The organism is Streptomyces sp. NPDC023573, from assembly GCF_055559735.1.
In genome coordinates this window covers 171890-229560 of record NZ_JBVHKB010000011.1, presented here as the reverse complement: position 1 = coordinate 229560, position 57671 = coordinate 171890, and the positions used below count along the sequence as shown (strand labels likewise).

The window sequence follows — 57671 nt, the reverse complement described above, 5'->3', positions numbered from 1 at the left end:
CGGTGCTGGTCAAGTGGATTCGCTGCACCGTGGTGGACCGCCGCGGTTTCGAGCGGGGGCAGCGGAAGTGGGCGGCGCTGCTCGGTGAGCCGGGATTCCGGAGTCAGAGCGGCGGGTGGAGCCGAGGGCAGCCCGAAGTCGCCCATGTTTTCGCGTTCTGGGAGAACCGGGTCTTCTACGACTCCTTCATGGCCCGCGGACACGACCGGCTGGCTGCCGCACAGTCCGGCATGTACAAGGACATGCAGGTCAAGCTCTTCGAGCACCGCTTCGACGTGAAGACCGGGTTCGAGCCGGACTTCACCGACGCGGATGTCGTCAGGGTCGCGCACAGCCAGGTGCACGAGGACCGCGTCGACCACTTCGCGCTCATGCAGCAGCGGGTGTGGAACCCGGCCATGGCGGGCTCTCCCGGGATGCTGCGCGGAGTCTTCGGCCAGGCCCCGGGGCATGAGTTCCTGGTGCTGTCCATGTGGCAGTCCAGCGCCGAACGCGGCAAGTACCGGCCGGAGAGCGTCGCCCGGCTGACGGCACGGGCGGAGACCGAGCGGGATGTCGAGTCGCTGACAGGTGACGTGGTGCGGCTCGAACCGTCGTGGACGGTCTGACCCGGGCCCGTACGCGGACGGTCCGACCGGGTCCTTACGGCCGTTTCCTTGGTCACATACGCCCGATGGATCCCGCACAACTGCTCGATCGGGCCGGACGGCATCTAGGGTCGGTACATGGCACGACCGAAACGCATCGTTCTCGTCCGGCACGGTGAGTCCGAGGGCAATGCCGACGACACGGTCTACGAACGTGAGCCCGACCACGCGCTCAGGCTCACGGCGAACGGGCTGCGTCAGGCGGAGGAGACGGGCTCCCGGCTGCGTGAGATGTTCGGCGACGAGCGTGTCAGCGTCTACGTCTCGCCGTACCGGCGCACCCACGAGACGTTCCGGGCCTTCGCCCTCGCACCGGAGCACGTCCGTGTCAGGGAGGAGCCCCGGCTGCGCGAGCAGGACTGGGGGAACTGGCAGGACCGTGACGACGTCAGGCTGCAGAAGGCCTACCGGGACGCGTACGGGCACTTCTTCTACCGCTTCGCGCAGGGCGAGTCCGGCGCCGACGTGTACGACCGGGTCGACGCGTTCCTGGAGAGCCTCCACCGCAGCTTCGAGGACCCCGGCCACCCGCCGAACGTCCTGCTGGTCACCCACGGGCTGACCATGAGGCTCTTCTGCATGCGGTGGTTCCACTGGTCGGTGGCGGAATTCGAGTCGCTGTCCAACCCGGGGAACGGCGAATCCAGGACGCTTCTCCTGGGTGACGACGGCCGCTACACGCTCGACCGGCCCTTTCAGCGGTGGCGCACCCCTGAGCCGTACGGCCGCACCGGATAGAGTGGCAGGGCGATGACCGCTGACTCCGTTTCCGACCGTTTCGAACGCGCTCTGGCCAGCCTGCGTGGACTGTCCGTGGGAGACGCCCTCGGCTCCCAGTTCTTCGTCCCGGCCCATTACCCGCTGCTCAAGAACCGCGGGCTGCCGCCCGGCGACTGGCAGTGGACCGACGACACCGAGATGGCCTGCTCCGTGCTCGCCGTGCTGGCCGTGCACGAGCGCGTCGACCAGGACGAGCTCGCCCACTCCTTCGCCCGGCACCACGACTTCGACCGGGGCTACGGGCCCGCGGTGAACCGGCTGCTCAGGCTGGTGCGGGAAGGCGGCGACTGGCGCGAGCTGGCATCGGCGCTCTTCCAGGGCCAGGGCTCCTGGGGGAACGGCTCGGCGATGCGCATCGCCCCGCTGGGCGCCTGGTACGCGGACGACCCGGAGCAGGCCACCCATCAGGCCGAGATCTCCTCGTACACCACCCATCAGCACCGCGAGGCCGTCGTGGGGGCGATGGCCGTCGCGGCGGCCGCAGCCCTCGTCGCCGCGCCGGGAGGGCCGCCGACGCCGGAGGACCTGATCGACGGCGTCGTCGCCCTCGTCCCGCGCAGCGCTGTCGGGGCCGGGCTGCGCAGGGCGCGCGACATGCTCGACTACAGGGACGCCGGGACGGTCGCGGCGGTGCTCGGCAACGGCCGTCGTACGAGTGCGCACGACACCGTGCCCTTCGCCCTCTGGTCGGCCGCGCGGCACCTGGGTGACTTCGAACAGGCCTTCTGGGTGACGGCGCAAGCAGGCGGCGACGTGGACACCACCTGCGCCATCGTCGGCGGGATCGTCGCCGCGGAGCCTGTCGGCGCCCCTCCGGCCGACTGGCTGGCACGGACGGAAGAGCTGCCCGACTGGCTGCCCCCCGCTCCGCCGCGCCGCTGACCGTCCGCGGAGTCCGCTTCCCACGGGTGCGGTGACCGCGGTGCCCCCTCACGCCCGTGGCATGGCACTGTCACGGTCCTGCCACAGCAGCGGCCCCGGCCGGCCGAACGGCCCGGGCGCGACTTACTCTTTCGGCCACGCCGCCCTCATCGATCTTGGTGGGTGTGCGCCTAGAGACGCCGGGGCCGACGCGCCGCGATGTGGCCGCGCGAGCGGACCCCGGTGGGGGGAGGGGTCCCATGTCCGATCAGTCGTCCGATGCGTCCAGCCGGCCCGAGACGTCACCGGAGTCCGGCGACGCGGTGCAGTCCGCGGCAGGCGCCGGAACCGGGGCGGGGGCGGGGAGCGAGGCGCCCCGCACCGCGCCCGGCAGTCCCGGCCGGGCGAAGGCGGCGGGCAAGCCCGTGAGGGCGTCCGCCCAGGTGCCGCCGCAGCAGGCGGGCCCCGATGTGCCGGAGGTGCCCTCCTATCTCCGGCCGCCGCCCCCGGGTGACGTCTGGCGGCGCCCTGGACGGCATCAGCCGATCGGCGTGCTGTCCCGGCTGAGACCTTCCTCTCCGCCCGCGATCGGGCCCGCCACGCTCTGCGCGGTCTTCGCCACGGCCCTGCTCAGCGCTCTGCTGCTCGGTGACGGCCTCGGGCCCAATCTGCTGATCGTGGCCGTGCCCGCCGCCCTGGGGGCGTTCTTCGCCGCACGCTCGGCGGGGCGCAGGCTGCGCCCCTGGACCGCAGTGTGGGCGGTGGGCGGCCTGGCGCTCCTGGTGATTCCGGCGCTCCGGGAAGCGGGGTGGCCGGTCTTCCTCGCCGTGGTGTCGGCGCTCGCCCTCGGCTCCCTCGCCCTGCACGGAAGCCGTAGCTGGCCGGGCGTGCTGCTCGGCTCGCTGGGGCTTTTCCCCGCCGTGGCGGCCGGTATGCGCTGGGGGTGGCGTGGGGTGCGTGACCGCGCGGACGACTCCCGGGGGCGCGTGCGCACCGTGGTGCGCAGTACGGCGGTGGCGGTGGTCCTGCTCATCGTGTTCGGCGCGCTCTTCGCCTCCGCGGACGCCGCCTTCGCCGACCTCCTGGGCAGCCTCACCCCCGACGTGACCGTCGGCGACAGCCCCTGGCGGCTGTTCCTCTTCGCGCTCGGCCTCGTCGGAGCACTCGCCGCCGCGTACAGCGCCGCGGCGCCGGTGCGCTGGGACGGGATCACCGTACGGCCGGGCAAAGCCAGGAACAGGGCGGAGTGGGCGCTTCCGCTGATCGTGCTCAACCTGCTCTTCGCCGCGTTCATCACACTCCAGCTCGTCGTCCTGCTCGGCGGTTACGACAAGGTGCTCGACGAGACCGGCCTGCTGCCCGCCGAGTACGCCCGCCAGGGCTTCTGGCAGCTGCTGTGGGCCACGGTGCTGACCCTGCTCGTCATCGCCCTCGCCCTGCGCTGGGCCCCGCGTGGCGGGCCGCGCGACCGGGTCCTGGTCCGGAGCGTCCTCGGGGCACTGTGCGTGCTGACCCTCGTCGTCGTGGCCTCGGCGCTGCGCCGCATGGACCTCTACGTCGACGCCTTCGGGCTGACCCGGCTGCGGATCTCCGTCGCCGCTGTGGAGCTCTGGCTCGGAGTGGTGCTGATCCTCATCCTCGCGGCGGGAGTCTTCGGCGCCAGGCTGCTGCCGCGCGCGGTCGCCGTGAGTGCGGCCGCCGGCGTGCTCGCCTTCGGGCTGCTCTCGCCCGACGGGCTGATCGCCGAACAGAACGTCGAGCGGTACGGCAGCGACAGGACGATCGACCTCGAGTACCTCAAGGGGCTCTCCGCCGATGCCGTACCGGCCCTGGACGGTCTGCCTGAGCCTCTGAGGTCCTGTGTGCTGGAGAAGTACCGGAGTGATCTCGCCCTCCTGGACACTCCGTGGTACTCCTCCAGCTGGGGAGAGGCCAGAGCCCGGGACATCCTGGAGGAGCACCCCGTACAGGACCGTGGGACCGACTGCCGCGGCCTCGGAACGGAGACGGACGGACGGGACGCGCACGAGGATGACTCCTACGACCCGTACTGATGCGCGCCACCCCGACGCCCGGTCCCGCCATGGGCGTTCGGGGGCATACCCGTGCCGACGGCGGGGTCGGTGCCGCTTCGGCGTACGGCCTGCCCCGCCCGCCGCGGGGTGGTCCCGGACACGGCCGGACACGTGCCGACGGGCTGCACGGTGCCCCGGGGTGTTCTTGCCGTGCCCATCGGCGTAACCTGGCAGGCGCCATGCCGTACGAACCACCCACGCACACCGTCGAGCGCTCATTGCGCGCTACCTCCGGTGCCAGGACCGTCGCCGGTGTCGACGAGGTCGGACGCGGAGCGTGGGCCGGCCCCGTCACCGTGTGCGCGGCCGTCACCGGTCTCCGTAGAGCCCCCGAGGGACTCACCGACTCCAAGCTGATCAGCCCCAAGCGCCGGGCGGAACTCGCCCCGTTGCTCGAGAAGTGGGTCACGGCCTACGGGCTGGGGCATGCGTCTCCACGGGAGATCGACGACCTCGGCATGACCGCGGCGCTCCGCCTCGCGGCCGTCAGGGCGCTCGACGCTCTGCCCGTGCGGCCGGATGCCGTGATCCTCGACGGCAAGCACGACTACCTCGGAACGCCCTGGAACGTCCGAACCGTGATCAAGGGCGACCAGTCCTGCATCGCCGTGGCCGCGGCCTCGGTGATCGCCAAGGTCCGCCGGGACACGATGATGGCCGAACTGGGCGCGGACACCGGGGAGTACGCAGACTTCGCCTTCGGCGCGAACGCCGGTTATCCGTCACCGGTGCACCGGGCCGCGCTGGAGGAGCGGGGGCCTACGCCTCACCATCGCCTCAGCTGGGCCTACCTCGACGCGCTGCCCCAGTGGCAGCACCTGAAGAAGGTCCGATTCTCCGCCGAGGCGGCGGCACTGGAAAGCGGGGGCCAGCTCGGCTTCGACTTCTGATCGCGCAGGCGCACCCCACCCGCCGACGTGTTCGCGTCGGCTGCGAAAGACAACTATTCATGCCTCTCATCCCCGAGGAGCCTCAGATTCCCGAGAGCGCCCAGGGTCCCCGCGTCACTCCGGCCGCCGGCCGCACCGCGCCGACCCCCCGTCCCGTACCCGGCCCGCGTTCCGCGGCCACACCGCGTCCCGGAAGCCCGGGCCGTGGCCCCGCGAGGCCCGCGCCCCCGGCGCAGCGCCCGCAGCCCGCATCCGTATCTCCCGCTGCCCCTGCCCCTGCCGGGCAGAAGCTGCCCGAAGAACGTCCGGCAGCGCAGTTCCAGCTGATCCCCGCCCCGGTCGGCGGTGCGATCGACGCCGCCGACGAGGCAGTCGACCTGCTGCTCGACTCCGGCCGGGCACCTGGCGACATCCTGGTGCTCACCACGGGCGAACAGCACCCCTGGGCCGCTCACGAACTCTCCTTCGGGGAGGCCGCTTACTGGGCCCAGCACGACGCGGGTGACGACGTCTTCTTCGCCGGCACGGCCGACGCCGGCCGGTCCGGCGGCCGTCCCGTCGTCGTTGTCGCGGTCAACAGCGACCTCGACGACGCGGCTGCCCGGGCGCTGTCCGGCGTGCGGGAGCGCGCCGGCGGGCTGCTGATCGTGTGCGGAGACCCGCAGCAGATCAACTCGGCGCTCGGCGCGGCAGTCTGAGCCGTAGATCCGTAGATCCGTAGATCCGTAGATCCGTGGGTCCTGGCCGTCCGTGAGGACTGCCGGGGCCCACGTCCCGTTTCAACGCGCGGCGCCTCGCCGCAGTGCCTCGGCCGCGCCGCCCCCGGTGCGGAGCGGGCCCGGGTCATGGCCGGCCGAGGCGTCCGCCAGGGCCGACGGCGTGGAGAGCATCGTCGGCCTGCGGCCGCCCCGGCCCTCACCGAGAACCTGCCAGCCTCCCCGCGTCAGAGTGATGTAGGCCCCGCAACGGAGACCGTGCAGCGTGCAGGCGTCCCGCAGCCCCCACATCCACGCCCCGTCCTCCTCCGTCCAACGCTCATCGCCCTCGCGGCAGTAGAGCAGTACGGCGGTACGCACGGGGGTGCGGCGGCGCAGATCGTGCGGGATCACCCGGCGCAGGTGCGCCAGCAGGGCGTTGCGGAACTCCCAGCCGTCCGTCGCCACGGTGGACCGCCGGGCGAACGAGGCGCTGGCCGTGAGCCGTTCCTCATGGTCGAGGACCGCGACGACCGCGGTGGCCGGAGTCGGCCTGTGCCGTGCGTGGAGGCCGCTGACGACCTCACGCGGACTGCGCAGCAGAGGTATGCCCGCCGCGGCCCACTCGGCCGGTTCGAGCATCCTGGCGACGTGGTTGACGGAGCCCGCGGACGCCGACAGTGAAGTGGCTGCGGACGGAGCGAATCCGAAGGTCACGGTCCTCCCTTCGCTACGCGCCCACGGTGCGGGCAGGGTCGAGTGAGGGCGCGCCGCGGCACAGCCCTTCCGGGCCCGCGAAGAGACCGTGCGGGGAGCGACTCCAATTCTTCCTGTCGCACCGGCAGGCGGCAACGAGCAATTGGCGCGGCGGACTGGTATCTGACGGAATGACACGGATATCCCTGCCCGTTCGGCGACGGACGAAGCCACTCGTCAGGCCTGGACTGCGAGGACCAGCGGAAACACTCCCTCCGCTCCCGCACGCCGGAGCAGCCGAGCCGCGACGGCAAGTGTCCATCCGGTGTCGGAGAGATCGTCCACGAGCAGGACGGGACCCCCCGCGGACGCGAGTGACTCCGCCAGTGCGGGCTCCACCACGAGGGCCTCGTGCAGTGCCCTCACCCGCTGCGCGCTGTTGGTCTGGGAGATGCGCAGGTCATCGCTGCCCGGGGCGTAGCTGACCGTGCCCAGCAGGGGCATCCGGCCGACCTCGGCGATACGGCTGCCGAGCGAGTGGACCAGCCCGGGCCTGCGGCGTGAGGCGACCGTGACGACCCCCACCGGCCGGGGTGCCGCGTCCGGGGCCCCGGAGGCCCAGCCGCCGGGGCCCTTCGCCCAGTCGGTGATCACCGCGACCACCGCGCTCGACACGTCGTCGGGCACCGGGGCGTCCTGGGCCTGGGCCGCGAGCAGTGGGCGGAGCCTGTTGCCCCAGCCGATGTCCGAGAGCCTGCCGAGCGCGCGGCCGGGCAGGGCCAGTTCGCCGGCCGGGATGCGGCCCTTGAGATCGATCCCCACCGCGGAGAGCCCCGTGGGCCACATCTTGCGTGGCTCCACCTCCACCCCCGGCCTGCCGAGCTCGCCGCGCGCCCCGTCGAGCGCGGCCGTGGAGACCTTGTCGTCGAACCGTGCGCCCGCGCAGTTGTCACAGCGTCCGCACGGCGCGGCCTCCTCGTCGTCCAGCTGGCGCCGGAGGAACTCCATGCGGCATCCGGTCCCCGACGCGTAGTCGCGCATCGCCTGCTGCTCGGCCGCCCGCTGCCGCGCGACCCAGGCGTAGCGCTCGGCGTCGTACACCCATGGTTCGCCCGTGGAGATCCAGCCGCCCTTCACCCGCTTCACCGCACCGTCTACGTCCAGCACCTTGAGCATCGTCTCGAGGCGGGTGCGTCGCAGGTCGACCAGAGGTTCCATGGCGGGCAGCGACAGGGGCCTGCCGGCCTGGGCGAGGACGTCGAGAGTCCGGCGGACCTGCTCCTCCGGCGGGAAGGCGACCGAGGCGAAGTACTGCCAGATGGCCTCGTCCTCCTTGCCAGGGAGCAGCAGGACCTCGGCGTGCTCGACTCCACGGCCCGCGCGTCCGACCTGCTGGTAGTAAGCGATGGGGGAGGACGGGGACCCCACGTGCACGACGAAGCCGAGGTCGGGTTTGTCGAACCCCATGCCGAGCGCGGACGTGGCCACCAGGGCCTTGACCCGGTTGGCCAGGAGATCGTCCTCGGCCTGCTGCCGGTCGGCGTTCTCCGTCCGGCCGGTGTACGACACGACCGGGTGCCCGCACTGGCGGAGGTAGGCCGTGATCTCCTCGGCGGCCGCGACCGTGAGCGTGTAGATGATGCCCGAGCCCGGCAGCTCCCCGAGATGGTCGCCCAGCCAGGCCAGACGGTGCGCGGCGTTGGGCAGTTGGAGCACCCCGAGGCTGAGGCTCTCCCGGTCCAGGGGCCCCCGCAGCACCAACGCGTCCGTGCCCGCCCCCGTACCGAGCTGCTCCGCGACGTCCGCGGTCACGCGTGCGTTGGCGGTGGCCGTCGTGGCGAGCACGGGAACGCCCGCCGGGAGATCGGCGAGCATGGTCCGCAGCCTTCGGTAATCCGGCCGGAAGTCATGGCCCCAGTCGGAGATGCAGTGCGCCTCGTCGACCACCAGCAGCCCCGTGGCCGCGGCGAGGCGCGGCAGCACCTGGTCCCGGAAATCGGGATTGTTGAGCCGCTCGGGACTGACCAGCAGCACATCCACCTCGCCCGCCGCCACCTCGGCCTGGACGGTGTCCCACTCCTCGGTGTTGGAGGAGTTGATCGTGCGGGCGGTGATACCGGCCCGGGCCGCCGCCGCCACCTGGTTACGCATGAGGGCGAGCAGGGGAGAAACGATCACCGTCGGCCCGCTGCCCTGAGCACGCAGCAGCGACGTCGCCACGAAATACACCGCGGACTTGCCCCACCCGGTCCGCTGGACGACCAGGGCCCTGCGCCGGTCGGCGACAAGGGCCTCGATGGCCCGCCACTGGTCCTCGCGCAGCCGGGCCGTGCCGGTGGTGTCCCCGACCAGACGGGCGAGTACGGAATCGGCCGAGGCCCTGAGCGCTGCGCGGTCTGCGTTGGTCATGCCCCCATGCAACCCGATGCCTACGACAAACCGCGAACGGTGATCCATGCCTGTGGACAAAGTTATCCACAGGGGTCGCGGAAATCGGCGGCCCGCGGGACGGTCATGCCATGAACAAGCACGACGAAACCACCGGACCGTCCGATGCCCAGCAGGTCACTCTGCGGGGTCCCGCCGAGCTCGCCGACGCCCTTCCGTATCTGATGGGCTTCCATCCGAACGACAGCGTGGTCATGGTGGCCCTGCACGGTGGCCGTGGCCGCTTCGGCGGCCGGCTCAGGCTGGGCATCCCGCGGGAACCGGAGGAGTGGGCGCCGGTCGCCGACCAGCTGGCGCGAAGCCTGATCGTGGGAAGCGAGAGGCATGAATCCCGCCCGGACGCGATCGTCGTCTTCCTCTGCCAGGATCCGGCGGAGGGAGAGACCGCCCCGCAGACCATGGAGCGGCTGAGGCCGCTCGCCCAGCGACTGCGCACCGCCTGCGGGGCACTCGACGTGCCCGTCCTCGAAGCGCTCTGCATCTCCGACGGCCGCTACTGGTCGTACTGCTGCCCCGACGACCGCTGCTGTCCGCCCGAGGGCAACCCGCTGGCGCTCCCGGGCACCACGGTGATGGCAGCCGCAGCCGCGTACGCGGGTGTCCAGGTGCGTGGATCGCTGCGGGACATGGAGGCGCGGTTGGTGCCGTGGGACTCCGCGGCGGCGCAGGAGCAGGAGCGGGCCCTGGACTCGGCGGGTGCCGTCCTCGTCTCCCGCATCCTCGACGCCGACGGGCGCGGGGAGGTGGCGCGGGAGACTCTCGCGCTCGCGCGGGACCTCATGGAACGCATGGGCAACGCACCACCCTCGGGCTCGGCGTGGACGGACGGCGGTGACGACGTCCTGATCGCACCCGACGAGGCGGCGGCGGTGATCCTGGGCCTCCAGGACCGCGAGACCAGGGACCGGGCCGCCGAGTGGATGGAGGGCCCCGCGGCGGAGACGGCACTCCGGCTGTGGCGCGCCCTCGCCCGTCGGTGTGTCGGGCCGTACGTGGAACACGCCGCGGCGCCGCTCACGCTGGCCGGCTGGGTCTCGTGGTCCACCGGCGACGAGGCGGGCGCCAGGGTGGCACTGGGACTCGCTCTGCGGGCGGACCCCGACTACACCTTCGCTCAACTGCTGCACCAGGCGTGCAATCAAGGACTGGATCCGGAGACGCTGCGCCGCTGTCTCCGGGGGGAACGCACGCTGCGCGAGAGGGGAGGCGCCGCCGCCCCGCAGGAGCGCGGCAGCGGGCGCCGCCCGGAGCGACAGACCGAGGTCCGGGCGCCGCGCGCTCAGGCCACCCGGCGTGAACGGAGGGCGACGGGACGGCCTGCACCGGGTGCCGCCGCCTCCCGCCCGGGCTCGTCCATGAGCCGGGGCCGGGCCCGTGACGCCGGCCGACGGCTGGGGCAGCGTGGTGCCAGGAGCCGCGACTGATGTTCCCTGCCCCGGGCTGACGGAAGATCCCGCCGGGTGTTTCACGGAGAGAGGCGGCCGGGACCGGGTGCGGAACCGGTGTGGCGAAGGGAGTGTTTATCGTCAGGAAGACGACTATGATTTCCGCATGCCGCCCTACGACCCGTCGACCTTCCCGCCCTTCGCAGTCACCGTCGACCTGGTTGTCCTCACGGTGCGACGTCACGCCCTCTGTGCGTTGGTGGTGCGCCGTGGCGAATCGCCGTTCCAGGGGCGGTGGGCGCTGCCCGGCGGATTCGTCAGGACCGATGAGGACCTCGCTGCTGCGGCAGCGCGTGAACTCGTCGAGGAGACCGGGCTCTGCGCGCACGATCCGTCCGCCCCCGCTGTCGGGAACGGCGCCCATCTCGAACAGCTCGCGACCTACGGGGACCCGGGGCGGGACCCCCGGATGAGGGTCGTCAGCGTCGCCCACCTCGCGCTCGCGCCCGACCTCCCGGCTCCGCGCGCGGGCGGGGACGCGAACAGTGCCCGCTGGGCACCGGTCGAGGACCTGCTCGGGCCAGGGGGCGGCTTCGCCCGCGACGGCGAGAAGTCCGCCCCGCTGGCCTTCGATCACGCGAGGATCCTCGACGACGGGGTGGAGCGGGCCCGCTCGAAGATCGAGTACTCCTCGCTGGCCACGGCTTTCTGCCCGCCGGAGTTCACGGTCGGGGAGCTGCGCAGGGTGTACGAAGCGGTGTGGGGTGTGGTCCTCGACCCCCGGAACTTCCACCGCAAGGTCACGGGCACGCCCGGCTTCCTGGTGCCGTCCGGCGGGACGACCACACGGCAGGGGGGCCGGCCCGCACAACTGTTCCGGGCGGGGGCGGCGACGGTGCTCAACCCTCCGATGCTGAGGCCGGAAGTCTGAGGCGGGCCCGCACCGCGGCGAGCCGCGCGCACCGCGGCTCCGGGCTGCCCGCACCTGCGGAACGCCCATAGAAGCACCGATGCGCAAAAAGTCCTAAATGTCGCGTTATCTTGCTCGGGTAATCCACCCTGCCGCCGAGCGGTCTCACCCTCAGCGAGAGAAGCGATGCTCCAGGCCATCGGACTCACCAGCGCCCCCCACCGCGACCGTCCGCCCGTCGTGGACGACCTGACCTTCGAAGCCCCGCCCGGCAGCGTCACCGCGCTCCTCGGCGCTCCCGGCTCCGGCAAGACCACCGCCCTCCGGCTGATGCTCGAGCTCGAAGCAGGCAGGGGCGTCACCTACTTCAAGGGCCGACCGCTGCACCGCATCGGCCATCCCGCCCGCGAGGTCGGGGTGCTGCTGGGGGACGTGCCGGGGCATCCTGCGCGCACCGCGCGTGGTCAGCTCCGCATGCTCTGTGCCGCGGCGGGAGTCCCCGCCTCCCGGGCGGACGAACTGCTCGAAGTGGTGGGCCTCACAGGGCTGGGGGACCAGCGGATCGGCACCCTCTCGGCCGGCATGGACCGGCGGCTCGGCCTTGCCTCGGCGCTGCTCGGCGACCCCCATACGCTCGTGCTGGACGAGCCGACCGAGGGCCTCTCGCCCCGCGAGAGGAGCTGGCTCCACGGCCTGCTCCGCGCGCACGCGGCCGAGGGGGGCACGGTCCTGCACACCACCGGCGACCCGAAGGAGGCCGCTCGTGCGGCCGACCGCGTGGTCACCATCGACGGCGGGCGCCTCGTCGCCGATCAAGCGGTCGCCGACTTCTCCCGCACCCGTCTGCGGCCCCGGGTCGCGGTGCGGACTCCGCACGCGTCCCGGCTGGCCGCGGTGATGAGCCGCGAAGCCCGTGCCGCCCAGCGCTCCGTCGAGGTGGTCGCCGAGGACGGCAGCCGGCTCTCGGTGTACGGCAGCAGCTGCGCGGAGGTCGGGGACACGGCGTACCGGCACGGCCTCCCCGTCCATCAACTCGCCGACGAGACCGGGGACGCGGGCCCGGTGGCCGCCCCGGCCGGGGGGCCGGGCGGCGCTCCGCCGGTGGCCGTCCTGCCGGGGCCCGCCTCGGCCGTGGCGATCTCGCGCCTGCCGCCTCCGATTCCCGTACGCCCGGCCCGTGGCCCGCTCCGGCCTCTGCGGTACGAGCTGCGCCGCCTCTTCGGCGTCAGGACAACCGTCCTGATCATGGCGGCCGTTCTGGTCGTGTCGGCGGCCCTCTCCGTGCTGCTGGCCCGCTCCGGGAGGACACCTCTGCCGGATCTGCTGGTGGCCTGGCCGGACCTGCTGCCGCTTCCGCCCGCCGCGTTCGCGGCCGGACTGCTGGGCGCCCTCTCCTTCGGCGACGAGTTCCGCTACCCGGCGCTCGCCGCCGGGCGGGGGACGGTCCCGCGCCGTCTCGGACTCCTGGTCGCCAAACTCGTGGTCTCGGCGGGCGTCGCGCTGCTGCTCGCCCTGCTCTCCGTACTGGCGGACGCCGAAGCCCTGCGCCTCGTGTACGGCGGCGACTTGGTGGCCGTGCCGGAGAACGCTCCGCAGCTCGCCGCCAGTTGGGCGGGCCTGGCGGTCGGGTGTGCCTGGGCCGGCCTGCTGGGGGCCGGCGTGTTCCGGCTGACCGCTGCCGGAGTCGCCGCCGTGCTGGCGGTCCCCGTCCTTGTCGTGCCGCTGATGCAGAAGCTCCTCGCGGGACCGTCCGCGCGTTCGATCACAGGACTGCCGGGCCGACTGCGTGAACTGGGCTGGGCACAGTGGCCGTACGAGACGGACCGCTGGGCCATGGCCGCGGTGCGGCTCGTGGCCCAACCGGTGGGGCTGGCGCTTTCCCTGTCGTTGTCTGCCTTGATCTGCGCGTATGTGTTCACCAGCCTTCGAGGGAGAGCCCGTTGGTGATCGTTTCGCTCGGCCTCGGCGGTCGCCCACGGGCAACTCTCCTGAAAGGATGCGATTTCTACCGATAACGCGTCAATTGCGGGACGGGTGCCGATCACCCTTTCGTGTGCTTTTCAGCAAAGACCTCAAGGGGCGGGTGAGCCGCGCCGACAAAGGATGCGTGAGTACCCTTGCGCACACCATGATGACCGCCGCCCGCTCCGCCGACTCCGGCCTCGCCGGCCCGGGCGAACTCGACCGCTACCCGTACACGGAGGCGCCGGCCGGCGAGCGTGCCGCCCTCCGTTCCTGGGGTGGTGCCGAATCCGAACTGGGGCGGGCGGGCCGACGCGGCACGGCCAGCCGCGGCCGTGGACTTCACGGCCAACTGGTCCAGCAGCTCGGTCAGATGATCGTTTCCGGTGATCTCGGGGCCGACCGGCCGCTCGTTCCGGAGGAGATCGGCCAGCGATTCGAGGTATCCCGCACCGTTGTGAGGGAGTCCCTGCGCGTACTCGAGGCCAAGGGCCTCGTGAGTGCCCGGCCCAACGTGGGTACGCGGGTCCGCCCGGTCAGCGACTGGAACCTGCTGGACCCGGACATCATCGAATGGCGCGCCTTCGGCCCACAGCGTGACGACCAGCGCCGCGAGCTGGAGGACCTCCGCTGGACCATCGAGCCGCTGGCCGCCCGGCTGGCCGCCGGCCACGGGCGCGAGGACATTCAGCAGCGCCTCGGCGACATGATCGAGATCATGGGGCACGCGATGGGGCAGGGTGACACCATCACGTTCTCCAGGGCGGACGCGGAGTTCCACGCCCTGCTGATCCAGGCGGCGGGCAACCGCATGCTCGAACACCTCTCCGGAATCGTGTCGGCCGCCCTGCATGTCTCGGGCGGACCCGTCACCGGCTGTGACCGGCCCGCCGAGGCGTCCCTCGGCCACCACGCACGGATCGTGGAAGCGCTCGCGTCGGGCGACTCCGCCGACGCCGAGGCCGCCATGCGACAGCTGCTGGTCGGCCACACCGATGGCGAGCGGGTGGTTCCCGCGCCTCGCGAGCACTGAACACCGCTGGGCCGGGGTATGCGGACCACGTGCGGCCGGGGCCTGGCGGTCCGGCGGCAGGTTCGTGCGGAGATATGACCTCTGGGTCAGTTTGTCGCGAATGAGGTGTGACTGGGGCCACGCGAATTGGGCGTAACACTCCTCGGAACAGTGCGATGACTTAAGAGGTGACCGCCGCGGAAGGAATACAGCAGCCACACAGTGCGCTGTGCAGTTCTGAGGCCAAACCCGCGCCGTCGGCGACATCCCCAGCCGGCGGTCGTCGGTTCCAGCCCTCTCCAGGGCCGGGCCGGAAGCCGTTTCCATCGTTCCGAGAGGTTGTTCGTGTCGGCCAGCACATCCCGTACGCTCCCGCCGGAGATCGCCGAGTCCGAGTCTGTGATGGCGCTCATCGAGCGGGGAAAGGCTGATGGGCAGATCGCCGGCGATGACGTGCGTCGGGCCTTCGAGGCTGACCAGATTCCGCCAACCCAGTGGAAGAACGTTCTGCGCAGCCTCAACCAGATCCTCGAGGAAGAGGGTGTGACGCTGATGGTCAGTGCCGCGGAGTCGCCTAAGCGCGCCCGCAAGAGCGTCGCAGCGAAGAGCCCGGTCAAGCGCACCGCCACCAAGACCGTCGCGGCCAAGACAGCCGTGACGCGGACCGTCGCGGCATCTGCCGCCCCGGCGGCCCAGAGCGCGGACGCGGCGGCCGACGACGCCGCCGTGGCCGCTCCTGCGAAGAAGACAGCGGCCAAGAAGACGGTCGCCAAGAAGACAGCCGCGAAGAAGACCGCGGTCAAGAAGACCGCCGCCAAGAAGTCCGGCAAGCAGGACGACGAGCTCCTCGACGGTGACGAGGCGGTCGAGGAAGTCAAGGCCGGCAAGGGCGAGGAAGAGGAGGGCGAGGGCGAGAACAAGGGCTTCGTCCTCTCCGACGACGACGAGGACGACGCGCCTGCGCAGCAGGTGGCCGTCGCCGGCGCCACGGCCGACCCGGTCAAGGACTACCTGAAGCAGATCGGCAAGGTCCCCCTCCTCAACGCCGAGCAGGAGGTCGAGCTCGCCAAGCGCATCGAGGCCGGCCTCTTCGCCGAGGACAAGCTCGCGAACTCCGACAAGCTCGCGCCGAAGCTCAAGCGCGAGCTGGAGATCATCGCCGAGGACGGCCGCCGCGCCAAGAACCACCTGCTGGAGGCCAACCTCCGGCTCGTGGTCTCGCTGGCCAAGCGCTACACCGGCCGCGGCATGCTCTTCCTGGACCTCATCCAGGAGGGCAACCTCGGCCTGATCCGCGCGGTCGAGAAGTTCGACTACACCAAGGGTTACAAGTTCTCCACGTACGCCACATGGTGGATCCGCCAGGCGATCACCCGCGCCATGGCCGACCAGGCCCGCACCATCCGTATCCCGGTGCACATGGTCGAGGTCATCAACAAGCTCGCGCGGGTGCAGCGCCAGATGCTCCAGGACCTGGGCCGTGAGCCCACCCCGGAGGAGCTGGCCAAGGAGCTCGACATGACCCCCGAAAAGGTCATCGAGGTCCAGAAGTACGGTCGCGAGCCGATCTCCCTCCACACCCCGCTGGGTGAGGACGGGGACAGCGAGTTCGGAGACCTGATCGAGGACTCCGAGGCGGTCGTGCCGGCGGACGCGGTGAGCTTCACGCTGCTCCAGGAGCAGCTGCACTCCGTGCTCGACACACTCTCCGAGCGTGAGGCGGGCGTCGTCTCGATGCGCTTCGGTCTCACCGACGGCCAGCCGAAGACGCTGGACGAGATCGGCAAGGTCTACGGGGTGACGCGTGAGCGCATCCGCCAGATCGAGTCCAAGACGATGTCGAAGCTGCGCCACCCGTCGCGCTCGCAGGTCCTGCGCGACTACCTCGACTAGATCGCGGACAGACATGGGCCGGGCCCGGAACCCTTACAGGTTCCGGGCCCGGCGCATGTGCGCATGCGGTCGGCACCGGGGCGGATGACGCTGAGTGGGCACTGTTCACCTCGGCGTCAGGAGTCTCCATGCCCCGCCTTCTCGTCCGTGTCCTTCCCGCCGCGTTCGCCCTTGCGGTCGCGGCGGCGCTCATACCCTTCGGCCCCCCGGCGCCCGCCGCGGCGGACAGCGTCATCGTGGGCGGGAGGCCGGTGGCCGTCGCGGACAGCCCGTGGGCCGTGGCCCTGTCGAGCCGTGACCGGTTCGGAGGAACCCGCGCGGGACAGTTCTGCGGGGGAGTGGCGGTCGCACCCACCAAGGTGCTGACGGCGGCACACTGCCTCAGGGAGGACGTGCTGGGCGCCGCCGTCGCGGACGTCCAGGATCTGAGGGTCATCGCCGGACGGGACGAGCTGAGCGGTCCGGGCGGTCAGGAGATCTCCGTGCGCTCGACATGGGTCAATCCCGGGTACGACCCGCACACGAACGCCGCGGACCTGGCGGTCCTCACTCTGGACCGGACGCTGCCCCAGGACAGCGTCATACCGATGGCCGGAGCGGGGAACGCGGCGTACGAGCCGGGCACCGAGGCGGCCGTGTACGGCTGGGGGGACACCACCGGGTACGGCGCCTACGCCTCAGGGCTGCGCGCGGCCACGGTTCGGGTACTGGCGGACACCGACTGCGCCCGGGCCTACCCCGGCGGCACGCAGGGCGCGTACGACGCCTCGTCGATGCTCTGCGCCGGTGACACCGCGGGCGGGCGGGATGCATGCCAGGGGGACAGCGGAGGCCCGCTGGTGGCCCGTGGGCGCCTCATCGGGCTGGTCTCGTGGGGCAGTGGCTGCGGGAGCCCCGGCAGCCCCGGGGTGTACACCCGGGTGTCCTCGGCGATCCGGTGGATGGCCGAGGGGAACTGAGCAGCCGGGAGCGCACCACGGCGATCACCGCGCCTCACGTCGGAGCGTATGAGAACGGGCGGCTTTCCCCGAGGGGAGGCCGCCCGTCGGCCGGTCCTGGACCGTGCCCATAGCTCGTCGTGGATGCGAGGTGTCAGTGTTGATCCTCGTCGGCGGCACTTGCCTGGACGGCAGTGAGCCGATCTGTCTCATCCTGTATTTCCGCGGCGATCTTCTTGAGTTCCGGCTCGAACTTACGCCCGTGGTGGGCGCAGAAGAGCAGTTCACCGCCGCTGATCAGGACGACGCGCAGATAGGCCTGGGCGCCGCAACGGTCACAGCGGTCTGCTGCGGTCAGCGGGCTCGCGGGGGTCAGAACAGTAGTCACGTCGCCTCTTCTCTAGCTCGACGAGCTGTCGTACCAGGGTCAACATCCAACCAGGCCGAAAACGTTCCCGCTCGTGGCATTTCTTCGAAACTTCTTCTCAGGATGGCTGTCTGTTGCCGGTTGGCGGCGAATGTGCCGTATTGCGTAGCGCTACGGTTTCGCGTTGCTTGTGTGGGCCGGTCCGCCGGCTGGCTTGCCGGTTGTTCATGAGGACGTGCCCGGAGCCTAAATGGTTCATGCCTCGAAGGGAACGTGATGTGCACGTCACCCTAACGAATGATCGAACGCCTATGCGAGGCTGGACTAGCATAAGGATTCCCCCTGGGTGGCGTTACAACCGCTCTACCAGGCCTCGGTAGGCTCTCAGCGGCTACCGAGGCCGAGCCCGATACCCACCGGGCCCCACATGAAATTCAGCGAGGAGCGAACCGCGTGACCGCCGATTCCGTGCCGTCCACTGCGCTGCTGACCGGAGCAGGCGGCTCAGACAGGGACAGCTCCAACTACACCGCGCGGCACCTTCTCGTCCTCGAGGGGCTCGAAGCGGTCCGTAAGCGCCCCGGGATGTACATCGGGTCCACGGACAGCCGCGGACTGATGCACTGCCTCTGGGAGATCATCGACAACTCGGTCGACGAGGCTCTCGGCGGTTACTGCGACAACATCGAGGTCATCCTCCACGACGACTCCTCCGTCGAGGTGCGCGACAACGGCCGGGGCATCCCGGTCGACGTGGAGCCCAAGACCGGGCTCTCCGGCATCGAGGTCGTCATGACCAAGCTGCACGCCGGCGGAAAGTTCGGCGGCGGTTCCTACGCGGCGTCCGGCGGCCTGCATGGCGTCGGCGCCTCGGTCGTGAACGCGCTCTCCGCACGGCTGGACGTGGAGGTGGACCGCAACAGCGCCACCCACTCCATCAGCTTCCGGCGCGGTGTCCCCGGCATGTTCACCGAGCAGGGGCCGGACAGCCCCTTCGACCCGGCCAACGGCCTCCGCAAGGGCAAGCGCGTCCCCAAGACGCGTACGGGTACCCGGGTGCGGTACTGGGCGGACCGCCAGATCTTCCTCAAGGACGCGAAGCTCAACCTGGAGACGCTGTACCAGCGGGCACGCCAGACCGCGTTCCTCGTGCCCGGCCTCACCATCGTCGTCCGTGACGAGCGCGGCATCGACGGCGAGGGCAAGACGGAGGAGACCTTCCGCTTCGACGGCGGAATCAGCGAGTTCTGCGAGTACCTGGCGCAGGACAAGGCCGTCTGTGACGTGCAGCGCCTCAGCGGTACGGGAACCTTCAAGGAGACCGTGCCGGTCCTGGACGACCGGGGACACATGACGGCGACCGAGGTCACCCGTGAGCTGGGTGTGGACATCGCCCTGCGCTGGGGCACCGGCTACGACACCAACCTCAAGTCCTTCGTCAACATCATCGCCACCCCCAAGGGCGGCACCCATGTCAGCGGCTTCGAGCGCTCACTCACGAAGACGGTGAACGAGGTCCTGCGCTCCGCCAAGGTGCTGCGGGTCGCCGAGGACGACATCGTCAAGGACGACGCCCTGGAGGGCCTGACCGCGGTCGTCACCGTACGGCTCGCGGAGCCGCAGTTCGAAGGGCAGACCAAGGAGGTGCTGGGCACCTCGGCCGCCAACCGGATCGTGGCCAACGTGGTCGCCAAGGAGCTCAAGGCGTTCCTGACGTCGACCAAGCGCGACGCCAAGGCTCAGGCCAGGGCGGTCCTGGACAAGGCGGTGGCCGCCGCGCGCACCCGCATCGCCGCCCGCCAGCACAAGGACGCGCAGCGCCGCAAGACCGCGCTCGAGTCCTCCTCGCTGCCCGCGAAGCTCGCGGACTGCCGGAGCGACGACGTGGAGCGCAGCGAGCTCTTCATCGTGGAGGGCGACTCGGCCCTCGGCACCGCGAAGCTGGCCCGCAACAGTGAGTTCCAGGCGCTGCTGCCGATCCGCGGGAAGATCCTCAACGTCCAGAAGTCGTCCGTCTCGGACATGCTCAAGAACGCCGAGTGCGGAGCCATCATCCAGGTCATAGGAGCAGGCTCCGGCCGTACCTTCGACATCGACACGGCACGCTACGGCAAGGTCATCATGATGACGGACGCCGATGTCGACGGTTCGCACATCCGCACCCTGCTGCTCACGCTCTTCCAGCGCTACATGCGGCCGATGGTCGAGGCCGGGCGGGTCTTCGCGGCCGTGCCCCCGCTGCACCGGATCGAGCTCGTCCAGCCGAAGAAGGGCCAGGACAAGTACATCTACACCTACTCCGACAACGAGCTCCGGCAGACCCTGCTGGAGCTGCAGCGTAAGAACGTCCGGTTCAAGGACTCGATCCAGCGGTACAAGGGCCTCGGCGAGATGGACGCGGACCAGCTCGCGGAAACCACGATGGACCCCCGCCACCGCACCCTGCGCAGGATCAACATCGGTGACCTGGAGTCCTCCGAGCAGGTCTTCGACCTGCTGATGGGCAACGAGGTCGCGCCCCGCAAGGAGTTCATCACCAGCTCCGCCGCGACCCTGGACCGCTCGCGCATCGACGTCTGAGCCCCGCCGCCCGTGGATGGAGGGCTTCCTCCGCCCGCGGGCGGCCTCTGAGCCGGTCCCCTGCCGACGCGCTTGCGCAGAGACCCCGGCGCTCACTGCGGACGGACTGTCCGACGCCGGGATCGCACGCCACGCCTACGGAGGGGGAGTCGCGCACCCACCCGGCACTTCCGTCACCTGAAAAGGTGAAGCACGGCGAATGAAGTGCCCGGGATCTTCCCGGTCTGCCCATTCTTGGCTACGCGGCCGAAAAGGCTCGTGGACAAGGGAGTTGTCGGTGGAGAAGGAAGCAGGGCCGGGTGTCGCGGCGACGCGGCTCGACGACCCGTGGTGCGAGGCGCCGGGCACGGCGTGGGGCGAGCCGGACGGTGTGGGCGCGGTCGCGTCCGACGGACGGTCCCGGTCGGACGAGCAGGCGCCGAGCGCGGCAGAGATCTACCTGGAGGTGCAGAACAGCCCTGCCTTCCGCGAAGTGCGCCGTCGCTACCGGCGGTTCGTGGTCCCCGCCGCGGTCGCCTTCCTGCTCTGGTACCTGGCCTATGTCGTCGCGGCCACCACCGCCCACGACCTCATGGCGCGTCCCGTCGCCGGCGCGCTCAACGTGGCCATGGTCGCCGGACTCGGACAGTTCCTCACCACGTTCCTGCTCACCTGGGCGTACGCCCGTCACGCGCGTCTGCACCGGGACCGCGCCGCTCTGGAACTGCGGTGGGACACCCAGGAGATGACAAGAGGGATCGGCCGGTGAGGGGGGACCACCAGACGCTGGCGCTGCTGCTGTTCAGCGTGTTCGTCGCCGTGACGCTCGGCATCACCACCTGGGTCGGCCGCAACCGACAGGGGTCCGCCGAGGAGTTCTACGCCGGCGGACGGCTGCTCTCCCCCATGGAGAACGGATTCGCCATCGCCGGTGACTACATGTCCGCGGCGTCCTTCCTCGGCATCTCGGGGCTGATCGCCCTGTTCGGCTACGACGGCATGCTCTACTCCGTCGGATTCCTCGTCGCCTGGCTCGTCGTGCTGCTCCTGGTCGCCGAACTCGTGCGCAACTGCGGGCGCTTCACGCTGGCCGACGTGGTCGCCGCCCGGATGGCGGAGCGCCCGGTGCGCACGGCTCTCGGCACCTCGTCGGTCACCGTATCGGTGCTCTATCTGGTCGCCCAGATGGTGGGTGCGGGGAGCCTCGTCGCGCTGCTGCTCGGCGGCACGAGCGACACCGCCCGGTCATGGACGGTGGTCGGGGTCGGAGCGCTGATGGTGGTCTACGTGTCGCTCGGCGGCATGCGCGCCACGACCTGGATCCAGATCGTCAAGGCGGTCCTGCTGATGGCCGGCGCCGTCGCGCTCACCGTGCTCGTCCTTCTCCGCTTCCACGGCGACCTCAACGCCCTGCTGACCTCCGCCGCCGAACGCAGCGGCCACGGAAAGGACTTCCTCTCGCCCGGCCTCAGGTACGGCGGGAGCTGGACGGCGCGGCTCGACTTCATCAGCCTCGGACTGGCGCTCGTCCTCGGCACGGCCGGGCTGCCGCACATCCTGTCGCGTTTCTACACCGTCCCCACGGCCCGTGCGGCCCGGCGCTCCGTCGTCTGGTCCATCGGGCTCATCGGCAGCTTCTACCTGATGACCATCGTGCTCGGATTCGGAGCCGCCGCGCTCGTGGGATCCGCGGACGTCCGGGCGTCCAACGCCTCCGGGAACACGGCCGTCCCGCTGCTGGCGCTCGTCCTCGGAGGTGGTGAGGGCTCCACGGGCGGCACCGTGCTCTTCGCCGTCGTCGCCGCCATCGCCTTCGCCACGATCCTCGCCGTGGTCGCGGGGATCACCCTCGCCTCCTCCGCCTCCGTCGCCCACGACCTGTACGCCTCGTTCCGCAGGCCGGGTGCCGTGCGGCGCAGCGAGGTCGGCGTGGCCCGGGTGGCCGCCGCGGGCATCGGGGTGGTGGCCATCGGTTTCGGCCTCCTCGCCCAGAACCTGAACGTCGCGTTCCTGGTGGGGCTGGCCTTCGCGGTCGCCGCCTCGGCCAACCTCCCGGCGCTGCTCTACTCGTTGTTCTGGCGGAATTTCACCACCCGGGGCGCGGTCTGGGCCGTCTACGGCGGACTGATTCCCGCCGTCCTGCTCGTCCTGCTCTCACCGGTCGTCTCGGGGAGTGCCACCTCGCTCTTCCCCGGCGTGGACTTCGCCCTGTTCCCCTTGGAGAACCCGGGACTCGTATCGATTCCGGCGGGCTTCCTGGCCGGCTGGGCCGGTACGGTCACCTCTCCCGAACCGCCGGACCCGGCCAAGCACGCGGAGACGGAGGTGCGGTCGCTGACCGGGGCAGGGGCGGCATAGCGGGGGCCGCGCCCCCGTCAACCGGTCGCCCAGACGTACCGGTGTTCGGGGCGGCCGGTCTCGCCGTACCTGAGGGTGAGCCGGACGCGGCCCGTGCGTTCGAGCAGCTTCAGATAGCGCTGGGCCGTCTGCCGGCTCATTCCTGCGCTCTCCGCGATCTCCTGGGCGGAGAGCGGCCCGTCGGCGCCCCGCAGGGCCCGCCGGACCAGTTCCGCGGTCGTCGCCGAGTGGCCCTTGGGGAGGTCGGACCCACCCGTGGCCCACAAGGCCCCGAACAGCCGGTCCACCTCCGTCTGCTCGGCCTCGCCGCCGCTCTCGAAGGTGCGGCGCAGCGCCGCGTACGCCTCCAGTCTGGTGCGCAGTCCGGCGTACGCGAACGGCTTCACCAGGTACTGGAGGGCGCCGTGGCGCATCGCCGCCTGGACGGTCGCCACGTCGCGGGCGGCCGTCACCATGATCACGTCGGTGTGATGCCCGAGGGCGCGCAGCTCGCGCACCACGGCCAGACCGTTGCGGTCCGGCAGATAGTGGTCGAGCAGGATCAGGTCGACGGGCACCTCCCCGATGCTCGCGAGAGCCTCTGCCGCGGAGTGGGCCATGGCGGCCACCCGGAATCCGGGCACCTTGGCGACATAGGCCGCGTTGATCCGGGCGACCCGTACGTCGTCGTCCACGACCAGTACCTCGATCACGGGGCGCCTCCTGACGTCGTCGGCCGATCGGGGGCCGACGGGCCGCCCGTGGTGGGGGAGCCGAGCCGTTCCCGGCCGCCGGGCGCCGGAACGCCCAGCCGTTCCGGGCCGCCCAGCGCCTCCGGAAGGACGACGGTGAAGACCGCCCCGCCCTCCGAGGAGCTCGACACGGACACGCTGCCGCCTTGGCGCTCGGCGAGCCGCCGCACCAGCGGCAGTCCCAGGCCCCGCTTGCCGTGGGCCGGGAGTTCCTTGGTCGACCAGCCCTCCGTGAAGATGGATTCGTGATCACCGGCCGGCACCCCGGGGCCGCTGTCGCGCACCCGCAGTTCCACCGTACGGCCCTCGGCCCGCAGCCCGACCTCGATCCGCGCGTCGGGCGTCCCCGCCGCCGCGTCGAGCGCGTTGTCCACCAGATTGCCGAGGACCGTGACGAGGCCGCGTGGGTCCACCAGCCGGTCCGGCAGGAGGGTGCCCGCCGCCATGCGCAGAGCGACCCCGCGCTCGGCGGCCACGGTCGCCTTGCCGACCAGGAGCGAGGCCAGCAGGGGGTCGTGGACCTTCTCCGTGACCTGCTCGGCCGTCGCCCGGTGGACCCCGACGACTTCCGTGACGAACTCCACCGCTTCCTCGTGCATCCCCAGTTCCAGCAGCCCCAGGAGCGTGTGAAGCCGGTTGGCGTGCTCGTGGTCCTGGGCGCGGAGGGCGTCGATCAGACCGTGGGTGGAGTCGAGTTCACGGCCGAGGTACTCCAGTTCCGTACGGTCGCGCAGTGTGGCGACGGCCCCACCGTCGTCGGTCGGCATCCGGTTGGCGAGGAGCACGCGGTTGCCGCGGACCGTCACCAGGTCGTCGCCGACCACCCGCCCGGCCAGCACGTCTGTGGTGCGCCCCTCGCCCAGTGCCTCGTCGAGCTGCTTGCCCGAGGCCTCGGGGCCGAGCCCCAGCAGTCGCTGGGCCTCGTCGTTCAGGAGTCTGATGCGCCCCGTGCGGTCGAGCGCGACGACGCCCTCACGGATGCTGTGGAGCATGGCCTCGCGCTCGGTCAGCAGCGCCGAGATGTCGGAGAACGCCAGGTCATGAGTCTGCCGCTGGAGACGGCGGGAGATCAGATAGGCGGCCAGGGCTCCCACGGCCAGCGCCCCGCCCGCGTAGGCGAGCAGCCCGGGGATCGTGGCGAGGAGCCGGGCGCGGACGCTGTCGTAGGCGATGCCCACCGAGACGGCACCGACGACCCGGTCCGATCCGTCGAGCAGCGGCACCTTGCCGCGCGCCGAGCGTCCGAGTGTGCCGCTGTCGATCTCCATCACGGACCTGCCGGCGAGCGCCGCACTGGGGTCGGTGGAGACGACGTCGCCGATGCGGGAGGAGTCCGTGTGCGACCAGCGCACCCCCTGCTTGTCCATGACCACGACGTACTCCGCGCCGGTCGCTCGCCTGATCCGCTCCGTCGCGGACTGGACGGCGCCGCCCGGGCGCGGTTCGGTGGTGAGCAGCGACGCCGAGATCTGCGGCTGCGCCGCCGTGGACTGTGCGATCGCCAGGGCGCGGCGCATCGCCTGGTCGTCGAGCTGGGCGCTGAGCGGTGCCAGGAAGAGGCCTGTGACGAGGACCGTGACGCCGGTGATGATGGCCAGCTGCATCAGCAGGACCTGCGAGAAGACCCGCCGCGGCCAGCCGAACCGGCGCGGTCCCCGTGGGGTGGTCCGTGGGGCGCTCATCGTACGAACGGTAAGGGGCAATCCGCGCTCACCGAAATCCCGCCCGCGGATCGCCTGCCGATCTTCCGTCGGTCTCCCGCCGATCACCCTTCGACGGCCGGTCGGGCCGGGCTCTTGACCTCACGCCCTCCACCCGTGAGCGTTCTACGGGTGTCCACCGCGACGTAATATTCTTGCGATTTTTGCGCTAATCTTGCGTTCATGACACGACGACTTGCTCAGGTTGCCCAGAAAGTAGGAGTCAGCGAGGCCACGGTCAGCCGCGTGCTGAACGGCAAGCCGGGTGTCTCCGACGCCACACGCCAAGCCGTTCTCTCCGCCCTGGACGTGCTCGGCTACGAGCGCCCGACACAGCTCCGGGGTGAGCGCGCAAGGCTCGTCGGACTCGTTCTGCCCGAGCTGCAGAACCCCATCTTCCCGGCCTTCGCCGAAGTGGTGGGCGGCGCGCTCGCACAGCAGGGCCTGACCCCGGTGCTCTGCACGCAGACCAAGGGCGGGGTCTCCGAGGCCGACTACGTGGAACTCCTCCTCCAGCAGCAGGTGTCCGGAGTCGTGTTCGCCGGTGGTCTGTACGCCCAGGCCGACGCCCCGCACGACCACTACAAGGTGCTCGCCGACCGCAAGATCCCGGTGGTCCTGATCAACGCCGCGATCGCGCATCTCGGGTTCCCCGCGGTCTCGTGCGACGACTCGGTGGCCGTCGAGCAGGCCTGGCGCCATCTCGTCTCGCTCGGCCACGAACGGATCGGCTTCGTCCTCGGCCCGGCCGACCACATGCCCTCGCAGCGCAAGCTCGCCGCCGCCCGTGCCATCGCCGCCCGGTCGGGGATCGCCGTGCCGGACGAGTGCGTGTCACGGGCCATGTTCTCGATCGAGGGCGGCCAGGCCGCCGCGACACGACTGCTCGACCTGGGGATCACGGGCATCATCTGCGCCAGTGACCCGCTGGCCCTGGGCGCGGTGCGCGCGGCGCGCCGCCGCGGGCTGTCGGTGCCCGGGCAGGTCTCCGTCGTCGGCTACGACGACTCCGCGTTCATGAACTGCACCGAGCCGCCGCTGACCACGGTCCGTCAGCCGATCGAGGCCATGGGCAGGGCCGCGGTCGAGCTCCTCTCCGTGCAGATCGGGGGGCACGCCGTGCCGTCGGACGAGCTCCTCTTCGAGCCGGAGCTGGTCGTCCGTGGGTCCACGGCCCGCCCGCCCCGGCCGTAGGCCCGGTGAGAATTTCCGCCGGCTGTAGCTAAATTGCAGGACCCGCCCCCTCCGGGGAGGCCGCCTACGGGGCAGGCGACGGCTGAGGCGCGCGCGGGCAGGTGTACTGCCCGCTGGGACGCATGCGCAGCGGGCGTTCCGCGTACTCCTCCATCGCGCGGGCGATCCAGCCCGCGGTGCGGGAGACGGCGAACACGGTCTCACCTGTCTCGGCGGGCATGCCGTACGTGACCGAGAGGGCGGCCAGGGCCAGGTCGACGTTGGCGTGCAGAGGTGTGTGGCGTGCGGTGGTCGCGGCCACGTCACGGGCCGCCGCCACCGCCGGTGCCGCCTGCGGGATCTCGTCCAGCAGCGAGAAGAGCTCGACCGCCCGCGGATTTTTGCTCTCGTACAGGCGGTGGCCGAGCCCGGGCACACGTCGGCCGGCCCGCAGATGGTCCGCGACGACGGGAGCCGCGCCGCCCCGGTCTCGAGAGATGTTCACGCCCACCTTCTGTGCCGCGCGCATGGTCGGCTGGAGCGCCAATATCCTGGAGCAGGCGGAGGACTCGAAGATCATCCGCCCGGAGGCCCGCTACGCCGGGCCTCCGCCTCCGCAGCCCGTACCGGCACTCTGACCTCCGAACGACCCGAGGAAGGCCCCGTTGACCCCGCCCCACGCCCCGCAGATCCCGGTCGTCGTCCTGGCGGGGTTCCTCGGATCCGGCAAGACGACTCTGCTCAACCATCTGCTCCGCAACAGGGCGGGCAACAGGATCGGCGTCATCGTCAACGACTTCGGGGCCATCGAGATCGACGCCATGACCGTCGCGGGGCAGGTCGGGTCGACGGTCTCGCTGGGCAACGGCTGTCTGTGCTGCGCGGTCGACGCGAGTGAGCTCGACACCTATCTGGAGAAGCTGACCGGGCCCGCCGCCCGCCTGGACGTGATCGTCATCGAGGCCAGCGGTCTCGCCGAGCCCCAGGAACTCGTACGGATGCTGCTGGCCAGCGACAATCCGTACATCCGGTACGGGGGACTGGTCGAGGTCGTCGACGCGGCCGAATTCCCCGCCACACGGGAGCGCCACCCCGAGATCGTCCGCCACCTCGCGGCCGCGGACCTGATCGTCCTGAACAAGACCGACCGGGTCACGGACGCGGAACTGGCGGCGGTGCGGGAGACGGCCGGGACGGCGGGCGCCAGGGCGGCGGTCGTCCGCGCCGTGTACGGCAGGATCGACCCGGAGCTCCTCTTCGATCCCGTTCTCCGGCCGGACGAGGACGACTCGTTCCGCCAGCTGACGTTCGAGGACCTCCTCCCCGAGGCCGACCGCACGCACGAGGAGCACCTGCACACGGCGTACGAGAGTGTCTCCTTCACCGCCGACGTGCCGCTCAGCCCACGCCGCTTCATGGCGTTCCTCGACTCCAGGCCGGCGGGCCTCTACCGGATCAAGGGATTCGCCGACTTCGGTGCGGGCGACCCCGGCAACCGGTACGCCCTGCACGCCGTCGGGGGGTTCCTGCGCTTCGTGCCGGAGCGCTGGGCCCGGGACGAACCGCGAAGGACCCAGCTGGTGCTGATCGGCTCGGGCATCGATGCCGAGGCCCTGCACAAGGAGCTCGATGCCTGCCGGGACGCGTGGCAGGACGCCACCGAGGAGCTGGAGCGCAGCATGTGGGGCGTCCTGCGGTACGTACGGCAGCCGGACGACGAGGGCTGAGATCCCGCCGCCCGGCCGGATGTCCTACAGAGGTCCGGCGATCACCGCGACCGGACTCGTCAGCGGTGTGCCCGAACCGTCACGGCGCGGATCCGGGTCCGGAAGCTCGGCCGGCGTGCCGTTCTTCTGTGCCGCCCGTGCGGGGGTCTCGCCCGCCCAGGCGAACACCAGGACGTCCTCCCCCTTGAGGAAGCGCTGGCAGCGCACCCCGCCGGTGGCCCTGCCCTTGCGTGGGTACTGGTCGAACGGGGTGAGCTTCCAGGTCCGCTCGGAGTCGTCCAGCGTGCCGTGCGATCCGGCGACCGTGAACACCGCCGCGTCCGCGGAGGGATCCACCGCCGCGAACGAGAGGACGGTGGCGCCGGCGGCGAGCTTGACACCCGCCATGCCGCCCGCCGCGCGTCCCTGCGGGCGCACCGACGCGGCCGGATAGCGCAGCAGCTGGGCGTCCGACGTGATGAAGACCAGGTCCTCCTCGCCCGTACGCAACTGCTTGGCGCCGACGACCCGGTCACCGTCCTTCAGCGAGATGACCTCCAACTCGTCCTTGTTGGCGGGGTAGTCGGGCACCACACGCTTCACCACGCCCTGCAGGGTGCCGATGGCCAGGCCCTGCGCCTCCTCGTCGAGGGTGGTGAGGCAGATCAGCTCCTCGTCCGGCTCCAGCGTCAGGAACTCCGAGATCTGGGCACCGCCCGACAGGTTCGGCGCGGCATGGGTGTCCGGCAGCTGCGGCAGATCGATCACCGAGAGCCGGAGCAGCCGTCCGCCGGACGTCACCGCACCCACGTCCCCGCGCGCCGTCGCGGGCACGGCGGAGACGATCGCGTCGTGCTTCGTGCGCCTGGCGTCCTCGGCCTGGGGTACCGGCTCCGCGTTGGCCGTACGGGCCAGGAGGCCGGTCGAGGAGAGGAGCACCTGGCACGGGTCGTCGGCGACCTCCAGCGGCACGGAGGCGACCTGCGAGCCCGCCGACTCCAGCAGCACCGTGCGCCGGTCGGTGCCGAACTTCTTAGCCACCGCGGCCAGTTCGGCCGAGACCAGCTTGCGCAGCTCGGCGTCCGACTCCAGGATCGCGGTCAGCTGTGCGATCTCCTCGGTGAGCTTGTCGCGCTCGCTCTCCAGCTCGATCCTGTCGAAGCGCGTGAGCCTGCGCAGCGGGGTGTCCAGGATGTACTGGGTCTGGATCTCGCTCAGCGAGAAGCGCTCCATCAGGCGCTCCTTCGCCTGCGCCGAGTTGTCGCTGTCCCGGATGAGCCGGATGACCTCGTCGATGTCGAGCAGCGCCACGAGGAGGCCCTCGACCAGGTGCAGCCGGTTACGCCGCTTCGTCCGGCGGAACTCGCTGCGCCTGCGCACCACGTCGAAGCGGTGGTCGAGATAGACCTCGAGGAGCTCCTTGAGCCCCAGGGTGAGCGGCTGGCCGTCGACCAGTGCCACGTTGTTGATGCCGAAGGACTCCTCCATCGGCGTCAGCTTGTAGAGCTGCTCCAGCACGGCCTCCGGCACGAAGCCGTTCTTGACCTCGATCACCAGACGCAGACCGTGCGCACGGTCGGTGAGGTCCTTGACGTCCGCGATGCCCTGGAGCTTCTTCGAGCCGACGAGGTCCTTGATCTTGGCGATCACCTTCTCGGGACCGACGGTGAAGGGCAGTTCGGTGACGACGAGACCCTTGCGACGGGCCGTGACGCTCTCTATGGCGACCGTGGCGCGGATCTTGAACGTGCCGCGTCCCGCGGCGTAGGCGTCCTTGATGCCGCCGAGGCCGACGATCCTGCCGCCGGTGGGCAGGTCGGGACCCGGGACGAAGCGCATCAGCGTCTCGAGGTCCGCGCCCGGGTGCCGGATGAGGTGGCGGGCGGCGGCGATGACCTCGCCGAGGTTGTGCGGGGGCATGTTGGTCGCCATGCCGACCGCGATCCCGGAAGCGCCGTTGACCAGGAGGTTCGGGTACGCGGCCGGGAGGACGACCGGCTCCTGCTCCTGGCCGTCGTAGTTCGACTGGTAGTCGACGGTGTCCTCGTCGATCGACTCCGTCATCAGCGACGTGGCGTCGGCCATCCGGCACTCGGTGTACCGCATGGCGGCCGGGGGGTCGTCGTTGCCCAGGGAGCCGAAGTTGCCGTGCCCGTCGACGAGGGGCAGGCGCATCGAGAACGGCTGTGCCATGCGCACCAGTGCGTCGTAGATCGACGCGTCACCGTGCGGGTGCAGTTTGCCCATCACTTCGCCGACGACGCGTGCGCACTTCACGTAGCCGCGGTCGGGGCGGAGCCCCATCTCGTTCATCTGGGACACGATGCGGCGGTGTACGGGCTTCATGCCGTCGCGGGCGTCGGGCAGAGCCCTGGAGTAGATCACCGAGTACGCGTACTCGAGGAAGGAGCCCTGCATTTCGTCGACGACGTCGATGTCGAGGATCTTCTCCTCGAAGTCGTCCGGCGGCGGGGTTTTCGTGCTGCGGCGGGCCATCGCGGCTGCGACTCCTTCACAGATTCTGTCGGGCAACCTCAGGTTCTGACGCCGACCATTGTGGCCCGCCGTACTGACAACACCGACCTCGACCCGTCCGAAGCGGTCCTCAGGGCCTCCGCGGGGGCCCCGGATCACGGCAGTATCCACGACGACATCCACCCGACGGGAACTTCGCCGGGCGCCCGCGCGCTTGGTCTTAGAGTGGCAGGTCCGGCAGGAAATCCTGTACCGATCGAAGGGACGTACATGCCCATGGGTCACACGGCCACAGCCCAGGCCGGTTCCGGCGGCTTGACGGCGACCGAGCACCGTCTGGCCAACGGCCTGCGCGTGGTGCTCTCCGAGGACCATCTGACCCCCGTCGCCGCGGTCTGCCTCTGGTACGACGTCGGCTCCCGCCACGAGGTCAAGGGGCGTACGGGTCTGGCGCACCTCTTCGAGCACCTGATGTTCCAGGGCTCGGGCCAGGTCAAGGGGAACGGGCACTTCGAGCTCGTGCAGGGGGCCGGCGGTTCCCTGAACGGCACGACCAGCTTCGAGCGCACCAACTACTTCGAGACGATGCCCACACACCAGCTGGAGCTGGCCCTGTGGCTCGAGGCCGACCGGATGGGCTCCCTGCTCGCCGCGCTCGACGAGGAGTCCATGGAGAACCAGCGCGACGTCGTGAAGAACGAGCGCCGCCAGCGCTACGACAACGTCCCGTACGGCACGGCCTTCGAGAAGCTCACCGCTCTCGCCTACCCGGCCGGCCACCCGTACCACCACACGCCGATCGGCTCGATGGCCGACCTGGACGCGGCGACGCTCGAGGACGCGCAGGCGTTCTTCCGTACGTACTACGCGCCGAACAACGCGGTGCTCTCCGTGGTGGGGGACATCGACCCGGAGCAGACGCTCGCGTGGATCGAGAAGTACTTCGGCTCCATCCCCTCGCACGACGGCAAGCAGCCCCCGCGCGACGGCACGCTGCCCGGCATCATCGGCGAGCAGCTGCGCGAAGTGGTCCAGGAAGAGGTCCCCGCGCGTGCGTTGATGGCCGCCTACCGGCTGCCGCACGACGGCACCCGCGAGTGTGACGCCGCGGACCTGGCCCTGACGGTGCTCGGCGGCGGTGAGTCGTCCCGCCTGCACAACCGGCTGGTGCGCCGTGACCGTACGGCGGTGGCCGCCGGATTCGGGCTGCTCAGGCTGGCCGGCGCGCCGTCGCTCGGCTGGCTGGACGTCAAGACGTCCGGGGGTGTCGAGGTGCCGCAGATCGAGGCGGCCGTCGACGAGGAGCTGGCCCGGTTCGCCGAGGAGGGCCCCACGCCGGAGGAGATGGAGCGCGCGCAGGCCCAGTTGGAGCGTGAGTGGCTCGACCGTCTCGGCACGGTCGCCGGCCGCGCGGACGAACTGTGCCGGTACGCCGTTTTGTTCGGCGACCCGCAGCTCGCCCTGACCGCGGTGGGCCGGGTGCTCGACGTGACGGCCGACGAGGTCAAGGCAGCCGCCCGGGCGCACCTGCGCCCCGACAACCGTGCGGTCCTGGTCTACGAGCCGGTCGAACCGGCCGACGAGACCGAGGGCACCGACGCGCCCGAGGGGGCCGACAAGTGACCGACGCCGCCGTGACTGGAGTAGCGATGGAGTACCACCCGCAGCCGACCGCCGGCGAGGCCAGGCCCTGGGCCTTCCCCGCGCCCGATCGCGGCGCCCTGCCCAACGGGCTGACCGTGCTGCGCTGCCACCGGCCCGGCCAGCAGGTCGTCGCCGTGGAGATCTTCCTCGACGCCCCGCTGGACGCCGAGCCCGAGGGCCTGGACGGTGTGGCCACGATCATGGCGCGCGCGCTGTCCGAGGGCACGGACAAACACTCCGCCGAGGAGTTCGCCGCCGAGCTGGAGCGCTGCGGCGCCACGCTGGACGCCCACGCGGACCACCCGGGTGTCCGCGTCTCCCTGGAGGTACCGGTCTCCCGGCTGGCCAAGGCCCTCGGCCTGGTCGCGGAGGCGCTGCGGGCCCCGGCCTTCGCGGAGGGCGAGATCGAGCGTCTGGTGGGCAACCGACTCGACGAGATCCCGCACGAGCAGGCCAACCCGGCCCGGCGCGCGGCCAAGCAGCTCTCCAAGGAGCTCTTCCCCGCCACCGCGCGGATGTCGCGCCCCCGCCAGGGCACCGAGGAGACGGTCCGGCGGATCGACGCCGCCGCCGTACGCGCGTTCTACGACGCCCATGTCCGCCCGTCCACGGCGACGGCGGTCGTCGTCGGCGACCTCACCGGCGTGGACCTGGACGCGCTGCTCTCCGAGACCGTCGGTGACTGGTCGGGCAATGCCGGCCAGGCCCGGCCCGTGCCCCCGATCACCGCGGACGACACCGGCCGTGTGGTCATCGTGGACCGTCCCGGAGCCGTGCAGACGCAGCTGCTGATCGGCCGGATCGGCGCCGACCGGCACGACAGCGTGTGGCCCGCCCAGGTCCTCGGCACGTACTGCCTGGGAGGCACTCTGACCTCCCGGCTGGACCGCGTGCTGCGCGAGGAGAAGGGCTACACCTACGGTGTCCGGGCCTTCGGACAGGTGCTGCGCTCGACGGCGCCCGGTTCCTCGTCCGGTGCGGCGGGCGCCGCGATGCTCGCCATCAGCGGCTCCGTCGACACCGAGTCCACCGGGCCCGCGCTGGACGACCTCTGGAAGGTCCTGCGCACCCTGGCGGCCGAGGGGCTCACCGACGCCGAGCGGGAGACCGCCGTGCAGAACCTCGTGGGCGTCGCCCCGCTCAAGTACGAGACGGCGGCCTCCGTCGCGGGCACCCTGGCCGACCAGGTGGAGCAGCACCTCCCGGACGACTACCAGGCGAAGCTGTACGCACGCCTGGCCGACACCGGCACGGTCGAGGCGACCGCCGCCGTGGTCAACGCGTTCCCGGTCGACCGGCTGGTCACCGTCCTGGTCGGGGACGCCGCTCAGATCAAGGAGCCCGTGGAGGCGCTCGGTATCGGTGAGGTGTCGGTCGTCAGCGGCTGACAGAACCGGACATGACGGACCCCGGCGGGTGCACTCCCGCCGGGGTTCTGTCATTTGTCCGTCTTGCGGAGAAGGTAGCGATTCGCCCTGTGGGATGTGCGACAAAAGGCCCTTTCCGTTTGGCGGGGGAAAGGCTCCCGATCTAGCGTCGGCGCGGCTGTCCGCCGGACGATTGCCGCGCCCGCGGCGCCGGACAGCCATCGCCGAGTCCCCGTCAGGCGCGAGCCTGGGGAGCCGGGGACCCACGAAGTCCCTGGGGTGAATCGGATCCCTGAACCTCGTTGAGGCCCAGGGGCCCGTAGGAGACCTTCCTGCTCCGAACCCGTCAGCTAACCCGGTAGGCGAGAAGGAAGGAAAGGACCAGCCCCTCCATGGCGTTCATCCGTGCCACCGGGAAGCACCGTGCCCCGAGCCGCCTGACGCGCAAGAGCGCCAAGGTCGCCGGCGTCGCCGCCCTGGCCACCACCGGCGTACTCGGTGCCACCGCCTCCCCGGCCCTCGCCGCGGACTCCGAGGTCACCGCGGGCAGTACCGGCCTGACACAGACGGTCGCTCTCGACACCACTCTCGCCGCCCAGATCGAGGCTCAGGCGAAGGCTCAGAAGCATCAGGCCGACGTCGCCGCGAAGGCCGCGGCCGAAGCGAAGGCCAAGGCGGAGGCGAAGGCCGAGGCCGAGCGCAAGGCGGAGGCCCGCGCCGAGGAGGCCCGCGAGGAGAAGGCGCGCGCCGCCCGCGCCGCCGAACGTGCCCGGCGGGGCGCCTTCCACCTTCCCGTCGCCGGTTCCCACGTCACCACCGGCTACAAGTCCGGTGGCACGCTCTGGTCCTCCGGCTCCCACTCCGGCGTGGACTTCCAGGCCGCTTCCGGCAGCTCGGTCGTAGCGGTCGGCGCCGGTACGGTCGTCGAGGCCGGCTGGGGCGGCGCCTACGGCAACAACATCGTGCTCAGGATGAAGGACGGCACGTACACCCAGTACGGTCACCTCTCCTCGATCGGCGTCTCCGTCGGCCAGAGCGTCGGCTCCGGCGAGCAGATCGGCCTCTCCGGGTCGACCGGCAACTCCACCGGGCCGCACCTGCACTTCGAGGCACGGACCACCCCCGAGTACGGCTCGGACATGGACCCCGTCGCCTACCTCCGCGCCCACGGCGTCCAGGTCTGATCCCGCTCCGCACCGCGATCTCCCGTCGAAGGCCCCGGCACCCGCCGGGGCCTTCGACGTGTCCCGGTGCCGGACGCGTGCCGAAGCCCCCGCGGAAGTGCTTCCAGGCCAAAAGATATCCATGGATTCCACCCCGCCATCGGAAATTCCGGCCGGTTGCAATAGAGTCACAGAACAGGCGTCGATCGGCCGCGTTTCGCGGGGATTAAGGCGGAGGTTCGGACATGCGCATTCCCGCGCATTCGGTATGCACGGCAATCCGTGACGACATCGTCTCCGGTGTCTTCGAGCGCGGCAGCCGCCTCACCGAAGAGGTGCTCGCGCGTCGCTACGGCGTCTCCCGCGTTCCCGTACGCGAGGCGCTGCGCACCCTGGAGTCCGAAGGCTTCGTCGTCACCCGCCGGCACGCGGGTGCCTGTGTCGCCGAGCCCACCGAGCAGGAGGCGGCCGACCTCCTGGAGATGCGCATGCTCCTGGAGCCCCTCGGGGCCGCACGCGCCGCCCAGCGCCGCACCGAGGCGCATCTCAAGGTGCTCCGCGGCCTGGTCAGGCTGGGCCAGGAGCGGGTGCGCCGGGGTGAGGGGGAGGATCTGCGCTCCCTGGGCGGCTGGTTCCACGAGACGCTGGCGCAGGCATCGGGGAGCCCCGCGCTGATCGCTCTGCTCACCCAGCTACGGCACAAGATCGCCTGGATGTACGCGGTCGAGCAGCCGGTCAGCCCCGCGAACTCATGGGCCGAGCACGGTGCTCTGGTCGACGCCGTGGCCCGCCGCGACCCGGAGCGTGCCAGGGTGCTCGCCACCCAGCACGCCGAGCGGGCGACAGCGGCCCACCGGCTGCGGCGCGCGCCGGGGCACACGCCCGGCCAGACCCGGGTGAGGACTTCGCAACACCCCGTAAACATCGCGGGAGTCCGTCATTAACAATTGCGCCGTATACAAAGAGGGTAATTATCGGAGGGCTTTCTTTCTGCTGCCCTGATCCGTGCTTTCCGGAGCGCTGTCGTCATTTTCCCGGAGTGCTGTCGCCCCGGTCCGGGAAACAGAAAAGCCGCGGCTCCCGGTCGGGGGTGCCGCGGCTTTCCGCAGAGAGAATTCCGGTGCGAAGTGGCCGGAATCAGACGGTCTCCGGGAGCTCCTCGAGCCCTTCGGCGACCAGCTTGGCCAGACGGTCCAGAGCGGCCTCGGCGTTGTCCGCCTCGGACGCGAGCACGATCTCCTCGCCGCCCTGGGCACCCAGACCGAGCACCGCGAGCATGGAGGCGGCGTTCACCGGGTTGCCGTCGGCCTTGGAGATCGTCACCGGGACGCCGGAGGCCGTGGCGGCACGGACGAAGATGGAAGCGGGGCGGGCGTGCAGGCCCTCGGCCCAACCGACGTTGACGCGGCGCTCAGCCATGGTTCTGCCCTTCACGTAACAATGGGTTGTCTAGACCAGTCTCGCACAGCGGTGCGCACCGCCGTGCCCGGCATCACCGCCGGCCGCCCTCCGTCCGCCGGCTCCCTCAGCGTGCCCTCGCCGCCAACCCGCCGCGACCGGTGTCGCGGGCCGTAGGCTTTGCCCATGGAGCCCACTCCGGAGCAGAGTCCGCATCACGCGTACCCCGATCACTGGGAGGCGGACGTGGTGCTCCGCGACGGTGGCACCGCGCGGATCAGGCCCATCACCACGGACGACGCCGGGCGGCTGGTCAGCTTCTACGAGCAGGTGTCCGACGAATCGAAGTACTACCGCTTCTTCGCCCCTTATCCGCGTCTCTCCGCGCGTGACGTGCACCGCTTCACCCATCACGACTACGTCGACCGGGTGGGGCTGGCCGTCACGATCGGCGGCGAGTTCATCGCCACCGTCCGCTTCGACCGGATCAACGAACAGGGCAGGCCCGCCTCGGCCCCCGCCGACGAGGCGGAGGTCGCCTTCCTCGTGCAGGACGCCCACCAGGGCCGCGGCGTGGCGTCCGCCCTCCTCGAACACATCGCGGCGGTGGCCAGGGAGCGGGGGATCCGCCGGTTCGCCGCAGAGGTGCTCCCCGCCAACAACAAGATGATCAAGGTGTTCCGGGACGCGGGCTTCACCCAGCAGCGCAGCTTCGAGGACGGCTCCGTCCACCTCACTCTCGATCTGGAGCCCACGGCCGAGTCCCTCGCCGTCCAGCGCGCCCGTGAGCAGCGAGCCGAGGCGCGCTCCGTGCAGCGCCTGTTGGCCCCCGGTTCCGTCGCGGTCATCGGTGTCGGCCGCACGCCCGGCGGTGTGGGCCGGACCGTGCTGCGCAACCTCCTGGGCTCGGGCTTCACCGGGCGCACGTACGCCGTGAACACCTCCTTCACCGCCGATACGGGAACGGTCGACGGGGTGCCCGCGCACCGGTCGGTGGGCGGGATCGGCGAGCAGGTCGATCTCGCGGTCGTCGCCGTTCCGGCCGGCCGGGTGCCCGAGGTCGTGGCCGACTGCGGCGAGAACGGCGTCCAGGGCCTCGTGGTCATCTCCGCCGGTTACGCCGAGCGGGGCACCGAAGGCCGGGAACGGCAGCGGGAACTCGTCCGGCAGGCACGCTCCTACGGCATGCGGATCATCGGCCCGAACGCCTTCGGCATCATCAACACCTCCGGCACGGTCCGCCTCAACGCCTCCCTCGCCCCCGAGTCGCCCGACGCCGGGCGCATCGGGCTCTTCACCCAGTCGGGCGCCATCGGCATCGCCGTCCTGTCCGGCCTCCACCGCAGGGGCGCGGGGCTGTCGGCCTTCATCTCCGCGGGCAACCGTGCCGATGTCTCCGGCAACGACTTCCTCCAGTACTGGTACGAGGACCAGGACACCGATGTCGCCCTGCTCTACCTCGAATCACTGGGCAACCCGCGCAAGTTCACCCGGCTCGCCCGCCGGACCGCCGCCGTGAAGCCGGTGGTCGTGGTGAAGGGCGCCCGGCACAGCGGATCCAATCCCCCGGGCCACGCCGTCCCCGTCAGCCGTATCCCCGACGCGACGGTCTCCGCGCTGATGCGTCAGGCGGGCGTCATCCGCGTCGACACCGTGACGGAGATGGTCGACGTCGGCCTCCTCCTTGCCGGCCAGCCCCTCCCGGACGGTCCCCGCGTGGCGATCCTGGGCAACTCCGAGTCGCTCGGCCTCCTCACCTACGACGCATGCATGGCGGAGGGGCTCCGCCCGCGCCCGCCCCGCGACCTCACCACGACGGCCGGCCCGCAGGACTTCCGTGACGCGCTGGCCGAGGCGCTCGCCGACCGGACCTGCGACGCCGTGATCGTGACCGCGATCCCCTGGGTGGGGGAGAACGGCGAGGCGGAGACCGGCGACGGCGAGGTCCTGGCGGCCGCCCTGCGCGAAGCGGCGGCCGACGGTCCCGCCAAGCCCGTGTCCGTGGTGCACGTGGAGATGGGCGGCCTGGCGCAGGCCCTCGCCGCCGCCACGAGCACGGCCGCGCCGCGCGAAACCGGGCGGCCGGCCGCCCCCGCGACAGCCCCGCCCCCGCCCGCCCCCGCTCCCCGGGCGGACGAGGCGGGCGCCCCGGCAACCGCTGCGGACGGCTCGTCCGCCGGGCGGATCCCCGCCTACCCCGCAGCGGAGCGAGCCGTCCGCGCGCTCGCCGAGGCGGTGAAGTACGCCCAGTGGCGGCGTCAGGCGGCCGCCCCCGGCAGGGTGCCCGAATTCCTGGACGACACCATCGACGAGCACGGGACCGCCGCGCTGATCGAGACGCTGCTCGGCCCGAGCCCCGACCCGCGCGGCCGCCCGCTGACCCATGACGAGGCCCGTGAGCTGCTCGCCCGCTACGGCGTCACCGTGCGGCCGGCGCTCCCCGCCCCCGACCCGGAGGCGGCCGTCGCCGCCGCCGGGAAGATCGGCTACCCGGTGGCCCTCAAGACCACCGCCCCCCATCTCAGGCATCGCGCCGACCTCGGTGGTGTCCGGCTCGATCTCGCCGGCGAGCACGCGCTGCGCCGGGCGTACGACGAACTGACCGACCTGCTGGGCACACCCGCCGAGCTGCGCCCCGTCGTCCAGGCCATGGCCCCCAGGGGTGTCGACACCGTGGTCAGGGCGTCCATCGACGCCGCCGCCGGTGCCGTGCTCTCCTTCGGCCTGGCCGGTGCGCCCTCCGAGCTGCTGGGCGACACGGCCCACCGCCTCGTCCCCGCCACCGACCGCGACGCGGCCGAGCTGATCCGCTCCATCAAGGCGGCTCCGGTGCTGTTCGGCTGGCGCGGCTCCGCGCCGGCGGACACCACGGCGCTCGAAGAGCTCCTCCTGCGGGTGTCCCGGCTGGTCGACGACCACCCCGAGGTGGTCTCGGTCGCCCTGGAACCCGTCGTCGTGGCCACCCACGGCCTGACGGTGCTCGGAGCGAGCGTCCGGCTCGCCCCGCCACCCGCCCGCAACGACCTCGGCCCCCGCCGGCTCCCCAGCTACTGAACGCCCACGGACCCGCGCACAGCGTCCCCGGCAGTCACCGGCCCCCCGTAGGATGGTTCCCATGGCAAAGACCGGTACGACGACCCAGGGGCTGCGCGCGGCGATCGAGCGCAGCGGCTACTACCCGGCCCTCGTGGCCGAGGCGGTGGAGGCCGCCGTCGGCGGGGAACCGGTCGCTTCGTACCTGGTGCATCAGGAGACGACCTTCGACTCCAACGAGGTCCGGCGCCATGTCACGGTCCTCGTCCTGACGGACACGCGCTTCATCGTCAGCCACACCGACGAGCAGGCCGCCGACACCAGCTCCCCGACGCCGTACGCCACGACGTCCACCGAGTCGGTCAAGCTCGACCGGATCTCGTCCGTCGTCGTCAGCCGCGTCGTCGCCAACCCGGAGAAGTACGTGCCCGGCACGCTGCCCCGCGAGGTCGTCCTGACCATCGGCTGGGGCGCCGTCTCCCGCATCGACCTCGAGCCCGCGGCCTGCGGCGACCCCAACTGCGAGGCCGACCACGGCTACACGGGCAGCTCCACCGCCGACGACCTGAGCCTGCGTGTCAGCGAGGCCGGGGACGGCCCGGACACCGTGCGCCAGACCCTCGCCTTCGCCCAGTCCCTCTCCGAGGCCACGGCCGCGACCCCGGCGAGCCCCCGCTGATGGTCCAGCCCGCATGGCAGGACCCCGTCCTGCTCGCCCCCGAGGACGCGCCCGTACCCGAATACGGGACCGGTTCGCTCGCGGACCTGCTGCCGACGCTGGTCGCGGGACAGGGCGTACCCGGCTTCGAGGCGAGGATCCCGGAGCTCACCCCCGCCGACCGCAACTGCGTCTTCCTGATCGACGGACTCGGCTGGGAGCAGATCAAGGCCCACCCGGACGAGGCCCCCTTCCTGCACTCGCTGCTCCCCACCTCCCGCGGCGGCACCGGCCGGCCGGTCACGTCGGGCTTCCCGTCGACCACGGCGACCTCGCTCGCCTCCGTCGGTACGGGCCTGCCCCCGGGCGAGCACGGCCTGCCCGGCTACACGGTGCGCAACCCGGCGTCGGGCGCGCTCATGAACCAGCTCCGCTGGAAGCCGTGGACCGACCTCAAGGCCTGGCAGCCGCACCCGACCGTCTTCAAGCTCGCCGACGCCGCCGGAGTGCGCACGGCTCAGGTCTCCGCCCCCGACTTCGAGCAGACGCCCCTGACCAAGGTCGCGCTCAGCGGCGGTTCCTTCCTCGGCCGGCTCACCGGCGAGGACCGGATGGACCTCGCGGCGGAGCGGCTCGCCGCAGGCGACAGGTCCCTCGTCTACACGTACTACAGCGAGGTCGACGGCCAGGGGCACCGCTTCGGCGTCGACTCCGATGCCTGGCGGGGTCAGCTGATGTACGTCGACGGGCTCGCCCGGCGCCTCGCCGAGCAGCTGCCGCCCCGCTCGGCGCTGTACATCACCGCCGACCACGGGATGATCGACATCCCGTTCGACGAGCACTCCCGGATCGACTTCGACGAGGACTGGGAACTGAGTGCCGGGGTCGCCCTGCTGGGCGGCGAGGGGCGTGCCCGTCATGTGTACGCGGTGCCCGGGGCGGAGGCGGACGTGCTGACCGTCTGGCGCGAGGTGCTCGGCGAGCAGTTCTGGGTGGCGAGCCGTGACGAGGCCGTCGCGGCGGGCTGGTTCGGCCCGCGGATCGACGAGCGGGTGCACGGCAGGATCGGCGACGTGGTGGCCGCCGCCCACGACGACGTGGTGATCACCGCCTCGGCCAAGGAGCCCCACGAGTCCGCGATGGTGGGCATGCACGGTTCGCTGACCCCCGTGGAACAGCTGGTTCCGCTCCTCGAAGTACGCTCCTAGCCGGTCTTTTCGGTTCCTTCCACCCGCACAATCCTTCTCGAAAGGCGCGCCACCTCTCATGCCCGAGCTCGTGTTCTTCTCCGGGACGATGGACTGCGGAAAGAGCACCCTGGCTCTCCAGATCGGGCACAACCGCTCGGCGAGAGGGCTTCAGGGCGTGATCTTCACTCGGGACGACCGCGCTGGTGAAGGCAAGCTGTCCTCACGGCTGGGCCTGGTCACGGAGGCCGTCGAGGCGGACGAGGCGATGGACCTGTACGCGTACCTGGTCGCTCAACTGACCAAGGGCGGCAGGGCCGACTACGTGATCGTGGACGAAGCGCAGTTCCTGGCCCCGGCCCAGATCGATCAACTGGCCCGCGTCGTGGACGACTTGGGCATGGATGTCTTCGCCTTCGGTATCACGACGGACTTCCGCACGAGACTGTTCCCCGGTTCACAGCGACTGATCGAGCTGGCCGACCGGGTCGAGCAGCTCCAGGTCGAGGCTCTCTGCTGGTGTGGAGCCCGCGCCACGCACAACGCGCGGACCATAGAGGGTGAGATGGTCGTCGAGGGGGCTCAGGTCGTGGTCGGTGACGTGGACCGGCCGATGGGCGAGATCGGCTACGAAGTGCTCTGCCGCCGCCATCACCGGCGCCGGATGACCGCCGCGTCCGCGCACACGGGTGCGCTGTCCCCGGATGTTCTGCCTGTCTCGTCCGCCTGACGCCCGGGCCGCCGTGACCTGGGGTGCTTCCGCCGTCGTAGTACCCGCGCCTCCCCGGCGTCGCTGTGCCGCACACCGGTCCCGCGGTGAGGCAGTATGGGCGCGAGAGGGCGTCGCCCTCATCGTGAAGTCCTCGCGGTCCGACGGTACTTGTGCCGCAGACCACGCGGTCGCGCTCCCGCCGGAGGGGAAGGGTACGACGGTTGGCTGAGGAGAGGACGGCCTGGTCCCCGTCGGCCTGGATGACGCTGTCCGGCCGGTACGGACGCGCCGTCGCCCGGGCGTGCGACCTGGGTATCGTGCTGGCGGTCCTGGTGGCGGCGTGGCATTACGACGCCGAGTACGACCTGACCCTGGGCGGTCTCATGGCACTGTGCCTGCTGGCCCGCAGGCGGTTCCCCAGCACGGTCATGGCAGTCGTGCTGGCGCTGAGCCTGGTCCAGTTCGTCCTGTACGGCCTGTCCGAGATGCCGCTGACGTCGGCGCCGGCCTCGTACGACGTGGCCGTGCTCTTCGCCATGATGTCGGTCATCCACCATTCCCGGACGACCTGGATGCCGTATCTCGCCGGCGCCGTGGTGCTGCTCGCCACGGCGGCCGGGACGGTGGGGGTGCCGGCTCTCGGCATCGAGCCGTTCGTCGATCCGCAGACGCTCCTGATCTTCTGGGGGCTGACGCTGACGGTCTGGCTCACCGCCTTCGCCCTGCACACGCGCCGCCTCTACGCCGAGAGCCAGGCGGCCCGCGCCTGGCACGTCGAGCGGGAACAGGAGCAGCGCGTCCGGCTGGCCGCGGCCCGGGAGCGGGCCGAGATCGCCCGTGAACTGCACGACGTGGTGGCGCACAGCCTGGCCGTGATGATCCTTCAGGCCGACGGCGCCGAGTCCGTGCTGCGGAAGTCGCCGGACATGGCGCAGTCCGCGCTGAAGACGATCGCCGCCACGGGCCGGGACGCGATCGACGACATGCACCGCATCGTCCGGGTGTTGCGCGAGGGGCACGCCGACTCCGCCGACAGCGACCCGCCACGGCGCCTGGTCACCCTCGACGAGATCCAGGTCGTCGCCGAACGCGCACGGACCGCCGGGCTGACCGTGGACGTGTCGGTGGAGGTCGGCGAAGGACGGCTGTCGCCGGCTGAGGAGATAACAGCCTTCCGCATCGTCCAGGAGAGCCTCACGAACGTGCTCCGCCACGCCGGAACCGGGGCCGGGGTCGGCATCCGGCTCCACGAGGAACAAGGCACACTGCTGATCGGTGTGGTCGACGACGGAGCGGGCAGCCTCGCCGGCCGGGGCGTCGGCGGGCGCTCCGGAGGGAACGGGCTGGTGGGGATGCGGGAGCGGGTGGAGCTCGCCGGCGGCAGCTTCGAGGCCGGCCCCCGGCTCGGCAGCGGATGGCACGTACGTGCCTCGATCCCGACAAGGACGAAGTGATGACGCAGGCAGACAGACCTATCCGAGTGGCCGTGGTGGACGACCAGCCGCTGATCAGGGCCGGTTTCTCCATGGTGCTGGCCGGTCAGGACGACATCGAGGTCGTGGGCGAGGCGGAGAACGGGGCGGACGCCCTCGACCTGCTGCGGAAGGTCGAGGCGGACGTCGTGATCATGGACATCCGGATGCCCGTCATGGACGGCATCCAGGCCACGGAGCAGCTGATGCGGATGGACGATCCGCCCGGGGTGCTGGTGCTGACCACCTTCGACAACGACGAGGACGCGTTCGCGGCGCTGCGCAGCGGAGCCGGCGGCTTCCTGCTGAAGAACGCTCCCGCCTCGGAGGTCGTGAACGCCATCCGGGTCCTGGCCGCGGGGGAGTCGGTGGTGGCGCCGCGTATCACCCGGCTGCTCCTCGACCGCGTGTCCGACCGGCTGGGGCCGGCGAACGGACAGGCCGAGCGGCTGGACGTCCTCACCGCACGCGAGCGGGACGTGCTCGCCCTGGTCGCCCGGGGACTGTCCAACGCCGAGATCGCCAGGGACCTGTTCGTCGCGCAGGCCACGGTGAAGACGCACCTGGGCAACCTCATGGCGAAGCTGCACCTGCGGGACCGTGCCCAGGCCGTCGCGTTCGCCTACGAGTCGGGGCTCGTCCGTCCCTCCCCCTGAGAGTGCAGGAGCGCCGCCGGGTTCTGCCCCTGGAGGCGCAGGAACGACCTCGCCCGGCGTCGCAGATCCGCCGCCACCGATCTCGGATCCGTGGCCGATGCCCGGCGGGCCGCCGGACTCCAGACTTCTCACTGTCGCCGAACGCGGCCGAGAACACACTGGAGGACCGGATGGACACCACGCCCACCACGCAGAACCGCAAGCGGAACCGCATCGTCATCGGCGCGGTCACGGCCGTGGTCGCCGCTGCCCTGGTCGCCGGGGCGGGATTCTGGTGGCAGGACCGCAACGAACTCAGCCAGGCGTCCGCCGAAGACTGCCGGCTGGCCCAGCGCATCATCACCGACGCCGAGGCGGTCTCCGCCGGCCCCGTGCCGGACGCGGAGAAGTGGTGGAGGAAGACGGGCGACGAGCGCCGCGCGCAGATGAAGGACGGATACCTCGGAGCCAAGATCTCCCAGTACGAGGGCTGGGCGCTCGAGACCGCCAGGAAGTCCCCCGAAGCGCCGTCAGCGAAGGACGTGAAGAACCTCCAGGAGGACGCGCGGGGACACTGCTCGGATTCCGGCGTCACCCTCTCCATGCCGCCGCTCGGCTCCTGATCCGGATCGCGGAACCGTCCCCATGGCTCTCCACACCGCCCGCGGCCACACGCCGGACGACGTCATCACCGCCACCGCCTTGGTCAAGACCTACCATCAGGGCACCGACGAGGTGCGAGCCCTCGACGAGCTGTCCGTCGGTTTCCGGCGCGCCCGGTTGACCGCCGTCGTCGGCCCCTCCGGGTCAGGGAAGTCGACCCTGATGCACTGCGCCGCCGGCCTCGAAACCGTCACCTCCGGCAGCGTGGTCCTGGACGGAACGGAGATCACCGGGTTGACCGACCGGCAGCTGACCCGGGTGCGCCGGGAGCGGGTCGGGTTCGTCTTCCAGTCGTTCAACCTCCTTCCCCAGCTGACGGCCTACGAGAACATCGTGCTGCCCGTGGCCATGTCCGGCCGGCGCCCGGACCGCAAGCTGGTGGACCACCTCTGCGACGTCCTCGGCATCGCCCACCGGGTGTCCCACCGTCCTGCCGAACTGTCAGGGGGCCAGCAGCAGCGGGTCGCCGTGGCCAGGGCTCTGGTGACCCGTCCGGCCGTGGTCTTCGCCGACGAACCCACCGGTAGCCTCGACTCCCGGGCCGGCGCCGAAGTGCTCACCATGCTGCGCCGGTCCGTCGACGACCTCGGCCAGTCGGTCGTGATGGTCACCCACGACCCCGTCGCCGCGGGGTACGCGGACCGGGTGCTGACCCTCGCGGACGGACGTGTCGTGAAGGACGAGTACGCCGCCCCCTCCGGGCGGGCCGTCGCACCCGCCACCGATGTCGGGGAGAGGCGGCGACGATGACTCCGTGGCGTGCGACCGTCCTGGGCTCCCAGGTGGCGGAACTCCTGAGGCGGCCCGGACGGTTCGCGGCGACCGGACTGTCGCTGACGATCGCGGCATTCGTCGTCTTCGGGGCCGTCATGGCCCATCAGATCATCACCGCGACCGCGGTCGAGAAGTTCCGCGGAACACCGGCAGCGGTGTCCCTGGTGGTCACGCCCGGCGACGAGGGCGAGGACATCGGCGAGGCGCGCCTCAGCGAGATCCGGAAGACGCCCGGAGTCACCGAGGCCGTCGGCCGGATGGACGGCGGCAGCCCGCTGGCCGGCAGCGCCGTCGAACGCTACCTCGATCTCTCCGCGGACCCGGGCACCGGCGCCTTGTCGGAAGTCCGGCTCCTCAGCGGCACCTACCCCTTCGGACCGGGCCGGCTCGCCGTCAACACCCAGGCCGCGAAGGAATACGGTCTCGCCCCGGGATCCTCGCTCACGCTGCTGCGGCCCGAAGCCGACGGCGAAGGCACCCGACGGGTGACGGCCGAGGTCAGCGGCATCGTCCGCAGCACCGCCACGACCGGCGCGGAGCCCACGGGGTACGCACCCGGCCCCCGGCTCGGCGAGCTGCTCGGCGCGCCGGGATACTCCCGCATCGACATCCGCGCCGAAACGCCCTCCTCCGCGGCCGGTCCGGCGCGGGCGGAGCTGACGGAGCGTATCCGGCAGGCGGTGCCCGGAGCGCAGGTGCGCCCCGGGGACGAGATCCGGGAGGAGGAGGCCCGCGAGGCGGTGGCGGAGGCGAAGGACGTCCTGGAGCTGGTCACCGTCTTTCTCGCCGTCGCCGTCGGCGCGGCCGTACTCGTCGCGACCTCCACCTTCCGTATCGTCTTCGCACGGCGCGTACGTCAACTGGCGCTGCTGCGCGCCATCGGGGCGACCTCTCGACGGCTGGCCGCCGCCCTCGTCGTCGAAGGGGCGGTGGTAGGCCTGCTGGCCGGCTCGACCGGTGTGCTGGCGTCCTGGGTCTGCGGGCAACTCGTCCCTCCGGTAGCCGGGTGGCTCGGGCACGACCTGTTCGCCCCCTCCCGGGTCCCGTCGGCGGAGGCCGTTCTCACCGTTCTCGGCACCGCTCTCCTGGCGGTCCTGGCGGTGCTGGCTCCCTCCCTGAGCGCCTCACGGGTCTCCCCGCTGCAGGCCCTGCGGAGTGCGGCGGGCGGACAGGACACGGCGGGCGGCACAGGGCGGACCCTGCTCGGTCTGCTGTGCGCGGGGGGCGCCGCGGCCCTGGCGTGGCAGCAGTACGGCGGGCTGCCCCAGCCCGGCGACACGGAGTACGACCGGTTCGAGGCGCTGACCCTCGTGGTGCTCTCGGGCGGGCTGGCCTTCCTGGCCCTGATCGCACTCGGCCCCCGTCTGGCCAGGCCGGTGCTGTCGGCCGTCGCCGTGCCCCTGCGCCGCACCGGTGCGGCCGGGCGCCTCGCGGTCGCGGGCGTCGGGGGAGCGCCGGGACGGGCGGCCTCGGTCTCGGTCGTCGTCGCCCTCGGCATCTGCCTGGTCGGCTCGACCCTGACCTGCCTCGCCTCCCTGAACGCCTACGAGCGGTACCGGCAGGCGGTGGAGGCACCCGCCGACTTCCACCTGTTCGCGAGAGACAGCGACTCGCTGGACCGGCTGCTGGCAGCCGATCTGGCCTCTCACCCCGAACTGGCCGATGTGACCGCGTTCCGCACGGCGGAGGTCCTGGAGAGCACCCGCAGCGCGACGATCTCCGACCTCGACCTCGGCGCCGTCCGCTCCGGCGTGGGCCTGACCGCCCGTACCGGTTCCCTCGGTCACCTCGGCCCCGCCCACGTCGTCGTCGACGCCGACCACGCCCATCGGCTCGGCGTCCGGGCGGGCGACCGTGTGACGCTGAAGTTCGAGGGCCGTCCCGTCCAGCTCACCGTAGCGGCGACGCTGCCCGGAAGCGGTCCCTACGGGGCGAACTTCTTCGTCCCCGCCGCAGACCTCAGCCGTATGGGAATGGCAGCGGTGCCCACCACGGTCACCGCGAACGCCGCGCGGGACGACGCTCAAGGGCGGATACGCGCACAGCACGCCATCACCGACACGTTGACCGGCCCGGAGCGCGGCGACGGACGGGTCATCGCTGAGGACACGGCCGGACAGGCGGCGGAGTCGGACGATCTGCGGACGATGGCCATGACGGTGATCATGGTCCTGGCGCTGACCGTCCTGGTGGCGGTCGCCGGAGTCGCGACCACGGCGAGTCTCACCGTCGTCGAACGCAAGCGTGAGTTCGGGCTGTTGCGGGCCCTGGGTCTCGGCGCGGGGGCCGTGCACCGCATGGTCACGGTGGAGTGCGCGCTCTACGGCGTACTGGGCGGAGTCCTCGGTCTGGCCCTCGGCATGCCCTACTCCTGGCTGGTGGTCCGTGTCGCCCGGACCAGCGCCCCGTTCAGCGTCCCCGCGGGGGAGCTCGCGGCGGCCTTCGGCGTCCTCGTCCTGGTGACCGCCGCCGCGGGAACGGTGCCCGCCCTCAGGGCCTCCCGTACCTCACCGACAGTCGCCGCAGCCCGGACCGAGTAGCCGGCAAGCGGGCGGAGGCGGACGGGAACACCGCGTCGCCGGTATCGGTACGGGCGTCAATTGCCGGGCGGTCGCACGATCGTGAACACCGCACCCTCCGGGTCCGCGACCGTCGCCAGCCTGCCGCTGGAGGCCTCACGCGGCGGCTGCAGCACGTGCCCGCCGAGCTCGACGACCCGCGCCGTCGCCTCGTCGGTGTCGGCCACCTGGAAATACGTCATCCAGTGGGGCCCCCGGTCGCGCGGCAGGGCGTGCCCCACGCCGTGCAGGGCCGCCACCGGGCGGCCCCGCAGGTGGAGGGTCTGGTAGTCGAAGTCGGCCGAGACGACCGCCTCGGTCCCGAATCCGAACACGGTCTGGTAGAACTTGGCGACCGACGCGGTCTCCCGGGTCACCAGCTCGTTCCACACGGGCGTGCCCGGGGTGCCCGCCAGGGCGGTACCGAGGTGCTCGGCGGCCTGCCAGACACCGAAGACGGCGCCGCTCGGGTCCGACGCGATCAGGAGGCGGCCCGCGTTCCCGGCGTCGAGGGGCCCCACGGCCACCGTCCCGCCGCAGGAGCGGATCGACTCCGCCGTGGCGTCCGCGTCCTCGGTGGCGAGATAGGTCGTCCAGGCGATCGGGAGGTGCCGGCCGGGCGGCAGCTGCCCGATGCCCGCGACCTCCTTGCCGCCCAGCAGCGCGCGGACGTACGGTCCCAGCTGCTCGGGCCCGGGCTGGAACTCCCAGCCGAACAGCCGGCTGTAGAACTGCTGGGTCGCGGTCAGGCCGTGCACGATCAGACTCACCCAGCACGGTGCTCCAGGGGTACGCCGGGCGGCAGCCTCGGTCATCTTCTTCTCTCTCCTCGTACCATCGGGGTGGCCGTAAGGGGGGACGGGGCCTGTGCGGTGTCCAGCGGCACGGATACGGGTGCGTACGCTCCGTGCAGATGCTCGCACCACTGAGCCTCCGAGGCACCCCGGCCGCGCCGCGTTTCGCGGCTCCGCTCAGCGTGAAGTCCGCTTTCTTGCGATACATCCACTTCGGTATCGCGTCACCGAGGGCGGTCGCCCCTGCGCGAAGATGGCACCCATGAAGCCCATCATCACCGCATCCGAATACCTGAGCGAGTCCGCCGGTCCGCGCCCGCCCGTGCTCCTGGACATCCGCTGGCAGCTCGGCGGACCGAACGGCCGCGCCGACTACGAGGCCGGGCACATCCCGGGCGCGGTCTTCGTCGACCTCGACTCCGAGCTCGCGGGTCCGGCGGGCAGCGGCGGCCGTCATCCCCTGCCGGACCCGGAGGCCTTCGGAGCCGTCATGCGGCGGGCGGGGGTCGGCCAGGACAGCCCGGTGGTGGTCTACGACGGCGGTCAGGGCTGGGCGGCGGCCCGGGCGTGGTGGCTGCTGCGCTGGACCGGGCACGCCGACGTCCGCGTCCTGGACGGCGGCCTCGCCGCGTGGACCGGCGACCTCACCACCCGCGTCCCGGAGCCCGTCGAGGGCGACTTCCGGCCCCAGCCGGGCGCGCTCGGCCTCCTCGACGCGGACGCGGCCGCGGATCTGGCCCGCTCCGGTCTGCTGCTCGACGCACGGGCCGCGGAGCGCTACCGGGGGGACGTGGAGCCGATCGACCGCGTCGGCGGCCACATCCCCGGCGCGGTGTCGGCGCCGACCACGCAGAACGTCGGCGAGGACGGGCGCTTCCTGGCCGCCGAGGCCCTCGCCTCCCGCTTCGCCGGCCTGGGGGCCGACGGCGGCACCCAGGTCGGCGTCTACTGCGGCTCCGGCGTCTCGGGCGCGCATGAGGTACTGGCACTGGAGCTCGCCGGGTACCGGGCCGCCCTGTACGCCGGGTCCTGGTCGGAGTGGTCCTCGGACGGGTCCCGCCCCGTCGCCACCGGGCCGGACCCCGCCTGACGCGACCGGGATCCGGACGGAGCGAGGGCCCGCACGCGGCTGCGTACGGGCCCTCCTCATGTCACGGTCACCCAGGCCGGTCCTCAGTCCTGCTTCTTCCTGCGTGTGCCGAAGACGATCTCGTCCCAGCTCGGTACCGCCGCCCGGCGGCCCGGACGCACACCGTCCGCCTCGGCCTGGCGGTCCGTCGTCCCGGTCAGCCTGTCGCGGTGGCCGGCCACCGCGCGGGGCATCAGCACGTCGGCGTAGGCGGATCCCGCACCGGCGGACGCCGCCGCGGCCGGCGGCTCGTCGGCCTCGGGCTCCTCCTGCTGCGCGGGCTCGAGGGCGGGCGGCTCGGGCTGCGAAGGCCGCTCCGGGACGACCATGTCGCCACGGAAGCTCGGCACCGCCTCCAGGAGGCTGGTCAGCGAGTCGCGCTCGCCGGCGGACACACCGCTGACGCGCTCCTCCGGATCCGGCGCGGGGGGAGCCGGACGCTCGATCTGGCGGTCCAGCGCACGGTCCAGCGGCCGGTCGCGCGGCAGCCGCGCGATCCGGGGTACGAACGGGAAGCTCGGCTCCGGAGCCGCGGCGTCGTCGGTCTCGCCGATCAGCGAGCGCGCCTCCTCGTCCACGGCCTGTACGAGCCGCCGCGGCGGGTCGTACGTCCAGCTCGCGGAGTGCGGTTCGCCCGCGACGCGGTAGACCAGGAGGACCTCCCAGGTGCCGTCGTCCCGGCGCCAGGAGTCCCACTGGACGGTCTCCCTGTCGGCTCCGCGCAGCAGCAGCCGCTCCTGCACCGCCTCGCCGAGCTGGGGACCGGTGTTCTCGCCGGGGCGCCGCACCGGAGTCTTCCGGGCGCGCTCGGCCATGAACGCGCGCTCCGCGAGCACGGGGCCCTCGAAGCGGCGTACCCGGTCCACCGGGATGCCGGCGAACTGGGCGACCTCCTCGGCGGAGGCACCGGCGCGTATACGCGCCTGGATGTCGCGCGGGCGGAGATGGCTCTCCACCTCGATCTCGATCTGGCCGAGCCGGGCGCGGTCGTTGCGCACGGCGGCACGCAGCCGCTCATCGATCGGAAGCGTGTACTCCGTGCTGTCTGCAGCCTTGAGCACCAGTCGTGTGCCGTCGTTTGAGACGGCCACGACACGCAGTTCGGGCATGGGAACCTCCCGGGTGGTGCCTGCCGACGTCACGTGCGTCGCTGCTTCCGCTAGTCGAGTGTGACCTGCCCGGGTTCAGCCTGCCACAACCTTGCCAAGTTGCCCGGCGTGTCGGGCCTCGGCCCTGGAACACCAGGATGGCACGGTTACCTGTTTACGATGCGGAGTGACCGGGTGGTCGCTCCATGTAGCAGGCGCCCGTGCGATGCCGCGGCGCCGCCGGTTCGGGTGCCGTCCTTCGGCCCCCTCCCGTAGGTTCCGGATGCCCATGTGGGAGTCCGGCCCCAGGGCTCGCCACAGTACTCCATTCGGGCCATGTGGGTGGACCGGCGCGCCGCCGAAGTTCTCGCCGGGTACGGGAGTTGGGTCACCCGGATGTCTGCGGTATGCCCTCAATGAGTGTGCTGCTTCACAAAATCTCCAGAATCGGAACTATTTGATTCGCTCAAATGTCCCTTCCTGGTGCAAGGTGGGGTAGTTGTCGAGCAGGGGCTGATCATGGTTCAGAAGCCGCAGAGCGGTGCGGAACGCAAGGAAAGGCGCATAGATCTGAGCCTCCCGCAGGTTGCGGGCAGTGCCGTCGCGGCGGTCGCGGCGGCGGTGATGGCCTCGCAGCTCGGCGTGTACGGAACCATTGCCGGCGCCGGGGTGATGAGCGTGGTGGCCACCTGCGGAGGCTCGGTCTTCCAGCACTTCTTCCGCCGCACCGGCGAGCAGATCCGTGAAGTAACCGTCCAGGTGAAGCACCCTGCGGGACGTCAGGTGACCGTGCACACCAGGGAGACGCTTCCCGGCCCGCAGCGGCCGGAGGACGACGCGACGCGGGTCCTGCGCACGGTGGAGTCCGGCGCGGACCGCACGACGGTGCTGCGGCAGGTCGGGCCGGGGGAGGCGGGGCCCGGCGGTGCGCATCCCGGGAGCCCGGCCCCCGACGAGGGGTTCCCGGGCGGCCGGCGCCCCGGCGTCGCGCTCCCGGACGGTTCCTACTCCGACGCCCGCACGCACGGCACGCGCGTCCGCGGCTGGAAGCGTTCGGCCCTCGCGGCCACAGGGGTCTTCGTCCTGTCGATGGCCGGGATCACGGTGTACGAAATGGTCTCCGGGCACGATCTGGGGGGCGACGGAAGGACCACCATCGGCACCGTCGTGAGCGGCGAGCGCCACGGTGGGCCGACCTCCCCCTCGCCCTCGCCGTCGGACAGCGCGGGCCAGGAGGACGAGGGGGATCAGGGGGACGACAGGAACGCTCCCGGCAGCGGGAGCCCGACCCCGCCCGGCACCGGCCGGGACGACGGCGGGAGCGCGCCGCCGGACCCCTCGGTCGGCGACGGACCGGCCACCGGACCCGCCCCCACGCCGTCGGCGTCCGGCGGGGTCACGACCCCGGAAGCCACCACCCCGGCGGAACCGGGCGACACCGGCACCACGCCTGCCACGCCGGACCCGACCGGGACCGAGGAGGCCCCGGACCAGCAGGGCGGGGACACCGCCGGGAGCGGCACGGACCGGTGAGCGGGTCCCCGCGTGTGCGGGAACGGCCCCCGCTCAGTCCCCGAGCACGCGGCGCAGGTAGTCGTTGGCGAACAGCCGGTCCGGGTCGAGGCGGTCGCGTACGGCGGTGAACTCGCCGAACCGCGGATAGCTCCCGGCCAGGTAGCCGGCGTCACGGGTGTGGATCTTGCCCCAGTGCGGGCGGCCGTCGTATCCCGTCATGATCCGCTCGACGGCGGTGAAGTACGCCTGGTAGGGCGTGCCCCGGTACAGATGCACCGCGATGTACGCGCTCTCCCGGCCCGAGGCCGTGGAGAGCGCGATGTCGTCCGCGGGGGCCGTGCGGACCTCCACCGGGAAGCTGATCCGAAGCGGCGAGCGCTCCACCATCGCCTTGAGCTCCCGCAGGGCCTCGACCGCCGCCTCGCGAGGCAGGGCGTACTCCATCTCGACGAAGCGCACCCGCCGCGGGCTGGTGAACACCTTGTAGGCGATGTCGGTGTACGTACGGGCCGACAGGGCGCGGCTGGAGATCCTGGCGAGGGAGGGTATGGCCGCGGGAACCGCCCTCCCGAACGAACAGGCGACCTGGAAGACGCCGTTGGAGAGGAGCTCGTCCTCGATCCAGCCGCTCAGCCGCCCGGGCGGAGCGATGGGGCCCGCGCTCCGGTTGTTGCGTTTGGTGTTGCAGTTCCCGGTGTGAGGGAACCAGTAGAACTCGAAGTGCTCGTTCTCCGCGACGAGCTGATCAAAATCGGCCGTGACCCGGTCGAAGGTCATCGGCTCCTCGCGGGCCGTCAGCAGGAAGGCCGGCTCCACCGCGAACGTGACCGCGGTGATCACGCCGAGCGCCCCGAGCCCGATCCGGGCCGCCGCGAACACGTCCGGGTGTTCGTCGGCCGAGCAGCGCAGCACCGTGCCGTCGGCCGTGACCAGCTCCAGCGCGCGTATCTGCGCGGCCACCGACGCCGAGTCGCGGCCGGTGCCGTGGGTGCCGGTCGAGACGGCCCCGGCGACCGTCTGCTCCATGATGTCGCCCATGTTGGTGAGGGAGAGCCCCTCGCGGGCGAGCGCGCCGTTGAGACGCTTCAGCGGTGTGCCGGCCTCGACGGTCACGGTCATCGCCCGGCGGTCGACGCCGCGGATACCGGTGAGGAGATCCGGACGTATGAGGACGCCCTCGGTGGCGGCGGTCGCGGTGAACGAATGACCGGTGCCGACCGGCTTGACCGTCAGGCCCTCGTCGGACGCCCTGCGGAGCACGTCGGCGAGCTCGTCGACGGAGGCGGGGGACTCGACGCGGGCGGGCCGGGCGGTGACGTTGCCCGCCCAGTTACGCCACGTGTTCGCCGTCCGTGCGTAGGTCTCGGTCATCTTCCCCGCGCCCTCCCCTAGGAACCGGCTCCGCGAGCCGGCGGTACCCCAGGAACGCCACCGCGGCCGCGAGCGCTCCCGCCACGGCGGGCACCGCGTACCCCGCCCCGGCCCCGGAGGCGTCGACCACCCAGCCCGCGGCGGAGGAGCCGAGTGCCACTCCGACGGCGAGTCCGGTGCTGGTCCAGGTCATGCCCTCGGTCAGCTGGGTGCGCGGTACGTGCTGTTCGACGAGGGCCATCGTGGTGACCATCGTCGGTGCGATGGCGAGGCCCGCGACAAAGAGCGCCACGGCCAGGAACGGCAGGCTCCCGGCCAGTTGGAGGGGGATCATACTCACGGCCATCGCGCACACCCCCACCAGCCACCGGGTGGACGGCTTCCCCCGCAGGTGCACCAGGCCGAAGACGGCACCGGCGAGGCAGGACCCCAGGGCGTAGACGGCGAGCACGAGACTGGCCGCCGCCTGGTGGCCGCGCTCCTCGGCGAAGGCCACGGTCACCACGTCGACCGCTCCGAAGATCGCCCCGGTGGCGACGAAGGCGGCCACCAGCACCTGGAGCCCGGGCGAGCGGAGGGCCGAGCCGCCCGTGCGGTGCTCCTTCGGATGCGGCCGGGGTTCGGTGGCCCGCTGGGCCGTCAGCCAGAAGACGCCGGTCACGAGGAACACACCGGCGACCAGGGGGCCCGCCTCCGGGAACCACGCGGTGGACAGACCGATGGAGACGATGGGCCCGAAGATGAAGCACACCTCGTCGACGATCGACTCCCAGGAGTACGCCGTGTGCAGCTGACGGCCGGACCCCCGGTAGATCTCCGCCCAGCGGGCCCGGACCATCGAGCCCATGCTGGGCACGCAGCCCGCGCCGGCCGCGAAGACGAACAGGGTCCAGTCCGGCAGCCGCTGCTGGGCGCAGATCAGGAGCCCCGCCACCGCCGCCGCCGCGACCAGGGTCACCGGGCGCAGCACGCGCCGCTGCCCGTACCGGTCGACCAGCCGGGAGACCTGCGGGCCCATCACGGCCGCCGCCATGGCCAGCGTGGCGGAGAGCGCCCCGGCCAGCCCGTAGCGGCCGGTCATCTGGGAGACCATCGTCACGACGCCGATGCCCATCATGGCCAGCGGCATCCGGCCGAAGAATCCCGCCGCGGAGAACCTCAGGGACCCGGGGGCGGCGAAGATGGCGTGGTAGGGGCTGGGCAAGGGGCGCTCCGGGAAAGCCTGTCAGGTGTATGGGTGGCCGATACAGCTTACGGGCGCGGCGGACCCGCCGACGGCGGTTGCCGCACTGTCGGCGGCGGGTGGCAGGATCGGGTGCATGTCCGATCTGCGTGGTCCCGCTCCCTACGACGCCCTGCTGCTGCTCTCCTTCGGTGGTCCCGAAGGCCCCGACGACGTGGTCCCGTTCCTGGCGAACGTGACGCGCGGCCGGGGCATCCCCGAAGAACGGCTCAAGGAGGTCGGCAAGCACTATTTCCTCTTCGGCGGCGTGAGCCCGATCAACGCCCAGAACAGGGCGCTGCTGGACGCACTGCGCAAGGACTTCGCGGATCACGGCCTGGAGCTGCCCGTCTACTGGGGCAACCGCAACTGGGCCCCGTATCTCACCGACGCCCTCCGCGAGATGATCACGGACGGTCACCGCCGGATCGCCGTGCTCGCCACCAGCGCCTACGCCTCGTACTCCGGCTGCCGTCAGTACCGCGAGAATCTGGCCGAATCGCTGTCCGCGCTGGAGGCCGAAGGGCTCCCGGTGCCCCGGGTGGACAAGCTCCGGCACTACTTCGACCACCCCGGGTTCGTACGGCCCATGGTGGACGGCGTGCTCGCGTCGCTGGCCGATCTCCCCGAGGACGTCAGGGCGGGGGCGCACCTCGCGTTCAGCACCCACTCCATCCCGGTGTCGGCGGCCGACACCTCCGGGCCGGTGGAGACCCACGGCGACGGTGGCTCCTACGTGGCCGAGCACCTGGAGGTCGCCCGGCTGATCGCCGAGGCCGTGCGCGAGGAGACCGGCGTCGAACACCCGTGGCAGCTCGTCTACCAGTCGCGCAGCGGCGCCCCGCACATCCCGTGGCTGGAGCCCGACATCTGCGACCACCTGGAGGCACTGCACGGCGACGGTGTCCCGGCGGTCGTCATGGCACCCATCGGCTTCGTCTCGGACCACATGGAAGTGCTGTACGACCTCGACACGGAGGCCACCGCGAAGGCCGCCGAGCTCGGACTGCCCGTGCGCCGGTCCGCGACGGTGGGCGCGGACCCCCGTTTCGCCGCCGCCGTGCGTGAGCTCCTCCTGGAGCGCGCCGCCGCCGAGCAGGGCCGCCCGGTCGCGCCGTGCGCCCTGGGGACACTCGGCCCCTCCCACGACCTCTGTCCGGTCGGCTGCTGCCCGGCCAGGGCCCCCAAGCCGGCCGCCGCAGGTGCCGACAGCCCGTTCTAGCCACCGCCCGCATCCCCGCCGCCCCGGGCGCCGACAGGCCCGACCGGCCCCGCGAACCACCTCTGGAGCGTTGTGACCGACCCCCTCCTGTCCGAACTGCTCGACCTCGCCCTGGAAGCGGCCCGCCGGGCGGGCGCGCTCCTGCGTGACGGCCGCCCCGCCGACCTCGGGGTGGCCGCGACGAAGTCCAGCCCGATCGACGTCGTCACGGAGATGGACATCCGGGCGGAGAAGCTGATCACCGGCTACCTCTCCGAGCACCGCCCCGCCGACGGCTTCCTGGGGGAGGAGGGCGCCAGCGCCGAGGGCACCAGCGGCATCCGGTGGGTCATCGACCCGCTCGACGGCACGGTGAACTACCTCTACGGCCTTCCGACCTGGTCCGTCTCCATCGCGGCCGAGCGGGACGGCGAACGGGTCGTCGGCGTCGTCGAGGCCCCGATGCGGCGGGAGACGTTCCACGCGGTGCTCGGCGGCGGTGCGTACGGGAACGGCGACGCGCTGCGCTGCCGCCCCACGGCCCCCTTCGACCAGGCCCTGGTGTCGACCGGCTTCAACTACGTCACCGAGGTCCGCACCCATCAGGCCGCCGTGGCCCAGCAGCTCATCCCGCGACTGCGTGACATCCGCCGCGGCGGGTCCGCGGCCGTCGACCTGTGCGACGTGGCGGCCGGCCGGCTCGACGGCTACTACGAGCGCGGACTGCACCCGTGGGACGTCGCGGCGGGCGATCTCATCGCCCGGGAGGCGGGAGCCCTCACCGGGGGGCGGCCGGGCCGGCCGGCCGACGGGGACCTGACGGTCGCGGCGACCCCCGGCGTCTTCGAGCCCCTGCAGGCGCTCCTGGAGGAGCTGGGTGCCTGGCACGACTGAGGTACACCCTCTCGGGGCCCTCACGGGCCCCAGGGAGGATGCCGGTACGGCGAGAGGGCCCCGGAGAGCCATCACGGCTCCCGGGGCCCTCTCGTGGCGTCTCAGACGCTCGTGGCGCCGATTTCCACGCCGTGCTCGGCGGCGAGGCGGTGCAGGTCGTCGAGCTCTCCCTGCTCGACATCCGCGAGGAAGTCGTCGCCCGTCTCGCGAGCCCTCGTGAGGTCGGACTCGGTGGTCTTGATTCGTTGCAGCAGACCTGCGGTGAAAGCGTCCATGAAGCGCCCCCTCGTCGTGGGTCGGTGGCACGGGGGTGTGCCCGGTGGTCCTCCGGCCCACGGGCCGGAGTGCGGGTGATCACGCAGTCCCTCTGGATGCGGGACGGGCTGTGGTACGCCACATGCAGGGCGTGATCGCGGGTGTGAGAGCGTCCTCCCCGCCGCCCGCCCGCGAGAAACCTCAACTGTCGTGGAAATCCGCTCAATTCCCTGGAGCGGAGGACCGGGCCGCGCCGTCTTACCGCCGGTTTATGCGCGTTACGGGCAGGATGGACGCGCACAGTCGGTGCCGCTGACGTGCTGCGAGCGGCCGGAACGAGGGCCACTCGCCGTTTTTCGAAGATCTAGGGAAGGACTGCGCCGTGCGCGTACTCGTCGTCGAGGACGAGCAGCTGCTCGCCGATGCGGTGGCCACCGGGCTGCGCCGGGAGGCCATGGCCGTCGACGTCGTCTACGACGGAGCGGCGGCCCTCGAGCGCGTCGGGGTGAACGACTACGACGTCGTCGTGCTGGACCGGGACCTTCCGGTGGTGCACGGGGACGACGTCTGCCGCAAGATCGTCGAGCTCGGCATGCCCACCCGGGTGCTCATGCTCACCGCCTCCGGTGACGTCAGCGACCGCGTCGAAGGCCTGGAGCTGGGTGCGGACGACTACC

47 protein-coding genes, 2 pseudogenes and 1 riboswitch (1 of these 50 cut by a window edge) are annotated in these 57671 nt (G+C 71.7%); of the genes and pseudogenes, 36 read left to right on the top strand and 13 right to left on the bottom strand.

Translation table 11 applies throughout. From position 1 onward, the window contains the following. The first annotated feature begins 2 nt into the window (after positions 1–2). The 6 genes from ACZ32T_RS30575 (at position 3) to ACZ32T_RS30550 (ending at position 5951) form a co-directional block, all read left to right on the top strand. Entirely contained in the window at positions 3–608 is a 606-nt protein-coding gene (locus ACZ32T_RS30575; protein ID WP_467270419.1) for a YdbC family protein, read from the top strand. Positions 609–725: 117 nt separating this feature from the next. After that, positions 726–1385, top strand: coding sequence for a histidine phosphatase family protein (locus tag ACZ32T_RS30570; protein ID WP_467270418.1), 660 nt, complete (start codon positions 726–728; stop codon positions 1383–1385). Positions 1386–1397: 12 nt separating this feature from the next. After that, positions 1398–2309 carry an ADP-ribosylglycohydrolase family protein gene (locus ACZ32T_RS30565; RefSeq protein ID WP_467270416.1) on the top strand — a complete coding sequence of 304 codons (912 nt, stop codon included), beginning with the start codon at positions 1398–1400 and terminating at the stop codon, positions 2307–2309. Between the two features lie 239 nt (positions 2310–2548). Continuing rightward, positions 2549–4342 (top strand): DUF4153 domain-containing protein, encoded by a 1794-nt coding sequence (locus tag ACZ32T_RS30560; RefSeq protein ID WP_467370255.1) that lies wholly within the window; start codon positions 2549–2551, stop codon positions 4340–4342. A 200-nt stretch (positions 4343–4542) separates the two neighbouring features. Next, positions 4543–5253 (top strand): ribonuclease HII, encoded by a 711-nt coding sequence (locus ACZ32T_RS30555; protein WP_467270412.1) that lies wholly within the window; start codon positions 4543–4545, stop codon positions 5251–5253. A 59-nt stretch (positions 5254–5312) separates the two neighbouring features. After that, the gene (locus ACZ32T_RS30550) at positions 5313–5951 is read left to right on the top strand and encodes a hypothetical protein (RefSeq protein WP_467270410.1); all 639 of its coding nucleotides are present in this window, start codon (positions 5313–5315) and stop codon (positions 5949–5951) included. Positions 5952–6032: 81 nt separating this feature from the next. Here the strand turns inward: ACZ32T_RS30550 and ACZ32T_RS30545 are convergent, their stop codons facing one another. Together ACZ32T_RS30545 and ACZ32T_RS30540 are read right to left on the bottom strand one after the other, a co-directional pair. Beyond that, complete coding sequence (locus ACZ32T_RS30545; RefSeq protein ID WP_467270408.1) at positions 6033–6665, bottom strand: hypothetical protein; 633 nt, start codon at positions 6663–6665, stop codon at positions 6033–6035. A gap of 216 nt (positions 6666–6881) precedes the next feature. Next, positions 6882–9053, bottom strand: a complete 2172-nt coding sequence (locus ACZ32T_RS30540; RefSeq protein ID WP_467370253.1) for a RecQ family ATP-dependent DNA helicase — start codon at positions 9051–9053, stop codon at positions 6882–6884. A gap of 110 nt (positions 9054–9163) precedes the next feature. On the opposite strand from ACZ32T_RS30540, the gene ACZ32T_RS30535 reads away from it, so the two are divergent. From ACZ32T_RS30535 to ACZ32T_RS30510, 6 genes are all read left to right on the top strand, one after another. Continuing rightward, positions 9164–10516 (top strand): DUF4192 domain-containing protein, encoded by a 1353-nt coding sequence (locus tag ACZ32T_RS30535; RefSeq protein WP_467370249.1) that lies wholly within the window; start codon positions 9164–9166, stop codon positions 10514–10516. Positions 10517–10643: 127 nt separating this feature from the next. Then, the gene (locus tag ACZ32T_RS30530) at positions 10644–11408 is read left to right on the top strand and encodes an NUDIX hydrolase (RefSeq protein ID WP_467270402.1); all 765 of its coding nucleotides are present in this window, start codon (positions 10644–10646) and stop codon (positions 11406–11408) included. Positions 11409–11573: 165 nt separating this feature from the next. Beyond that, a complete protein-coding gene (locus ACZ32T_RS30525; protein ID WP_467370247.1) occupies positions 11574–13334 on the top strand; it encodes an ABC transporter ATP-binding protein in 1761 nt (586 codons plus the stop codon). 160 nt (positions 13335–13494) lie between these two features. After that, positions 13495–14382: a FadR/GntR family transcriptional regulator gene (locus ACZ32T_RS30520; RefSeq protein ID WP_467270398.1), complete on the top strand. Its 888-nt coding sequence runs from the start codon at positions 13495–13497 to the stop codon at positions 14380–14382. A 324-nt stretch (positions 14383–14706) separates the two neighbouring features. Then, positions 14707–16254, top strand: a complete 1548-nt coding sequence (locus ACZ32T_RS30515) for an RNA polymerase sigma factor (protein ID WP_467270397.1) — start codon at positions 14707–14709, stop codon at positions 16252–16254. Between the two features lie 128 nt (positions 16255–16382). After that, positions 16383–17213: a S1 family peptidase gene (locus ACZ32T_RS30510; RefSeq protein ID WP_467370244.1), complete on the top strand. Its 831-nt coding sequence runs from the start codon at positions 16383–16385 to the stop codon at positions 17211–17213. A gap of 133 nt (positions 17214–17346) precedes the next feature. Here the strand turns inward: ACZ32T_RS30510 and ACZ32T_RS30505 are convergent, their stop codons facing one another. After that, the gene (locus ACZ32T_RS30505; RefSeq protein WP_104789587.1) at positions 17347–17580 is read right to left on the bottom strand and encodes a DUF7455 domain-containing protein; all 234 of its coding nucleotides are present in this window, start codon (positions 17578–17580) and stop codon (positions 17347–17349) included. A gap of 432 nt (positions 17581–18012) precedes the next feature. Between ACZ32T_RS30505 and ACZ32T_RS30500 the strand changes: the two genes are divergently transcribed. From ACZ32T_RS30500 to ACZ32T_RS30490, 3 genes are all read left to right on the top strand, one after another. Next, positions 18013–20139: a DNA gyrase/topoisomerase IV subunit B gene (locus ACZ32T_RS30500; RefSeq protein ID WP_467370242.1), complete on the top strand. Its 2127-nt coding sequence runs from the start codon at positions 18013–18015 to the stop codon at positions 20137–20139. Positions 20140–20416: 277 nt separating this feature from the next. Then, complete coding sequence (locus ACZ32T_RS30495) at positions 20417–20887, top strand: DUF485 domain-containing protein (protein ID WP_467270391.1); 471 nt, start codon at positions 20417–20419, stop codon at positions 20885–20887. Beyond that, positions 20884–22476, top strand: a complete 1593-nt coding sequence (locus ACZ32T_RS30490; RefSeq protein ID WP_467370239.1) for a solute symporter family protein — start codon at positions 20884–20886, stop codon at positions 22474–22476. Before ACZ32T_RS30495 ends, ACZ32T_RS30490 begins: the two co-directional genes overlap by 4 nt. A 17-nt stretch (positions 22477–22493) precedes the next feature. Here ACZ32T_RS30490 and ACZ32T_RS30485 read toward each other — a convergent pair whose 3' ends face one another. Together ACZ32T_RS30485 and ACZ32T_RS30480 are read right to left on the bottom strand one after the other, a co-directional pair. Further along, positions 22494–23168 (bottom strand): response regulator, encoded by a 675-nt coding sequence (locus tag ACZ32T_RS30485; protein ID WP_467270387.1) that lies wholly within the window; start codon positions 23166–23168, stop codon positions 22494–22496. Continuing rightward, positions 23165–24889 (bottom strand): ATP-binding protein, encoded by a 1725-nt coding sequence (locus ACZ32T_RS30480; protein ID WP_467370235.1) that lies wholly within the window; start codon positions 24887–24889, stop codon positions 23165–23167. The genes ACZ32T_RS30485 and ACZ32T_RS30480 overlap by 4 nt, the downstream gene beginning before the upstream one ends. Positions 24890–25090: 201 nt before the next feature. Here ACZ32T_RS30480 and ACZ32T_RS30475 point away from each other — a divergent pair, with 201 nt between their 5' ends. Next, a complete protein-coding gene (locus ACZ32T_RS30475; RefSeq protein ID WP_467270384.1) occupies positions 25091–26101 on the top strand; it encodes a LacI family DNA-binding transcriptional regulator in 1011 nt (336 codons plus the stop codon). Positions 26102–26165: 64 nt separating this feature from the next. Here the strand turns inward: ACZ32T_RS30475 and ACZ32T_RS30470 are convergent. Continuing rightward, positions 26166–26570: pseudogene (locus tag ACZ32T_RS30470) on the bottom strand (citrate/2-methylcitrate synthase); the annotation flags it as partial. Between the two features lies 1 nt (position 26571). Here ACZ32T_RS30470 and ACZ32T_RS30465 point away from each other — a divergent pair. Together ACZ32T_RS30465 and ACZ32T_RS30460 are read left to right on the top strand one after the other, a co-directional pair. Continuing rightward, positions 26572–26718 (top strand): annotated as a pseudogene (locus ACZ32T_RS30465) (citrate/2-methylcitrate synthase); the annotation flags it as partial. Between the two features lie 27 nt (positions 26719–26745). After that, on the top strand, positions 26746–27807 hold the full coding sequence (locus ACZ32T_RS30460; RefSeq protein ID WP_467370232.1) for a CobW family GTP-binding protein: 1062 nt from the start codon (positions 26746–26748) through the stop codon (positions 27805–27807). Positions 27808–27831: 24 nt separating this feature from the next. Here the strand turns inward: ACZ32T_RS30460 and ACZ32T_RS30455 are convergent, their stop codons facing one another. After that, entirely contained in the window at positions 27832–30282 is a 2451-nt protein-coding gene (locus ACZ32T_RS30455; protein ID WP_467370229.1) for a DNA gyrase/topoisomerase IV subunit A, read from the bottom strand. 249 nt (positions 30283–30531) lie between these two features. Between ACZ32T_RS30455 and ACZ32T_RS30450 the strand changes: the two genes are divergently transcribed. The 4 genes from ACZ32T_RS30450 to ACZ32T_RS30435 all read left to right on the top strand — a co-directional run bounded on the left by ACZ32T_RS30450 (position 30532) and on the right by ACZ32T_RS30435 (position 35379). Beyond that, a complete protein-coding gene (locus ACZ32T_RS30450; RefSeq protein ID WP_362940958.1) occupies positions 30532–31884 on the top strand; it encodes a M16 family metallopeptidase in 1353 nt (450 codons plus the stop codon). Between the two features lie 26 nt (positions 31885–31910). Then, positions 31911–33293, top strand: coding sequence for a M16 family metallopeptidase (locus ACZ32T_RS30445; RefSeq protein ID WP_467370303.1), 1383 nt, complete (start codon positions 31911–31913; stop codon positions 33291–33293). A gap of 191 nt (positions 33294–33484) precedes the next feature. After that, positions 33485–33651: riboswitch (cyclic di-AMP (ydaO/yuaA leader) on the top strand. Positions 33652–33664: 13 nt separating this feature from the next. Continuing rightward, positions 33665–34456: a M23 family metallopeptidase gene (locus ACZ32T_RS30440; RefSeq protein WP_467270377.1), complete on the top strand. Its 792-nt coding sequence runs from the start codon at positions 33665–33667 to the stop codon at positions 34454–34456. A 224-nt stretch (positions 34457–34680) separates the two neighbouring features. Next, complete coding sequence (locus ACZ32T_RS30435) at positions 34681–35379, top strand: GntR family transcriptional regulator (RefSeq protein WP_467270375.1); 699 nt, start codon at positions 34681–34683, stop codon at positions 35377–35379. A 193-nt stretch (positions 35380–35572) separates the two neighbouring features. Here ACZ32T_RS30435 and ACZ32T_RS30430 read toward each other — a convergent pair whose 3' ends face one another. Beyond that, the gene (locus ACZ32T_RS30430; protein ID WP_356710256.1) at positions 35573–35854 is read right to left on the bottom strand and encodes an HPr family phosphocarrier protein; all 282 of its coding nucleotides are present in this window, start codon (positions 35852–35854) and stop codon (positions 35573–35575) included. A gap of 165 nt (positions 35855–36019) precedes the next feature. Here ACZ32T_RS30430 and ACZ32T_RS30425 point away from each other — a divergent pair, with 165 nt between their 5' ends. The 9 genes from ACZ32T_RS30425 to ACZ32T_RS30385 all read left to right on the top strand — a co-directional run bounded on the left by ACZ32T_RS30425 (position 36020) and on the right by ACZ32T_RS30385 (position 47507). Continuing rightward, on the top strand, positions 36020–38887 hold the full coding sequence (locus tag ACZ32T_RS30425) for a bifunctional acetate--CoA ligase family protein/GNAT family N-acetyltransferase (RefSeq protein WP_467270372.1): 2868 nt from the start codon (positions 36020–36022) through the stop codon (positions 38885–38887). A gap of 61 nt (positions 38888–38948) precedes the next feature. Further along, positions 38949–39545, top strand: a complete 597-nt coding sequence (locus tag ACZ32T_RS30420) for a DUF5998 family protein (protein ID WP_467270370.1) — start codon at positions 38949–38951, stop codon at positions 39543–39545. After that, positions 39545–40732, top strand: a complete 1188-nt coding sequence (locus tag ACZ32T_RS30415; RefSeq protein ID WP_467270368.1) for an alkaline phosphatase family protein — start codon at positions 39545–39547, stop codon at positions 40730–40732. The genes ACZ32T_RS30420 and ACZ32T_RS30415 overlap by 1 nt, the downstream gene beginning before the upstream one ends. A gap of 58 nt (positions 40733–40790) precedes the next feature. Next, positions 40791–41441 (top strand): thymidine kinase, encoded by a 651-nt coding sequence (locus ACZ32T_RS30410; protein WP_467270366.1) that lies wholly within the window; start codon positions 40791–40793, stop codon positions 41439–41441. Positions 41442–41644: 203 nt separating this feature from the next. Beyond that, the gene (locus ACZ32T_RS30405) at positions 41645–42877 is read left to right on the top strand and encodes a sensor histidine kinase (RefSeq protein WP_467370226.1); all 1233 of its coding nucleotides are present in this window, start codon (positions 41645–41647) and stop codon (positions 42875–42877) included. Continuing rightward, positions 42877–43551 carry a response regulator gene (locus ACZ32T_RS30400; protein ID WP_467270362.1) on the top strand — a complete coding sequence of 225 codons (675 nt, stop codon included), beginning with the start codon at positions 42877–42879 and terminating at the stop codon, positions 43549–43551. The genes ACZ32T_RS30405 and ACZ32T_RS30400 overlap by 1 nt, the downstream gene beginning before the upstream one ends. Positions 43552–43721: 170 nt before the next feature. Next, a complete protein-coding gene (locus ACZ32T_RS30395) occupies positions 43722–44153 on the top strand; it encodes a hypothetical protein (protein ID WP_467370222.1) in 432 nt (143 codons plus the stop codon). A gap of 22 nt (positions 44154–44175) precedes the next feature. Beyond that, entirely contained in the window at positions 44176–44943 is a 768-nt protein-coding gene (locus ACZ32T_RS30390) for an ABC transporter ATP-binding protein (protein ID WP_467370219.1), read from the top strand. Then, positions 44940–47507 (top strand): ABC transporter permease, encoded by a 2568-nt coding sequence (locus ACZ32T_RS30385; protein WP_467370216.1) that lies wholly within the window; start codon positions 44940–44942, stop codon positions 47505–47507. Before ACZ32T_RS30390 ends, ACZ32T_RS30385 begins: the two co-directional genes overlap by 4 nt. 56 nt (positions 47508–47563) lie before the next feature. Here ACZ32T_RS30385 and ACZ32T_RS30380 read toward each other — a convergent pair whose 3' ends face one another. Beyond that, on the bottom strand, positions 47564–48340 hold the full coding sequence (locus ACZ32T_RS30380; protein WP_467270354.1) for a VOC family protein: 777 nt from the start codon (positions 48338–48340) through the stop codon (positions 47564–47566). Positions 48341–48581: 241 nt separating this feature from the next. Between ACZ32T_RS30380 and ACZ32T_RS30375 the strand changes: the two genes are divergently transcribed. Next, positions 48582–49409, top strand: a complete 828-nt coding sequence (locus ACZ32T_RS30375) for a sulfurtransferase (protein WP_467270352.1) — start codon at positions 48582–48584, stop codon at positions 49407–49409. 83 nt (positions 49410–49492) lie between these two features. Here ACZ32T_RS30375 and sepH read toward each other — a convergent pair whose 3' ends face one another. Next, the gene (gene sepH, locus ACZ32T_RS30370) at positions 49493–50557 is read right to left on the bottom strand and encodes a septation protein SepH (protein WP_467370214.1); all 1065 of its coding nucleotides are present in this window, start codon (positions 50555–50557) and stop codon (positions 49493–49495) included. Positions 50558–51055: 498 nt separating this feature from the next. Between sepH and ACZ32T_RS30365 the strand changes: the two genes are divergently transcribed. Beyond that, positions 51056–52069: a hypothetical protein gene (locus tag ACZ32T_RS30365; RefSeq protein WP_467270349.1), complete on the top strand. Its 1014-nt coding sequence runs from the start codon at positions 51056–51058 to the stop codon at positions 52067–52069. Between the two features lie 33 nt (positions 52070–52102). Here the strand turns inward: ACZ32T_RS30365 and ACZ32T_RS30360 are convergent, their stop codons facing one another. Both ACZ32T_RS30360 and ACZ32T_RS30355 read right to left on the bottom strand, forming a co-directional pair. Further along, positions 52103–53422, bottom strand: a complete 1320-nt coding sequence (locus tag ACZ32T_RS30360) for a D-arabinono-1,4-lactone oxidase (protein ID WP_467370210.1) — start codon at positions 53420–53422, stop codon at positions 52103–52105. After that, the gene (locus ACZ32T_RS30355; RefSeq protein WP_467270345.1) at positions 53382–54626 is read right to left on the bottom strand and encodes an MFS transporter; all 1245 of its coding nucleotides are present in this window, start codon (positions 54624–54626) and stop codon (positions 53382–53384) included. Before ACZ32T_RS30355 ends, ACZ32T_RS30360 begins: the two co-directional genes overlap by 41 nt. 115 nt (positions 54627–54741) lie before the next feature. Between ACZ32T_RS30355 and ACZ32T_RS30350 the strand changes: the two genes are divergently transcribed. Both ACZ32T_RS30350 and ACZ32T_RS30345 read left to right on the top strand, forming a co-directional pair. Further along, positions 54742–55866 carry a ferrochelatase gene (locus ACZ32T_RS30350; protein ID WP_467270343.1) on the top strand — a complete coding sequence of 375 codons (1125 nt, stop codon included), beginning with the start codon at positions 54742–54744 and terminating at the stop codon, positions 55864–55866. A gap of 72 nt (positions 55867–55938) precedes the next feature. Next, entirely contained in the window at positions 55939–56739 is an 801-nt protein-coding gene (locus ACZ32T_RS30345; protein ID WP_401631682.1) for an inositol monophosphatase family protein, read from the top strand. A 101-nt stretch (positions 56740–56840) separates the two neighbouring features. Here the strand turns inward: ACZ32T_RS30345 and ACZ32T_RS30340 are convergent, their stop codons facing one another. Then, positions 56841–57014, bottom strand: coding sequence for a hypothetical protein (locus ACZ32T_RS30340; RefSeq protein WP_164992724.1), 174 nt, complete (start codon positions 57012–57014; stop codon positions 56841–56843). 362 nt (positions 57015–57376) lie between these two features. On the opposite strand from ACZ32T_RS30340, the gene ACZ32T_RS30335 reads away from it, so the two are divergent. After that, on the top strand, positions 57377–57671 hold the beginning of the coding sequence (locus tag ACZ32T_RS30335) for a response regulator transcription factor (RefSeq protein WP_031089418.1). Its footprint extends 359 nt past the window's final position; 295 of the gene's 654 nt are visible here — the first part of the coding sequence; the start codon lies at positions 57377–57379; its stop codon lies off the right edge, out of view.

Bases quoted from the DNA above. Each gene is read 5' to 3' on its own strand.
- ACZ32T_RS30570 (WP_467270418.1), top strand. From the start codon at position 726: ATGGCACGACCGAAACGCATCGTTCTCGTCCGGCACGGTGAGTCCGAG.
- ACZ32T_RS30565 (WP_467270416.1), top strand. From the start codon at position 1,398: ATGACCGCTGACTCCGTTTCCGACCGTTTCGAACGCGCTCTGGCCAGC.
- ACZ32T_RS30560 (WP_467370255.1), top strand. From the start codon at position 2,549: ATGTCCGATCAGTCGTCCGATGCGTCCAGCCGGCCCGAGACGTCACCG.
- ACZ32T_RS30555 (WP_467270412.1), top strand. From the start codon at position 4,543: ATGCCGTACGAACCACCCACGCACACCGTCGAGCGCTCATTGCGCGCT.
- ACZ32T_RS30550 (WP_467270410.1), top strand. From the start codon at position 5,313: ATGCCTCTCATCCCCGAGGAGCCTCAGATTCCCGAGAGCGCCCAGGGT.
- ACZ32T_RS30540 (WP_467370253.1), bottom strand. From the start codon at position 9,053: ATGACCAACGCAGACCGCGCAGCGCTCAGGGCCTCGGCCGATTCCGTA.
- ACZ32T_RS30535 (WP_467370249.1), top strand. From the start codon at position 9,164: ATGAACAAGCACGACGAAACCACCGGACCGTCCGATGCCCAGCAGGTC.
- ACZ32T_RS30530 (WP_467270402.1), top strand. From the start codon at position 10,644: ATGCCGCCCTACGACCCGTCGACCTTCCCGCCCTTCGCAGTCACCGTC.
- ACZ32T_RS30525 (WP_467370247.1), top strand. From the start codon at position 11,574: ATGCTCCAGGCCATCGGACTCACCAGCGCCCCCCACCGCGACCGTCCG.
- ACZ32T_RS30510 (WP_467370244.1), top strand. From the start codon at position 16,383: ATGCCCCGCCTTCTCGTCCGTGTCCTTCCCGCCGCGTTCGCCCTTGCG.
- ACZ32T_RS30480 (WP_467370235.1), bottom strand. From the start codon at position 24,889: ATGAGCGCCCCACGGACCACCCCACGGGGACCGCGCCGGTTCGGCTGG.
- ACZ32T_RS30475 (WP_467270384.1), top strand. From the start codon at position 25,091: ATGACACGACGACTTGCTCAGGTTGCCCAGAAAGTAGGAGTCAGCGAG.
- ACZ32T_RS30455 (WP_467370229.1), bottom strand. From the start codon at position 30,282: ATGGCCCGCCGCAGCACGAAAACCCCGCCGCCGGACGACTTCGAGGAG.
- ACZ32T_RS30450 (WP_362940958.1), top strand. From the start codon at position 30,532: ATGCCCATGGGTCACACGGCCACAGCCCAGGCCGGTTCCGGCGGCTTG.
- ACZ32T_RS30445 (WP_467370303.1), top strand. From the start codon at position 31,911: ATGGAGTACCACCCGCAGCCGACCGCCGGCGAGGCCAGGCCCTGGGCC.
- ACZ32T_RS30440 (WP_467270377.1), top strand. From the start codon at position 33,665: ATGGCGTTCATCCGTGCCACCGGGAAGCACCGTGCCCCGAGCCGCCTG.
- ACZ32T_RS30435 (WP_467270375.1), top strand. From the start codon at position 34,681: ATGCGCATTCCCGCGCATTCGGTATGCACGGCAATCCGTGACGACATC.
- ACZ32T_RS30430 (WP_356710256.1), bottom strand. From the start codon at position 35,854: ATGGCTGAGCGCCGCGTCAACGTCGGTTGGGCCGAGGGCCTGCACGCC.
- ACZ32T_RS30425 (WP_467270372.1), top strand. From the start codon at position 36,020: ATGGAGCCCACTCCGGAGCAGAGTCCGCATCACGCGTACCCCGATCAC.
- ACZ32T_RS30420 (WP_467270370.1), top strand. From the start codon at position 38,949: ATGGCAAAGACCGGTACGACGACCCAGGGGCTGCGCGCGGCGATCGAG.
- ACZ32T_RS30415 (WP_467270368.1), top strand. From the start codon at position 39,545: ATGGTCCAGCCCGCATGGCAGGACCCCGTCCTGCTCGCCCCCGAGGAC.
- ACZ32T_RS30410 (WP_467270366.1), top strand. From the start codon at position 40,791: ATGCCCGAGCTCGTGTTCTTCTCCGGGACGATGGACTGCGGAAAGAGC.
- ACZ32T_RS30400 (WP_467270362.1), top strand. From the start codon at position 42,877: ATGACGCAGGCAGACAGACCTATCCGAGTGGCCGTGGTGGACGACCAG.
- ACZ32T_RS30395 (WP_467370222.1), top strand. From the start codon at position 43,722: ATGGACACCACGCCCACCACGCAGAACCGCAAGCGGAACCGCATCGTC.
- ACZ32T_RS30390 (WP_467370219.1), top strand. From the start codon at position 44,176: ATGGCTCTCCACACCGCCCGCGGCCACACGCCGGACGACGTCATCACC.
- ACZ32T_RS30385 (WP_467370216.1), top strand. From the start codon at position 44,940: ATGACTCCGTGGCGTGCGACCGTCCTGGGCTCCCAGGTGGCGGAACTC.
- ACZ32T_RS30380 (WP_467270354.1), bottom strand. From the start codon at position 48,340: ATGACCGAGGCTGCCGCCCGGCGTACCCCTGGAGCACCGTGCTGGGTG.
- ACZ32T_RS30375 (WP_467270352.1), top strand. From the start codon at position 48,582: ATGAAGCCCATCATCACCGCATCCGAATACCTGAGCGAGTCCGCCGGT.
- sepH (WP_467370214.1), bottom strand. From the start codon at position 50,557: ATGCCCGAACTGCGTGTCGTGGCCGTCTCAAACGACGGCACACGACTG.
- ACZ32T_RS30365 (WP_467270349.1), top strand. From the start codon at position 51,056: ATGGTTCAGAAGCCGCAGAGCGGTGCGGAACGCAAGGAAAGGCGCATA.
- ACZ32T_RS30360 (WP_467370210.1), bottom strand. From the start codon at position 53,422: ATGACCGAGACCTACGCACGGACGGCGAACACGTGGCGTAACTGGGCG.
- ACZ32T_RS30350 (WP_467270343.1), top strand. From the start codon at position 54,742: ATGTCCGATCTGCGTGGTCCCGCTCCCTACGACGCCCTGCTGCTGCTC.
- ACZ32T_RS30340 (WP_164992724.1), bottom strand. From the start codon at position 57,014: ATGGACGCTTTCACCGCAGGTCTGCTGCAACGAATCAAGACCACCGAG.